At 71.8% G+C, this 55,768-nt stretch carries 56 protein-coding genes and 1 riboswitch (2 of these 57 cut by a window edge); of the genes, 27 read left to right on the top strand and 29 right to left on the bottom strand.

The features are described from left to right. Positions 1–654, top strand: partial view of an amylo-alpha-1,6-glucosidase gene (locus tag GA0074692_RS28210; RefSeq protein ID WP_091649675.1) — the final stretch only. 1,380 nt of this gene lie to the left of the window's left edge; 654 of the gene's 2,034 nt are visible here — the last part of the coding sequence; its start codon lies off the left edge, out of view; its stop codon occupies positions 652–654. A gap of 31 nt (positions 655–685) precedes the next feature. On the opposite strand, the gene GA0074692_RS28205 is transcribed toward GA0074692_RS28210, so the two are convergent. Continuing rightward, positions 686–1,546 (bottom strand): hypothetical protein, encoded by an 861-nt coding sequence (locus GA0074692_RS28205; protein ID WP_091649672.1) that lies wholly within the window; start codon positions 1,544–1,546, stop codon positions 686–688. Between the two features lie 280 nt (positions 1,547–1,826). Here GA0074692_RS28205 and GA0074692_RS36265 point away from each other — a divergent pair, with 280 nt between their 5' ends. The 3 genes from GA0074692_RS36265 (at position 1,827) to GA0074692_RS28190 (ending at position 3,061) form a co-directional block, all read left to right on the top strand. Further along, positions 1,827–2,276 (top strand): hypothetical protein, encoded by a 450-nt coding sequence (locus GA0074692_RS36265; protein WP_245730794.1) that lies wholly within the window; start codon positions 1,827–1,829, stop codon positions 2,274–2,276. 196 nt (positions 2,277–2,472) lie between these two features. After that, the gene (locus GA0074692_RS28195) at positions 2,473–2,730 is read left to right on the top strand and encodes a hypothetical protein (protein WP_245730492.1); all 258 of its coding nucleotides are present in this window, start codon (positions 2,473–2,475) and stop codon (positions 2,728–2,730) included. Positions 2,731–2,833: 103 nt separating this feature from the next. Further along, entirely contained in the window at positions 2,834–3,061 is a 228-nt protein-coding gene (locus GA0074692_RS28190; RefSeq protein ID WP_091654213.1) for a TetR/AcrR family transcriptional regulator C-terminal domain-containing protein, read from the top strand. A 152-nt stretch (positions 3,062–3,213) separates the two neighbouring features. Here the strand turns inward: GA0074692_RS28190 and GA0074692_RS28185 are convergent, their stop codons facing one another. Then, positions 3,214–3,453 carry a winged helix-turn-helix domain-containing protein gene (locus GA0074692_RS28185; protein ID WP_091649669.1) on the bottom strand — a complete coding sequence of 80 codons (240 nt, stop codon included), beginning with the start codon at positions 3,451–3,453 and terminating at the stop codon, positions 3,214–3,216. 256 nt (positions 3,454–3,709) lie between these two features. Between GA0074692_RS28185 and GA0074692_RS28180 the strand changes: the two genes are divergently transcribed. Both GA0074692_RS28180 and GA0074692_RS28175 read left to right on the top strand, forming a co-directional pair. Then, on the top strand, positions 3,710–4,054 hold the full coding sequence (locus GA0074692_RS28180) for a DivIVA domain-containing protein (RefSeq protein ID WP_091654211.1): 345 nt from the start codon (positions 3,710–3,712) through the stop codon (positions 4,052–4,054). Then, positions 4,051–4,314 carry a hypothetical protein gene (locus GA0074692_RS28175; protein WP_091649665.1) on the top strand — a complete coding sequence of 88 codons (264 nt, stop codon included), beginning with the start codon at positions 4,051–4,053 and terminating at the stop codon, positions 4,312–4,314. The genes GA0074692_RS28180 and GA0074692_RS28175 overlap by 4 nt, the downstream gene beginning before the upstream one ends. A 191-nt stretch (positions 4,315–4,505) precedes the next feature. Here the strand turns inward: GA0074692_RS28175 and GA0074692_RS28170 are convergent, their stop codons facing one another. From GA0074692_RS28170 to GA0074692_RS28155, 5 genes are all read right to left on the bottom strand, one after another. Beyond that, on the bottom strand, positions 4,506–4,829 hold the full coding sequence (locus GA0074692_RS28170; protein ID WP_091649662.1) for a DUF1416 domain-containing protein: 324 nt from the start codon (positions 4,827–4,829) through the stop codon (positions 4,506–4,508). 3 nt (positions 4,830–4,832) lie between these two features. Continuing rightward, positions 4,833–5,681, bottom strand: coding sequence for a sulfurtransferase (locus GA0074692_RS28165; protein ID WP_091649658.1), 849 nt, complete (start codon positions 5,679–5,681; stop codon positions 4,833–4,835). A gap of 196 nt (positions 5,682–5,877) precedes the next feature. Continuing rightward, positions 5,878–5,955: an Ms5788A family Cys-rich leader peptide gene (locus tag GA0074692_RS36765; protein WP_331214547.1), complete on the bottom strand. Its 78-nt coding sequence runs from the start codon at positions 5,953–5,955 to the stop codon at positions 5,878–5,880. Between the two features lie 280 nt (positions 5,956–6,235). Continuing rightward, a complete protein-coding gene (locus tag GA0074692_RS28160) occupies positions 6,236–7,024 on the bottom strand; it encodes an LmeA family phospholipid-binding protein (RefSeq protein ID WP_091649655.1) in 789 nt (262 codons plus the stop codon). 91 nt (positions 7,025–7,115) lie between these two features. Further along, a complete protein-coding gene (locus GA0074692_RS28155) occupies positions 7,116–8,162 on the bottom strand; it encodes a hypothetical protein (protein WP_091654209.1) in 1,047 nt (348 codons plus the stop codon). Between the two features lie 249 nt (positions 8,163–8,411). On the opposite strand from GA0074692_RS28155, the gene GA0074692_RS28150 reads away from it, so the two are divergent. The 3 genes from GA0074692_RS28150 to mshD all read left to right on the top strand — a co-directional run bounded on the left by GA0074692_RS28150 (position 8,412) and on the right by mshD (position 11,205). After that, complete coding sequence (locus GA0074692_RS28150; protein ID WP_091649651.1) at positions 8,412–9,125, top strand: winged helix-turn-helix transcriptional regulator; 714 nt, start codon at positions 8,412–8,414, stop codon at positions 9,123–9,125. Between the two features lie 207 nt (positions 9,126–9,332). Further along, a complete protein-coding gene (locus GA0074692_RS28145) occupies positions 9,333–10,166 on the top strand; it encodes a polysaccharide deacetylase family protein (protein ID WP_091649647.1) in 834 nt (277 codons plus the stop codon). A 109-nt stretch (positions 10,167–10,275) separates the two neighbouring features. Continuing rightward, on the top strand, positions 10,276–11,205 hold the full coding sequence (gene mshD / locus GA0074692_RS28140) for a mycothiol synthase (protein WP_245730491.1): 930 nt from the start codon (positions 10,276–10,278) through the stop codon (positions 11,203–11,205). Between the two features lie 55 nt (positions 11,206–11,260). On the opposite strand, the gene GA0074692_RS28135 is transcribed toward mshD, so the two are convergent. From GA0074692_RS28135 to GA0074692_RS28110, 6 genes are all read right to left on the bottom strand, one after another. Then, positions 11,261–11,758, bottom strand: coding sequence for a hypothetical protein (locus tag GA0074692_RS28135; protein ID WP_091649641.1), 498 nt, complete (start codon positions 11,756–11,758; stop codon positions 11,261–11,263). Between the two features lie 68 nt (positions 11,759–11,826). Further along, a complete protein-coding gene (gene pstB / locus GA0074692_RS28130) occupies positions 11,827–12,699 on the bottom strand; it encodes a phosphate ABC transporter ATP-binding protein PstB (RefSeq protein WP_091649638.1) in 873 nt (290 codons plus the stop codon). Between the two features lie 3 nt (positions 12,700–12,702). Then, positions 12,703–13,614 carry a phosphate ABC transporter permease PstA gene (pstA, locus tag GA0074692_RS28125; RefSeq protein ID WP_091649635.1) on the bottom strand — a complete coding sequence of 304 codons (912 nt, stop codon included), beginning with the start codon at positions 13,612–13,614 and terminating at the stop codon, positions 12,703–12,705. Next, the gene (pstC, locus tag GA0074692_RS28120; RefSeq protein WP_245730490.1) at positions 13,611–14,603 is read right to left on the bottom strand and encodes a phosphate ABC transporter permease subunit PstC; all 993 of its coding nucleotides are present in this window, start codon (positions 14,601–14,603) and stop codon (positions 13,611–13,613) included. The genes pstA and pstC overlap by 4 nt, the downstream gene beginning before the upstream one ends. Before the next feature lie 90 nt (positions 14,604–14,693). Further along, complete coding sequence (gene pstS / locus GA0074692_RS28115) at positions 14,694–15,776, bottom strand: phosphate ABC transporter substrate-binding protein PstS (protein WP_091649629.1); 1,083 nt, start codon at positions 15,774–15,776, stop codon at positions 14,694–14,696. Between the two features lie 303 nt (positions 15,777–16,079). Then, a complete protein-coding gene (locus tag GA0074692_RS28110; protein WP_091654206.1) occupies positions 16,080–16,733 on the bottom strand; it encodes a PhoU domain-containing protein in 654 nt (217 codons plus the stop codon). 272 nt (positions 16,734–17,005) lie between these two features. Between GA0074692_RS28110 and GA0074692_RS28105 the strand changes: the two genes are divergently transcribed. The 3 genes from GA0074692_RS28105 to GA0074692_RS28095 all read left to right on the top strand — a co-directional run bounded on the left by GA0074692_RS28105 (position 17,006) and on the right by GA0074692_RS28095 (position 20,678). Continuing rightward, positions 17,006–17,593, top strand: a complete 588-nt coding sequence (locus tag GA0074692_RS28105; RefSeq protein ID WP_091649626.1) for a dihydrofolate reductase family protein — start codon at positions 17,006–17,008, stop codon at positions 17,591–17,593. A gap of 99 nt (positions 17,594–17,692) precedes the next feature. Next, the gene (locus tag GA0074692_RS28100) at positions 17,693–18,568 is read left to right on the top strand and encodes a hypothetical protein (RefSeq protein WP_091649621.1); all 876 of its coding nucleotides are present in this window, start codon (positions 17,693–17,695) and stop codon (positions 18,566–18,568) included. A gap of 271 nt (positions 18,569–18,839) precedes the next feature. Continuing rightward, on the top strand, positions 18,840–20,678 hold the full coding sequence (locus GA0074692_RS28095) for a cell wall-binding repeat-containing protein (RefSeq protein ID WP_141725429.1): 1,839 nt from the start codon (positions 18,840–18,842) through the stop codon (positions 20,676–20,678). 4 nt (positions 20,679–20,682) lie between these two features. Here GA0074692_RS28095 and GA0074692_RS28090 read toward each other — a convergent pair whose 3' ends face one another. Both GA0074692_RS28090 and GA0074692_RS28085 read right to left on the bottom strand, forming a co-directional pair. After that, entirely contained in the window at positions 20,683–21,516 is an 834-nt protein-coding gene (locus GA0074692_RS28090) for an NUDIX hydrolase (RefSeq protein WP_091649613.1), read from the bottom strand. After that, positions 21,513–22,103: an NUDIX hydrolase gene (locus GA0074692_RS28085; RefSeq protein ID WP_091649610.1), complete on the bottom strand. Its 591-nt coding sequence runs from the start codon at positions 22,101–22,103 to the stop codon at positions 21,513–21,515. Before GA0074692_RS28085 ends, GA0074692_RS28090 begins: the two co-directional genes overlap by 4 nt. A gap of 110 nt (positions 22,104–22,213) precedes the next feature. Between GA0074692_RS28085 and GA0074692_RS28080 the strand changes: the two genes are divergently transcribed. Beyond that, complete coding sequence (locus GA0074692_RS28080) at positions 22,214–23,191, top strand: Gfo/Idh/MocA family protein (protein WP_091649607.1); 978 nt, start codon at positions 22,214–22,216, stop codon at positions 23,189–23,191. An 80-nt stretch (positions 23,192–23,271) separates the two neighbouring features. Here the strand turns inward: GA0074692_RS28080 and GA0074692_RS28075 are convergent, their stop codons facing one another. The 3 genes from GA0074692_RS28075 to GA0074692_RS28065 all read right to left on the bottom strand — a co-directional run bounded on the left by GA0074692_RS28075 (position 23,272) and on the right by GA0074692_RS28065 (position 25,980). Further along, positions 23,272–24,282, bottom strand: a complete 1,011-nt coding sequence (locus tag GA0074692_RS28075; RefSeq protein WP_091649605.1) for an inorganic phosphate transporter — start codon at positions 24,280–24,282, stop codon at positions 23,272–23,274. A gap of 5 nt (positions 24,283–24,287) precedes the next feature. Next, positions 24,288–24,914, bottom strand: a complete 627-nt coding sequence (locus GA0074692_RS28070; protein ID WP_091649603.1) for a DUF47 domain-containing protein — start codon at positions 24,912–24,914, stop codon at positions 24,288–24,290. A gap of 121 nt (positions 24,915–25,035) precedes the next feature. Continuing rightward, the gene (locus GA0074692_RS28065; RefSeq protein ID WP_176738616.1) at positions 25,036–25,980 is read right to left on the bottom strand and encodes a PPK2 family polyphosphate kinase; all 945 of its coding nucleotides are present in this window, start codon (positions 25,978–25,980) and stop codon (positions 25,036–25,038) included. 145 nt (positions 25,981–26,125) lie between these two features. Between GA0074692_RS28065 and sigJ the strand changes: the two genes are divergently transcribed. Further along, positions 26,126–27,046 carry an RNA polymerase sigma factor SigJ gene (sigJ, locus tag GA0074692_RS28060; protein ID WP_091649597.1) on the top strand — a complete coding sequence of 307 codons (921 nt, stop codon included), beginning with the start codon at positions 26,126–26,128 and terminating at the stop codon, positions 27,044–27,046. Between the two features lie 85 nt (positions 27,047–27,131). Here the strand turns inward: sigJ and GA0074692_RS28055 are convergent, their stop codons facing one another. After that, entirely contained in the window at positions 27,132–27,638 is a 507-nt protein-coding gene (locus GA0074692_RS28055; RefSeq protein ID WP_091649594.1) for a DUF402 domain-containing protein, read from the bottom strand. 65 nt (positions 27,639–27,703) lie between these two features. Between GA0074692_RS28055 and GA0074692_RS28050 the strand changes: the two genes are divergently transcribed. Further along, positions 27,704–29,905 (top strand): ATP-dependent DNA helicase, encoded by a 2,202-nt coding sequence (locus GA0074692_RS28050; protein WP_425413405.1) that lies wholly within the window; start codon positions 27,704–27,706, stop codon positions 29,903–29,905. 13 nt (positions 29,906–29,918) lie between these two features. Here GA0074692_RS28050 and GA0074692_RS28045 read toward each other — a convergent pair whose 3' ends face one another. Further along, the gene (locus GA0074692_RS28045) at positions 29,919–31,286 is read right to left on the bottom strand and encodes an AI-2E family transporter (protein WP_091649591.1); all 1,368 of its coding nucleotides are present in this window, start codon (positions 31,284–31,286) and stop codon (positions 29,919–29,921) included. A gap of 107 nt (positions 31,287–31,393) precedes the next feature. Here GA0074692_RS28045 and GA0074692_RS28040 point away from each other — a divergent pair, with 107 nt between their 5' ends. Beyond that, complete coding sequence (locus GA0074692_RS28040; RefSeq protein WP_091649589.1) at positions 31,394–31,732, top strand: GroES family chaperonin; 339 nt, start codon at positions 31,394–31,396, stop codon at positions 31,730–31,732. Between the two features lie 102 nt (positions 31,733–31,834). After that, positions 31,835–32,002 carry a hypothetical protein gene (locus GA0074692_RS35065; RefSeq protein ID WP_176738615.1) on the top strand — a complete coding sequence of 56 codons (168 nt, stop codon included), beginning with the start codon at positions 31,835–31,837 and terminating at the stop codon, positions 32,000–32,002. A gap of 36 nt (positions 32,003–32,038) precedes the next feature. Here the strand turns inward: GA0074692_RS35065 and GA0074692_RS28035 are convergent, their stop codons facing one another. Beyond that, positions 32,039–33,532 (bottom strand): PrsW family intramembrane metalloprotease, encoded by a 1,494-nt coding sequence (locus GA0074692_RS28035; protein ID WP_091649586.1) that lies wholly within the window; start codon positions 33,530–33,532, stop codon positions 32,039–32,041. Between the two features lie 177 nt (positions 33,533–33,709). Beyond that, the gene (locus GA0074692_RS28030) at positions 33,710–34,933 is read right to left on the bottom strand and encodes an FUSC family protein (RefSeq protein ID WP_245730488.1); all 1,224 of its coding nucleotides are present in this window, start codon (positions 34,931–34,933) and stop codon (positions 33,710–33,712) included. A gap of 127 nt (positions 34,934–35,060) precedes the next feature. Here GA0074692_RS28030 and GA0074692_RS28025 point away from each other — a divergent pair, with 127 nt between their 5' ends. Further along, positions 35,061–35,705: an HD domain-containing protein gene (locus GA0074692_RS28025; RefSeq protein ID WP_091654203.1), complete on the top strand. Its 645-nt coding sequence runs from the start codon at positions 35,061–35,063 to the stop codon at positions 35,703–35,705. A 58-nt stretch (positions 35,706–35,763) separates the two neighbouring features. Continuing rightward, complete coding sequence (locus GA0074692_RS28020; RefSeq protein ID WP_091649578.1) at positions 35,764–37,164, top strand: FAD-binding oxidoreductase; 1,401 nt, start codon at positions 35,764–35,766, stop codon at positions 37,162–37,164. A 77-nt stretch (positions 37,165–37,241) separates the two neighbouring features. On the opposite strand, the gene GA0074692_RS28015 is transcribed toward GA0074692_RS28020, so the two are convergent. Then, entirely contained in the window at positions 37,242–39,071 is a 1,830-nt protein-coding gene (locus GA0074692_RS28015) for a glycerol-3-phosphate dehydrogenase/oxidase (RefSeq protein WP_091649574.1), read from the bottom strand. A 66-nt stretch (positions 39,072–39,137) separates the two neighbouring features. On the opposite strand from GA0074692_RS28015, the gene GA0074692_RS28010 reads away from it, so the two are divergent. The 3 genes from GA0074692_RS28010 (at position 39,138) to GA0074692_RS34305 (ending at position 43,313) form a co-directional block, all read left to right on the top strand. Then, on the top strand, positions 39,138–41,759 hold the full coding sequence (locus tag GA0074692_RS28010; RefSeq protein ID WP_091649570.1) for a S8 family serine peptidase: 2,622 nt from the start codon (positions 39,138–39,140) through the stop codon (positions 41,757–41,759). A 198-nt stretch (positions 41,760–41,957) separates the two neighbouring features. Continuing rightward, on the top strand, positions 41,958–42,914 hold the full coding sequence (locus tag GA0074692_RS28005) for a GNAT family N-acetyltransferase (RefSeq protein WP_091649566.1): 957 nt from the start codon (positions 41,958–41,960) through the stop codon (positions 42,912–42,914). An 87-nt stretch (positions 42,915–43,001) separates the two neighbouring features. After that, positions 43,002–43,313: a hypothetical protein gene (locus GA0074692_RS34305; RefSeq protein ID WP_141725428.1), complete on the top strand. Its 312-nt coding sequence runs from the start codon at positions 43,002–43,004 to the stop codon at positions 43,311–43,313. A gap of 97 nt (positions 43,314–43,410) precedes the next feature. Here GA0074692_RS34305 and groL read toward each other — a convergent pair whose 3' ends face one another. After that, positions 43,411–45,033 (bottom strand): chaperonin GroEL, encoded by a 1,623-nt coding sequence (groL, locus tag GA0074692_RS28000; protein WP_091649563.1) that lies wholly within the window; start codon positions 45,031–45,033, stop codon positions 43,411–43,413. Between the two features lie 662 nt (positions 45,034–45,695). After that, positions 45,696–46,154 carry a MarR family winged helix-turn-helix transcriptional regulator gene (locus tag GA0074692_RS27995; RefSeq protein WP_091649560.1) on the bottom strand — a complete coding sequence of 153 codons (459 nt, stop codon included), beginning with the start codon at positions 46,152–46,154 and terminating at the stop codon, positions 45,696–45,698. Positions 46,155–46,462: 308 nt separating this feature from the next. Here GA0074692_RS27995 and GA0074692_RS27990 point away from each other — a divergent pair, with 308 nt between their 5' ends. Beyond that, a complete protein-coding gene (locus GA0074692_RS27990; RefSeq protein ID WP_091649558.1) occupies positions 46,463–47,659 on the top strand; it encodes an MFS transporter in 1,197 nt (398 codons plus the stop codon). A 653-nt stretch (positions 47,660–48,312) separates the two neighbouring features. On the opposite strand, the gene GA0074692_RS27985 is transcribed toward GA0074692_RS27990, so the two are convergent. Continuing rightward, entirely contained in the window at positions 48,313–48,516 is a 204-nt protein-coding gene (locus GA0074692_RS27985) for a cold-shock protein (protein ID WP_013288855.1), read from the bottom strand. Between the two features lie 223 nt (positions 48,517–48,739). On the opposite strand from GA0074692_RS27985, the gene GA0074692_RS27980 reads away from it, so the two are divergent. Continuing rightward, the gene (locus tag GA0074692_RS27980) at positions 48,740–49,270 is read left to right on the top strand and encodes a GNAT family N-acetyltransferase (RefSeq protein WP_091649554.1); all 531 of its coding nucleotides are present in this window, start codon (positions 48,740–48,742) and stop codon (positions 49,268–49,270) included. 94 nt (positions 49,271–49,364) lie between these two features. Here GA0074692_RS27980 and paaN read toward each other — a convergent pair whose 3' ends face one another. Continuing rightward, entirely contained in the window at positions 49,365–51,041 is a 1,677-nt protein-coding gene (gene paaN / locus GA0074692_RS27975) for a phenylacetic acid degradation protein PaaN (protein WP_176738614.1), read from the bottom strand. A gap of 173 nt (positions 51,042–51,214) precedes the next feature. Here paaN and GA0074692_RS27970 point away from each other — a divergent pair, with 173 nt between their 5' ends. Beyond that, entirely contained in the window at positions 51,215–51,739 is a 525-nt protein-coding gene (locus tag GA0074692_RS27970; protein WP_176738613.1) for a hypothetical protein, read from the top strand. On the opposite strand, the gene GA0074692_RS27965 is transcribed toward GA0074692_RS27970, so the two are convergent. Further along, positions 51,678–52,697, bottom strand: a complete 1,020-nt coding sequence (locus GA0074692_RS27965) for a GNAT family N-acetyltransferase (protein ID WP_091649548.1) — start codon at positions 52,695–52,697, stop codon at positions 51,678–51,680. The genes GA0074692_RS27970 and GA0074692_RS27965 overlap by 62 nt on opposite strands. A gap of 292 nt (positions 52,698–52,989) precedes the next feature. Beyond that, positions 52,990–54,276, bottom strand: a complete 1,287-nt coding sequence (thrC, locus tag GA0074692_RS27960) for a threonine synthase (RefSeq protein WP_091649544.1) — start codon at positions 54,274–54,276, stop codon at positions 52,990–52,992. 12 nt (positions 54,277–54,288) lie between these two features. Further along, positions 54,289–54,424: riboswitch (SAM riboswitch) on the bottom strand. A gap of 271 nt (positions 54,425–54,695) precedes the next feature. Here thrC and GA0074692_RS27955 point away from each other — a divergent pair. Together GA0074692_RS27955 and GA0074692_RS27950 are read left to right on the top strand one after the other, a co-directional pair. Further along, a complete protein-coding gene (locus GA0074692_RS27955; protein WP_176738612.1) occupies positions 54,696–55,370 on the top strand; it encodes an A24 family peptidase in 675 nt (224 codons plus the stop codon). A 119-nt stretch (positions 55,371–55,489) separates the two neighbouring features. Further along, positions 55,490–55,768, top strand: partial view of a hypothetical protein gene (locus tag GA0074692_RS27950; RefSeq protein WP_091649538.1) — the 5' end (the start) only. It continues 393 nt past the right edge of the window; the window shows 279 of its 672 coding nt (coding positions 1–279); it begins with the start codon at positions 55,490–55,492; the stop codon falls past the right edge of the window.

The raw sequence follows: 55,768 nt of genomic DNA, 5'->3' as shown, positions 1-55,768 counted from the left end.
CAGCTGGAACGCGGGGCCGCCGCGTTGAAGGAACGCTTCAACCGGGACTTCTGGGTCGCCGACGGCGAGTACTACGCGCTCGCCCTGGACGCCGAGGGCAAACCCGTCGACGCGCTCTCCTCGAACATGGGGCACCTGCTCTGGAGCGGCATCGTGGACGAGGCACGGGCGGGGAAGGTTGCCGAACAGCTGCTCAGCCCGCGTCTCTTCTCCGGGTGGGGGGTGCGGACCCTCGCCACCGACCAGGGGCGGTACAACCCGATCGGGTACCACGTTGGCACGGTCTGGCCGTTCGACAACTCGATCATCGCGTGGGGCCTGTGGCGGTACGGCTTCCGCGAGGAGGCCGGCCGGATCTGCATGGCGATGTGCGAGGCGTCCCGCTACTTCAACGGCCGGCTGCCCGAAGCGTTCGCCGGGTACGACCGCGACCTGACCGACTACCCGGTCGAGTACCCGACCGCGTGCAGCCCGCAGGCCTGGTCGGCGGGGGCGCCGCTGCTGATGCTCCGGGTGCTGCTCGGCCTGGAACCGCATGGCGAGCACCTGATCATCGACCCGGCAGTGCCGCCCGGGATGGGCCGGATCGAGCTGCTCGACATCCCCGGCCGCTGGGGACGCATCGACGCGCTGGGCCGCAGCCGAAACCTGTGACCTCCACGGCCCCGGCGCGGCTCCTCGCGGCTCAGCGGCAGGGGGTCGACGCGGAAACCGACGGTGGGTCGGCGGCCAGGTGGACATGCACGGTGACCGGGCCGCTGCGGTAGGCGTACAGCTCGGGGGTGTCGACCACGGCGGGGCCGGTGGCCAGCGGCGCGAGCACGCCCGCCGCCGAGGTCGGGGCCGCTCCCGGGCCGGCGGTGGCCCAGGCGGTGCGGATGCTGCCGCCGTCGGGGCAGGGCGCGTCGACCAGTTCCGGCCCGCCGGCAGCCGGTCGGCCCAGCGCCCGCAGCGCCGCGCCGACCGCGTCGACCTCGGCGTCCGCGCCGCTGACCGGTGTTGGCCGGTACCCGGCACCGAGCGGACGACAGCCGGTGTCGGCGGTCAGCCGTACGATGCCCGCCTCGCGCTCCTGCCCGCGTACGGTAACGAAATCCCCCGCGTCGGCCCGCAGCCGGATCCCTTCGCGGGTGAGCAGCACGACGGCGCGGTAGCGGTCCGGCAGCGCCTCGGCGATCCGGTCGAGCAGCGCCTTGGGCTCCTCCCCGACCACCCGCACGTCGACCCCGCGTTCCAGGGTGCTCCCGTCCTCGAACGGAGTGATCCGGCAGCCCCGTTCGACCGTGGACGGCGTCAACTCGATCAGCGCGTCCGGCCCCGCAGCGGCGGCCAGGTCGCCGATCGTCCGGTCCACCACCGGCCCGGCCTGCGCCAGCGTTCGCTGCTCGCGTACGGTCGGCCCGTCCTCGCGGACGGAGTACCAGGTCAGCGTGGCCAGCAGCACCCCCCAGAGCACGGTGGCGACGACCAGCCAGCGGGGCCACCCGCGCTCCGGTCGGGTGGGACCGTTCGGTGGGGCGTACCCGGGCTGGACAGCAGCGCTCACCCGGCCATGGTGTCACGCGTCCCGGCCAGGCCGACGCGGGGCGGTCGGACGGCTCCCGGCCTCTGAGTAACCGGGAGGGGACCAATGGGGTTGAGCAGGTGTGTGGGGTGCGGCCGGCACCACCGCGCCCCACCACCCTCACCCTCCAGGTGGACGCGGTGGTGCTGGTCGACGGCGGCACCGACATCCTCATGCGCGGCGACGAGGCCGGCCTCGGTACTCCCGTCGAGGACATGACCAGTCTCGGCGCGGTCGCCGGTCTCGACGTACGACGAAGCTGGTGGTCTGCCTCGGGTTCGGCATCGACGCGTACCACGGCGTCAACCACACGCAGGTGCTGGAGAACATCGCCGCCCTCGACCGGGACGGCTCCTACCTGGGCGCGCTGTCCATCCCGGGCACCAGCCGGGAGGCGCGGATGTACCGGGAGGCGGTCGCGTACGGGCAGGCCGCCACCCCGCTACGGCCCAGCATCGTGCACGGGCAGATCGCCGCCGCCACCCTCGGCGCGGACGGGGACGTGCACGCGGGCACCCGCACCCGGGGCAGCACGCTGTTCGTCAACCCACTGATGGCGGTGTACTTCAGCTTCGACCTGGACGGCCTGGCCCGCCGTTCGCTGTACCTGGACCGCCTGGAGCACACGGTCGGCGTACGGCAGGTCGCGTCACGCATCGAGGAGTTCCGCGAAGAGATCGAGCGGCGCCCAGCCCGAATGTTCCCGCACTGAGCATCCGCCGGTCTCCTCGCCTTCGATCGTGGTGGCAAGCGGCCCCCACAGGGGCCGTTCCGCACCACGATCACCCCGCCAACCTCACCCCGTGCAGGCGCCGCGCCTGGAGTGGATCTTCGGGACGTGCAGGTCACCCATACACTGCTGGTGATCCACAGCCCAAACGGGCTGATTCACGAAGAAGGGATATCCAGTGGCGAATCTTCTGCGTCGTCCCCGCGTCCGCAGCCTCCTGGCCGCCACCGCCGTGGCCGGCGGCCTCGTCCTCGGCCTGGCCACGCCCGCGCAGGCGGACTACACCAGCCCGATCTACCCGACCCTGAGTGCCTGCAAGGCCGCCCGGCCGAGCTACGTCTCGTCGTGGACATCGCCCCAGGCCTGTTACCCCATGTACAACTGGAACGGCACCAAGGTGGTCGGCTACGCCTTCCTGGTGAAGACCCGCTACTGAGCCGTCACGGCAGACCGGAGTCGGGGTGGCGGTGTTGCCTAGGGAACACCGCCACCCCGACTCCGGTCGGACGATCTCCACCCCACGCACGTGATCCGGAGTCCTGGCGCACTACGTAACCGGCGCGGCGCTCACCGAGGCGACCTGGCAGCGCAGCGCGGACCCGCAGGCCCAGACGGAAGCCCGGCGGCACATCACCGCGAACCCCGCCGCCTACCCGACGCTCAACTCATCGGGCCACCTCGACACCGCCCGCTGGAGCGACGACGACCTCTTCGAAAGCGGCCTCGACCTCATCCTGGCGGGCACACCACGACAGGACGGCGAGTAACCACCACCAGGGGCGCGGGCCCCTCCGAAGTCCTGGCAGCTCAGCTACACGACACGCCGGAGCCATTCCACCGCAGCCGGCCACAAGTCGCCGCCCCGTGACAGTCGACCGATCACCCGTCGACGCCACACACCACGGTCACCCCGCCAACCTCACGGCTTCCGCATCCACGTGGCCGGATCAGTGACGAAGACACCCTTGCCCTGGTGGCGGTCGATGACCTCCAGCGCTTCGAGGCGCACGAAGACCAGACGGATGGTCGACGCGCTGACCTTGTGCAACTCGCACAGTTCCGCGATCGATGGCAGCTTGTCGCCCGGCTTGACCCGTCCGCTCCGGACGTCGGACATGATCACGTTGGCGATCTTGAAGTAATCCGGCAATGCAGGCATAGCACTCCTCGCGTGGCACCTCCATTCGATCACGCCAGCGGCATGCGGAACAAGATGAAGTCGCGAAGGGTGCGGATGTTGACTAGCGCACCTTCTGTACCTATGTTGGTTACAGAGCGCTCCTCGCGTGGCAACGAACGGCGCTCATCCCCCGTCGGGGCGGGTTGCTCACGGCATGACGGCCCGCCCCGACCTCACGACTCGACCCCGGCACCAGTTCGGCCGGGGTCTCCTCGGCAAGGGTGGTGGTCCGACCATGCGCAATCTCCTTCGCCGGCTCCGACGCGGCGGTCCCTCCCGACCCACGACCGCCCGGCACCGGGCACCGGACCGGACACGGCCGGTCGGCGCTACCAACGCCGGGCGGCACTACCGGTCGGCGGCGTACCGACCACTGTGCGCGGGACGGGTTCGGGATCGGCGGTTCACGCTGGTCCGGCGGGGCCTGGACCCCGGCGAGGTGACCGCCTTCCTGCACCAGGTGGCCGACGACCTCACCGAACTGCACGCGGAACTGGACCGGATCCGGGACGAGAACATCCACATCAAACGGTCGCTGCGGGACTGGCAGTCGCGTTTCGCACCCCGGGTGTACCGGTGAGCGGGGGCGAACGGTTCGTCGTACACCTGACGGTGGTGGCGGACGGCCTGGCCGGCGCGCACGTGCTGGCCCGCGCACTGAGCCGGTCGCTGGCGTTCCTGCCGCAGGTGAGCATCGGCGAGACGACGGTCTCGCGGGAAGGTGACCTCAGCGTGCAGCACGCCGTCTTCTGTGACCGGCGGTTGGCGCACGGCCGGCGCTGCGTCCTACGCCCCGGACACCTGAACGACTGCGTCTCGCGGCTACGGATCTCCACCTGACCACCCGGTGATCGACTCCGTTTCGCCGAAACGGCGCCATCCCAGTGATCCGGACACCCCCGTTTTGGCGAAATGGCGCCCTGCGCAGGCCGGGCGGGCCGGGCAGAGGCGAGGCCAGGGCGGGGCCGGGGCGTGCGTAGGCCCCCGGTCGCAGTGAGGGTGCGGCCGGGGGCCTACGTGTGGGGGTCGCGTCAGTTGGCGACGGTGACGGTCACCTCGTTGATGCCCCGGGCGGCGGCGACGGGGGTGTCCCCGTTGCCGTGCCGGGAGAGGGCACGCAGCGTCCAGGTGCCCGGCGCGGCGAAGAACCGGAACTGGCCGGCGGCCGAGGTGACCACCTCGGCGGTGAACTCACCGGTCGAGTCGAGCAGCCGGACGTACGCGCCCGGCACGACCTCGCCCGCGTCGGAGCGGACGACGCCGGTGATGACGGTTTCCTTCTCCAGGTCGAGGCTCGCGGGCAGCGGAGCCGCCTGGTCCGGCGCGGCGCAACCGGCGGCGGTGGGTGCTGTCATGGCTCAGGCCTCCCCGGGCTCGTCACCGAGCGCGACCGGCACGCCGACCAGCGAGCCGTACTCGGTCCAGGATCCGTCGTAGTTCTTCACGTTCTGGTGGCCGAGCAGCTCCTGGAGCACGAACCAGGTGTGCGAGGAGCGCTCGCCGATCCGGCAGTAGGCGATGGTCTCCTTGCCGTCGTCCAGCCCGGCGGCGGCGTAGATCTTGCGCAGCTCGTCGTCGGACTTGAACGTGCCGTCCTCGTTGGCCGCCTTGGACCACGGGACGCTGATCGCGGTGGGCACGTGGCCGGCCCGCTGCGCCTGCTCCTGCGGCAGGTGGGCGGGGGCGAGCAGCCGGCCCGCGTACTCGTCGGGGCTGCGCACGTCGACCAGGTTCTTGGTGCCGATCGCGGCGACGATCTCGTCGCGGAAGGCGCGGATGGTGTTGTCCGGCTCCTGCGCGACGTACTGGGTCTGCGGGCGCTCGACCTTGTCGGTGACGAGCGGACGGGCGTCCAGCTCCCACTTCTTGCGGCCGCCGTCGAGCAGCTTGACGTCGCCGTGGCCGTAGAGCTTGAAGTACCAGTACGCGTACGCGGCGAACCAGTTGTTGTTGCCGCCGTACAGGATGACGACGTCGTCGTTGCCGATGCCGCGCTCGGAGAGCAGCGCCTCGAACTGGACCTTGTTGACGAAGTCCCGGCGGACCGGGTCCTGGAGGTCGGTCTTCCAGTCGAGCTTGATGGCGCCGGCGATGTGGCCGGTGTCGTAGGCCGAGGTGTCCTCGTCGACCTCGACGAAGACGACGCCCGGGGCGTCGATGTTCTTCTCGGCCCACTCGGCCGAGACGAGTGCGGTGTCGCGACTCATCGGATCACTCCCTGGTGAGGATTGGTGGTGAGTCGACGCGCGGGGGGGATGTTCGGTGTCTGTCGCACCACGCGCGGGACCCAGAACGGACGGATCACGGGTTGGATGCGACGGCGCCGCTGCCGGGCGAAAGAGGAGAACCGGGGGCTCGGGAACACCGCCGGTGGCCGCTACACAGCCGTTTGCAGCTCCGTCGTCAGATGACGGAGCGACACAGGCAGGTGGCCACGCGGCACAGGTCGACCGCGCGCCGTTTGGTGAGGAGCGTCCCCATGACCACGGAGCCTACCAGCGACTCCACGTCCTGCCACCGGTCCGACCAGCATCCGGGACGTCCGAGCAGGCCGTTCGGACGTGGTTCGCGCCACACTCCGGCCGGCGTCCCGGGGTGGCGCGGCGGGCGGACAACCGAGCGCCACGCCCGCCCAAAGGCGGTGCGCATCGGCCGTCGGGGGCGGAGCGCCGCAGCCGTCTGGGGGGCGAAACAGCCGGCGGCCCCGGGGTGGAGGACCACCGCCGGGGCCGTCGGGTCACGGAGAACCGCGGGGCCGGACTCAGCCGGCCGAGCTGATCGGTACGTCCTTGGCGTCGGCGGTGACCGCGAGCCCCTCGGGCAGTGGGCGGACCTCCCGCACGGTGAGCTGGAACGGCAGGTCCGGCAGGGGTACGTCGATGGAGATGCTGCGCGCGTAGTTGTTGAGCAGCACCCGGGCCATCGGCACGTTCGGCAGGCCCTCGGCGTCGAGGTCGCTGAAGCTCAGCGCGATCTTCCCCTGCTCGTTGACCTTGACCTCGGCGGTGCCGTTGACCGTCAGCTTCTGCCCGAGGATGTCCACCGGCGCAGTGACGGTCAGCTTGCCGTCCTTCTCGCCGAGCTTCAGGCCGGGACGGTCGAGGACGGCGGCCAGGCTGTCGTAGCTGACCGTGCCGGTGCCGTCGACCCGCTCGGCCACCACCTCACCCTGGCCGGACCGGATGGTGTCCAGCGACGCGGAGACGCCCCGGGCGTCCACGTCCAGTTCCGGCAGGTTGACCGAGTTGCCCTCGACGGTGCCCTGGACGTCGCGCAGTCGGATGGTGATGCGCTCGTACTTCCCGTCGAGCACCTGGGTGAGGAAGGGGAAACCGCCGACCTCGACCTCCGGCGGCTGCGCGCTGGCGTCCTGCTGGGTCAGCTCCTGTCGTACCTGGTCGGCGATGGCGTCCTCGGCGACCCCGGCGGCGATCCGGTCGGCCACCACAGCCAGCCCCACCAGGATCAGGAGCAGGACGAGCAGGCCGATAAGGATCTTGAGACCCCGCCGTCGGGGCCGTTCTTCGTACGCCGGGTAGGCCTCGGTCACGCCGCCTCCACTCTCACGTCCCTGTGTCGCCTCACGACACAGCGTTGGTACCCGATGGGCCCACGCCCCAACCGTGGGCGGGGGACGCGGGTCAGAGGAACAGTACGCACATGAGGTAGGCGGCCGGCGCGGCGAGGGCGATCCCGCCGAGCGGCCCCTGCATGTGCCGCGCGATCCAGAAGGTGGGCGGCTCGCCGGCCATCAGCCGGCCCGCCTCGGCGTACCCGACGGCGAGATCCGCCAGGACGGCGGTGGCGGCGGCGACCAGGCCGACCAGCGCGGCGCTGGTCGGGGTGAAGCCGACCAGGAAGCTGCCGAGCACACCGCTGGTGAGGGTGCCGAGCATCGCGCCGAGCACCACGCCGGCCGCGCCCCGGGGCACCTGCGGGGCGAGTCGCGGCCAGGGCAGCACCGCGTCGGTGATCCGCGCCACGGTGAGCGCCAGCGCGGTGGCGGTCAGGCCGACCGTGATGGTCTGGGTGCCGGCCGGGATCCGGCTCAGAGGTAGCAGGGTGGCGAACCCGACCACGCCGGCCACGACGAGCAGGTTGGTGCGGAACGAGTCGGTGACCCGCCGCCGGTCGGCCTGGCGGACGAGCTGGCCGAGCACCGTGACGACGAAGCCGCCCGCCGCGACGTAGAGCAGCGGGACGAGCCGGGCCTCGGCCGACCGTACGGCGACCGTGTCGGCGGTCGCGGCGGTGGCCGCGCCGACCAGGGCGACGACCAGCAGGGCCGGTGGGCGGGTGGCCATCGTCCAGGCCAGGACGAACAACAACTGCACGCCGAAGATCACGATCGCGAAGGGCAGCCGGTGGCCGGGGCCGGTGGTCTGCGCGGCGAGCACCAGGCCGAGCCCGAGCAACAGGGCGAAGCCGGCGACGGTCAGCGACAGCCGCTTGTTGACCTCGACCGGCTCGATCTCCTCCTCGTCGAACTCGTCGTCGTCATCGTCGTCGACCTCGTCCGGCCGATACACCGACGGACCGCCGATACGGAAGCGGCGGGGGCCGCGCCGCTTGCGCGGAGCCACGAAGTCGTCGAGGTCCGGGCCGGTACGCGGCGGGGGGAAGCCGGCCGGTGGCCCGTCCTCGGACCAGGGGTCGCGACCGGCGCCGGCAGAGACGGAGGGAAACACCACCCGATCGTGCCAGACCTCACCACGTGCCGGGCGGACGCCGTTTCACGGACGTAAAAACCTGGGCCGCAAGTGTGGGCAACCCCGGCAAACGGGAAATGATCCCGAGGTCAACCGCAGGCGATCGGTTAGTCTCAAGTCCTGATCCGCCCGCCAGCGACGCCGGGACCAGGAGTTTCTCAGCGCCGCGCCCAGTCCGGGTGCCGTCGCTGGTCGCGCGGCCGACGCCGCCGGGACGGAGGTGATCGTGTGGAGATCCTGTTGCTGGTGACCGCACGCGCAGGCGAACCATCCGCCGTACTACCGGCGCTCGATCTACTGCCCCACTCGGTCCGGACCGCGCCGCGTGACGTGCGGACCCTGGTCGCCGGCCCCAGCCCGGACGCCGTCCTGGTGGACGCCCGGTCGGAGCTGAGTGAGGCCCGGGCGACCTGCCGCATGCTGCACGCCACCGGGCTGGGGGTGCCGCTGGTCGCGGTGGTCACCGAGTCCGGGCTGATCGCGCTCAACGCCGACTGGGGGGTCGACGACGTCATCCTCGCCAGCGCCGGGCCGGCCGAGGTGGAGGCCCGGTTGCGGCTGGTGGTCGGCCGGTTGAGCAACGCCACCGCCGGGACGGGGGGTTCGATCCGGGCCGGCGAGCTGACCATCGACCCGGACACCTACGCGGCGAAGCTCAAGGGACGCCCGCTCGACCTCACCTACAAGGAGTTCGAGCTGCTGAAGTTCCTCGCTCAGCACCCGGGTCGGGTGTTCACCCGCGACCAACTCCTCCGCGAGGTGTGGGGGTACGACTACTTCGGCGGCACCCGTACCGTCGACGTGCACGTCCGTCGGCTGCGGGCCAAGCTCGGCTCGGAGTACGAGTCGATGATCGGCACCGTTCGACAGGTGGGCTACAAGTTCGTCGTCCCGCCGTCGCGCTCGCTGCCGGACGCGGAGACCGCACCTCTACCCGTATGAACCTTTTGCCCTCTTCCGGGGATTAGTTTCGGAATGCCTCTCTTGTTCGGTAGGTCGCTCCCTAACGTGACGGGCGAACCAGCCGGAGAAGGGAGCGACGGTGCGTGCGACAACCGAACGAGCGACGGGTGGTGTCGACCATCCACCCCGCTCAGGTGGACCTGATCGACCCTGGCCATCCGGCGCGTCGACCGGCCGGGGTGCCTGATGCGCGCCGCGTCGCCGCCCCGCGCCCTGTGGATCGTGGCGCTGGTGACCGCCGGGCTGCTCGGCTCGGCGTACGCCATCGGCTACAGCCTGATGGGACACCAGAGCACCCCGGACATCGCCGCCCCGAGTGACTCACCGCACCAGTTCGCCAACCAGCCGCCGGCGACCAGCGCCGCCCCGGAGGGCAGCCCGAGCCCGGCCGGGCCGACGGCCGACAACGCCGACCAGGACGGCCCCTTCGGCACCCAGATGACCACCGGCACCGGACAGGTGACGCTCACCTTCGACGACGGGCCGGACCCGAACTACACCCCGCAGGCGCTGGCCGCGCTGCGGGCGTACCGCGTGACCGCAACCTTCTGCCTGGTCGGCGAGAACGTCCAGGCACACCCCGACCTGGTCCGCGCGATCGTGGCCGACGGGCACACCCTCTGCAACCACACCTGGAACCACGACGTGACCCTCGGCAGCCAGTCGTACGAGTCGATCAGGGCCGACCTGCTCCGCACCAACGAGGCCATCCGGGCGGCCGTGCCGGACGCCCGCATCGCGTACTACCGGCAACCCGGCGGGGCCTGGACGTACCCGGTGGTGTCGGTCTCCCGCGACCTCGGCATGGTGCCGCTGCACTGGACGGTCGACCCGGCGGACTGGGAGACCCCGGGCGCGGCCAGCATCGCCGGCATGGTGAACGCCAGCACGGTGCCCGGCTCGGTCGTGCTGCTGCACGACGCGGGCGGCGACCGGCAGGGCACGGTGGATGCGCTGTACCACATCCTGCCGAACCTCACCAGCCGCTTCCAGGTCGCCGCCCTGCCACCCGACCTGTGACCCGTCCCGGCGGACCCGGGTGCACGGACCGACACGGTCGACCTGTGACCGGTCCCGGCGGGCTCGGGTGCCCGGGCCGTCCAGGCCGGGGAACCGCTACCGTGGCGGAGTGACAGACGGCGGGGTGACGGGCGCCCGGGTGGACCGGGACGATCGGCTGGACGCGACGGCGGTCGCCGACGTCCTGACGTTGGCGCGGATCGCCGGGGACGCCGACGGCGCGGACCCGCTGGACGAGGCGGTGCTGCTCCGGCTGCGGGACCCCCGGGCCGCCGCGGTCCACCTCACCGCGCGGACACCCGACGGCCTGCTCGTCGGGTACGCGCACCTCGACATCACCGCCCCGGCCGAGGGAGTCGGCCTCGACCTGGTGGTGCACCCGGCGTACCGGCGGCACCGGCTGGGCCGGGCGCTCGCGACGACGGCCCTGGCCGAGGCCGGCACACTGCCGGTCCGGGTCTGGGCGCACGGTGACCACCCGGCCGCCGCCGCCCTCGCCGTCGACCTCGGCTTCGGTCGCGCCCGGGTGCTGTGGCAGATGCGCCGGTCGTTGACCGTGCCGCCGCCCGCGCCAGCCCTGCCCGACGGGGTGACGCTGCGCGCCTTCCGGCCCGGCACGGACGACGACGCCTGGCTGGCGCTGAACGCGCGGGCCTTCGCCGACCATCCCGAGCAGGGTCGGTGGACCGCCGACGACCTACGGGTACGCCTCAGCGAGCCGTGGTTCGACCCGGCCGGCTTCCTGCTCGCCGTGGAGGAGTCGACCGGCCGACTGCTCGGTTTCCACTGGACCAAGGTCCACGAGTACGCCGGCGCGACCCCGATCGGGGAGGTCTACGTGCTCGGGGTGGACCCGACGGCGCACCGGGGCGGGCTGGGCCGGGTGCTGACCGCCGCCGGGCTGGCGTACCTGCGCGAGCAGCGGGGCCTGCGTCGGGTGATGCTCTATGTGGACGAGTCGAACACCGCCGCGGTGGCCCTGTACCAGCGGCTCGGCTTCGCCCACTGGTGCGCGCACGTCAACTACCACCGCGGCTGATCCACAAGGCGGACCGCCGGCCGGCGGTCCCGTTGCCGGCCGACGGTCCGCCGGATCAGCCGGCGGTTCCGGCGCGAGCCGACTGCCACTGGTGGGCCTGCTCCGGCGTCAGCCAGTAGAAGGTCCCGGCCCGGTCGTCGAGGCTGCCACTGACGTACCGGTTCATCGGCATGCCCAGCTCCCGGAAGGTCGAGTGCGCCCGGAGCATCCGGGTCATCCCGGCCAGCGCACCGCCGAACCGGTGCCGGGAGACACCCACCTCGACACAGATCGCCTCGGCCGACAGCCACTCGCCGGGGTGCGCGGCGAGCAGGTCGAGGACCTTGAGCACGGTGCTGTGGCTCTTCGATCGTCCGGCCGCGAAACGCCGCAGCTCCGTCACGGACCACTGACCGGCGAGGTCCGGTGGCGCCGGGCGGGCGGGCGGCCGGGCCGGTGGGCGTACGTCGCCGCCCTTTCGGTCCAGCTCCGCGAGGAGCGCGGCGACGTGTCGCACGTACGCAACCGGAACGGCGATGTGCACGAGGTCCGAGCCGACGTCGTGAGTGGTCACATCACCTTCCTTCGGATCGACGGTCCCGGCCGACACGGCTCCTGGAGCCCCGGTCGGCGGGGCCCCGGTCAGCCGAAACGTCCGGTGATGTAGTCCTCGGTCCGCTTGTCACCCGGATTGGTGAAGATCTTCGAGGTCTGGTCGAACTCCACCAGCCGGCCGTGCCGCACCTGCTGCTCGTCCACCTCGGCGGTGAAGAACGCCGTGTAGTGGCTGACCCGGGCGGCCTGCTGCATGTTGTGGGTGACGATGACGATGGTGTACGACTTCGACAGCTCGTGCATCAGGTCCTCGATCTTGCTGGTCGCGATCGGGTCGAGGGCCGAGCAGGGCTCGTCCATCAGGATCACGTCCGGCTTCACGGCGATCGTCCGGGCGATGCAGAGCCGCTGCTGCTGGCCGCCGGAGAGCGCCAGGCCGCTCTTGCGGAGCTTGTCCTTCACCTCGTCCCAGAGGGCCGCGCCGGTCAGCGCCTCCTCGACCTGGTCGTCCAGCTTGCCCTTGATCCCGTTGATCCGCAGGCCGTAGGCCACGTTGTCGTAGATCGACTTGGGGAACGGGTTGGGCTTCTGGAAGACCATGCCGATCCGGCGGCGCACCTGGATCGGGTCGACGCCCTTGGCGTAGATGTCCTGGCCGTGGTACGTCACCGAGCCGGTCACCCGGGCTCCGGGGATCAGGTCGTTCATCCGGTTCAGCGACCGCAGGATGGTCGACTTGCCGCATCCGGACGGCCCGATCATCGCGGTGATCTGGTTCTGCCGGATCGGGATGCTGGTCCCCCGGACGGCCTCGTAGCTGCCGTAGTAGACGCTGACGTCACGCAGGTCCATCACGGTGCTGCCGCCGGTGGCGTGCAGGCCAGGGTCGTTCCAACCATCCCCCGGGGTGCTGATGGCGACGGACGGGCGGTGGTCGCTCGCGGTGCGTTGCTGGGCCATGGTTCAGCGCTCCTTCAGGGCGAAGCGGTTGGCGATGATACGGGCGACGACCGTGAACAGGACGACGATCACGATCAGGGTGAGAGCCGCTCCCCAGGCCCGGTCCTGGGCACCGATGAAGGGCTGGCTGGCGTTACGGAAGATCTGCGCGGGCAGGGCGGTGTTCGTGCCCTCGAAGAGGTTCGGATTGCTCGCGAAGGTGATGCCGGTGACGATGATGATCGGCGCGGTCTCACCGGCGGCCCGGGCCACCGCGAGCAGCGAGCCGCTGGTGATGCCGGAGATCGCGGCGGGCAGCACGACGGTGAGGATGGTCCGCCACTTCCGCGCCCCCAGCGCCAGGCTGGCCTGACGCAGCTCGTCCGGGACCAGCCGGAGCATCTCCTCGCTGCTGCGGATCACCACGGGGAGCATCAGGCAGGCCAACGCGAGCGACCCGGCGAAGCCGGAGAACTCGCCCACCACCAGCACCCAGCCGATGTAGATGAAGAGGCCCATCACGATCGACGGCACGCCGGTCATCACGTCCGCCATGATCCGGATGACCCGGGCCAGCGGCTTCTGCTTGCCGTACTCGTTGAGGTAGATCGCGCCGAAGACGCCGAGCGGGATCGCCATCAGCGACGCCATGCCGGTGATGATCAGGGTGCCGACGATCGCCGGCCCCATGCCCGGCCCCTGCCGTCGGTACGAGTTGGGGATGTCGGCGTTGAGGAAGTCGAGGCTCATCACCCCGCCACCCCGGCTGACCACCGTCCAGGCGACCAGGCCCAGCGGCACCACGGCGAGCAGCACCGCCAGGTAGATGCCGCCGGTGGCCAGGTGGTTGACGATCCGACGGCGGACGGACAGGGCACGCCCCGACAGGTCGGGGACGACCGGGGTACGGGTGCCGGGCTCCACGGTGGCGGTCACGCCGCGCCTCCCCTCATGCGGGCCTCCGCCCGGCGCACGATGGCCTGGGCGGTCAGGTTGATCGCGACGGTCATCGCGAAGAGGACGACACCGAGCCCGATCAGGGCGGCGGTGAAGGTGCCGGTGGACTCGCCGAACTGCTGCACGATCACGGCGGCCATGGTGTTGCCCGGCTCGAAGAGGTTCGCCGAGATGTTGGTGGCCCCGCCGATGACCAGCGCGACGGCGATCGTCTCGCCCATCGCCCGACCCAGGCCGAGCATCACCGCGCCGACGATGCCACCGAAGCTGTGCGGGAAGACCGCGCCCCGGATCATCTCCCAGCGGGTCGCGCCGAGGGCGAGGGCGGCGTCCTTGTCGGCCTGCGGGACGGTGCCGAAGACCTCGCGGCAGATCGAGGTGATGATCGGGGTGACCATGATCGCCAGGATCAGCCCGGCGGTCATGAAGTTCCGGCCGCTGGCCGCCTCGCCGAAGATGCTGCCGAGCACCGGCACGCCGCCGAAAACGTCGTGCAGCCACTGGTAGAACGGCACCAGCTTGGGCGCCAGCACCAGGACGCCCCAGAGACCGAACACCACCGACGGTACGGCGGCCAGCAGGTCGATGACGGTGACCGCGCTGCTTCGCAGCCGGCGGTGCGCCAGCTCGGTGATGAACAGCGCGATGCCGACCGACACCGGTACGGCGATGACCAGCGCGATCAGTGAGGAGATCGCGGTGCCGTACATGAAGGCCAGCGCGCCGAAGACCGGTTCACCCGCCCCCGGGTTCGGATCCCAGGTGCGCTCGGTGACATAACGGAAGCCCATCTCGGCGAAGACCGGCCAGGACTCCCGGACGGTCGTCACCAGGATGAGCGCGAGGATGGCCAGGACGAGCAGGCCGGTGCCGAGCGTCCACCAGGAGAAGGCGCGATCGGCGAGAAGGCCGCCCCGCTGTGGCGTCAGGGTCGGCCTGGTGTCGGGTTTGTTCTCTGTGATGGTCACCTTCACTCCAGTGGCGGCGTTGCTACCCCGGCGGGGACGGGACCGGACTTCCGGTCCCGTCCCCCGTGGACGGTGCTGTCTCGGCTCGGATCAGCCCTGGATCTTGTCGAGCTGGGCGAGCGCCTTGTCCTTGAGCGAGGTGGGCAGCGGCGCGAAGTGAAGCTCCTTGGCCAGGTCCTGGCCGTCGGTGAGGACGTACTTCACGAAGCCCTTGACCAGCTCAGCCTTCTTGGCGTCGTCGTACTTGGTCTTGACCAGGATGTAGGTCGGGGCGGTGATCGGGTACGACGCGGCGCCCGCGGCGTTGAGCGGGTTGTAGCTCAGGTCTTCCTTGATCTCCGCGCCCTCCAGGCCGGCGGTCGTGCCCTCGATGGAGGGAGCGACGTACTGGCCGTCCTTGTTCTTGATGGCGGCGAACTTGAGCCCGGTCTCCGTGGCGTCGCTCAGGTCGACGTAGCCGACGGCACCGTTGGCCTGCTTGATGATCTGGGCCACACCGGTGTTCTTCTCGCCACCCTGGGTGTTCGACGGCCAGGCGACGGTGTCACCGCTGCCGAGCTTCCACACACCCGGCGCGGCGGCGTCGAGGTACTTGGTGAAGTTGTTGGTGGTGCCCGAGCCGTCCGAGCGGTGCGCCACGGTGATCGCGGTGCTCGGCAGGGTCACGCCGGGGTTGTCGGCGGCGACGGCCGGGTCGTTCCAGGTCTTGATCTCGGCCTGGAAGATCTTGGCCAGCGTCTCCGGGCTGAGCTGGAGCTTGTCCACGCCCTCCAGGTTGTAGCTGACGGTGATCGGGGCGGCCACGGTCGGCACGTAGAGGAAGGAGCCGGCGGCCACGCCGTCGCTGTCCTTAACCAGGCTGTCGCTGCCGGCGAAGTCGACCAGGTTCTCGCCGAACTGCTTCTTGCCGGTGCCGGAGCCGGTCGCGTTGTAGTTGACCGTCACGTCCGGGGCGACGTCCTTGAAGGAGGTGATGACCTCCTGGTAGTAAGCGTCGGGGAAGCTGGCGCCCGAGGCCTTCAGCTCGCCGGCAAGGCTCGCGTACTCGCTGCCGCTGCTGCTGCCGGCGGCAGGGGCGTCGCTGTCGTTGTTGCTGGAGCCACAGCCGGTGAGAGCCAGCGCGGCGAGCGCGACGCCGGCGAGGACGCGCCGGGAGAGCACGTTGCGGTTCACCTCAGAATTGCCTCTCTATTGGGGTTGTGCCGGGCCTCTCGGGGCCTGACCGCCGTCGACGCTAAGCGGACCAGGTAGCCGGCTCCCCGGAGCTTGGTTAACCCAGGGTGAACAGGTCGCCAGGAAAACATTGCCGCCAACTGACGCAGGACTGTCCGACGCGTGAACGGATCGAGACGTCTGCGTCCGGGCCAGCGCTCCTACGGCCCGCCGGCGTTTCCGCCCGGCATGACCTGCCGGCGTTTCCGCCAAACGGGCACGGCCCGCCGGCGTTTCCGCTGGACCGGGCATTGCCTGCCGGCGTCAGAGGATGCCGCGTGCCGTGTCCCCGCCGACCAGGTACGCCACCCGGCGGGCGACGTTGACCGCGTGGTCGGCGAAGCGCTCGTAGTACCGACCCAGCATCGCCACGTCGATCGCCGCCTGCACCCCGTACGGCCAGGCGTCGGTGAGCACCGTGAAAAGCCGCTCGTACTGCACGTCGAGTTCGTCGTCGTCCAGGCCGAGTTGGATCGCGTCGATCCGGTCCCGGGTGACCAGGACCAGGGCGGCCTTGTCGGCGATCCGCGCGGTCGTCTCCGCCATCGCGCCGATCAGCGGACGCACCGGCGGCGGCACCACGGGGGCCGGGTGGCGGGCGAGGACGAGCTTGGCGATGTGCGCGGCGAGGGCGTCCATCCGGTGCAGCTCGGTGTTCATCCGCAGTGCGGCCAGCACCAGCCGCAGGTCGGACGCGACCGGCTGCTGCCGGACCAGGGCCAGCGGCACCAACTCGCCGATCCGACGGTGGGTGACGGCCCGCTCGTCGACCTCGGCCAGCACCGCCCGCGCGCCGTCCGGCTCGATGTCGAGCAGGGCCACGCTGGCCCGGCGGATGGTGCCCACCGCGTCCCGACTCACCGTGGCCAGGAGTCCGGAGAGCCGGTCGAGCTGCTCCAGGTGGTTACCGCTGGTCATCGTCCTCTGCCCCGTTTCGCCGGTCGGCGCGATCGGTCCGGTCACCACCAACCCTCCCCTGTCGCCGGGCCATCCGCCACCCTCCCGCAGTGACCATCGAGGGCATGGTGATCGACTCGTCATGCGGCATGTCGGGGTGTCAGGCTCCCGCGAGACACCGACCTGCCGCAATCCGAGTCGATCATGGCAGCCCCCCGGCCTGTCGGACCCGGCTGCTATCCACGACCGGGACGGCCGAGCACGGCCTACCGACCGCGCACCGGGAGGGACGCATGAACGACATCGAGCCGCAGACCGCAGCCGGGAAGGTGCTCTGGCACTTCACGATGTCCCTGGACGGATTCGTGGCCGGGCCGAACCACGAGATGGACTGGATGATGACGGGAATCTCGTCCCGCCCGGGCCTGATCGAGGAGTACGCCGAGACCACCGGCGCGGTTCTGGGCGGTCGGAAGGGTTGGGACCACTTTCCGGACGCCAGCAACATCTATGGCGGCGCCTGGAACGGACCGCTCTTCGTGCTCACCCACCACCCCGAGGACGCGACGCCCGTCGACGGGGTCACGTTCCTGAGCTGCGACCTGGCCGAGGCGGTACGGATCGGGCTGGCGGCAGCCAACGGCAAGAACCTCGAGGTGTTCTCCCCCACCATCGGCGCCCAACTCCTCGAACTGGGACTGATCGACGAGATCGACCTGCACATCGCGCCGGTCCTGCTCGGCGAGGGCGTCCGACTCTACGACAACCCCGGCAGTACGCCGATCCGCCTCCACCGGGTCGGGGAGGGCGATCCCACGTCGACCGTGAACGTCCGGTACCGACCTGTCACCACGCCGCCCAGCCCGACCCCGGGCAACTGAGCGGACTCGGTGGAATAGCCGACGAAAGGCTTGCCCGGCCGGAGCGTCAGGGCTAACCTCTGGCCTCCCGTCCCCCTGAGAACCAGAGGACGCGCGTCAATGGACCAGCCCTGCAACGAGGCAGCCTGGAATGTCGCCGACGCAGCTCCCGCGATGTCCGCCCTGAGTGGACTCATCAGCGGCTTCATGTTCGCGGGTCTGATCGTCCTGCTCGTCGAACGCCAGCCCAGAGTTCCGTCCGCGCGTATCCCGGCCCTGACCCCGTTTCTCGCGGGGTTCATCGCGCTCGGACTGTGTTCCTACCAGTTCGTGTTGATCTCCGGCGAGAGCGAGCAGTCCTGCCGCCGAATCTGGGCGGCAACCGCCGTGTCGAGCGGGATGCTGGCCGTGGGCACGGTCGCCGCCGTGAGCGGGGTCGTCCTTCTGGTGCACGCCTACTTCGACCGGACGACCGGCGCGCTGGGCGAAGCGGCCCAGCCCACCTCCGCCGACGCACCGGAGCGCCTGCTGCGGGTCACGTTCCTCAGCATCGCGCTGATTTCGGAGATCCTGCTGGTCGGACGAGTCGGCGAGGCGATCTGGGTGTGGTTGGGGTTGCCCCGGGACTGGAGGACGGCCGGCCCGGTCCTGGTTGTCGCGGGGATCGTCGTCGGCTTTGCCTGGATCACGGCGTACGCCTTCGGCTCATCCCATCGGGAGCGTCAGCCATCGGACCCGAACATTCGTAGGCTGAACATCGCCGCCCTGCTGACCATACTTTTCTCGGCGGCCGGAACGGCCATCCTCGGTGCCCTCCTCGCCATCGTCAACGGCGACTGGAACAAGGCGGACTCCTGGCTCGGCTGGCTGTTCGCCGTACCGAGCGTCGTCATGCCGAGCTTCGCCATCTGGCTGTTCGCAAAAGGGGTACTCGGCATGCTCGACTCCTGGTCCACACCCGTCCAGCAGAAGGAACTTTCTCCGTCAGCGGAGTAGCCGCCGGCCGCACCCGAGATCTGAACCCGCCGGGGCTCCGCGAACTGTGGTGGCGAAGGGCCCCCATGAGGGCCGTTGGCCACCACGATCCACCTGGCACACCGGACCCCGCGAGGTCGGCCTGCGGCTATAGAGTCTCGGCTACGCGCTGACCTCGTCGATCAGTCGATGGGCGAGTGGAGGGCGCGTTCACGCAAGGAGCGTCCACTTGCCTCGATCCACCCTCCGTCGGGCGATCGCTGTCGCCTCGACCCTCGCACTCGGCGCGACCATGCTGGTCACCGGTGGTACGCCTGCGACGGCCAGCCTGCCCGGCTCGGGCAGCGTGCTGACCAGCAGCAACGGCCAGAACAGCATCAAGTTCCACGGGGATCCGTCCCGCACGTCACTGAGTTCGTCGGACACCATCACGGGAGCTTCCTGGTCTCCGGACGGCAGTCAGGCGGTCTACCTCGACCAGCAGGGGGCGATCCACAGACTCCGGTACGACGACGGCTCGGCCCGCTACGTCGACATGTCGTGGCCGGATCCCGGCGAGCTACACCGGAGCCCGAGTTGGTGGGGTGACAGCCGCATCGTCCTCGCCTACCAGTATTCGGCGAGCACCCCCTGGCGGGTTGCCTCAGTATCCCCCGGCGGCCTACAGGGTGGCCTTGCGTGGATTTCTCCCCACGACGGAAAGCACTATCTGAATCCGGATGGTGGGCCTGGTTCGCTGGTGGTGTTCCAGCGTCAGGACGACAACGGCTCGGGTCAGCCGTCTGGCCAGCCCGCCGTCATGGTGTACGACGGTTCGCTGGAACTCGGGCAGCTGAGGCTTGTCGACGACAACGGGTCGAACCCGTCGATCTCGCCCGACGGCTCTCGGGTGGCCTTTGTCCGCGCCGGCCGGATCGTCGTGTCCGACCTACGTGGCGAGAACGAGGTGCCGGTCACCCCTGAGGGCGTCCAGTACGACCATCCCACCTGGTCACCGGACGGCAGCACGTTGGCGTTCAGCAGGGTGACGCCGACGGCGGCGCGACCGGTGTACACGGCGTCGGCGGATGGCTCGGCCCCGCCGGTGGCGGTGCCCGGTCTGGATGGCGTGCCGGCGTACCAGCCGCACCGGAAGGAGCAGGTCGTCCGGTTGTCCGGTGCGAACCGCTTCGCCACGGCGGCGGCGGTCTCCCAGTCGCACTGGCCGAACGGAGCCCTTGCGGTGGTTCTGGCTCGGTCCGATACCTATGCCGATGCTCTGGGTGGTGCGGCGTTGGCGGTGGCGAAGCATGGTCCGTTGTTGTTGACGCCTCCGACCGGGTTGGAGGTGACGACGCGGGCGGAGATTCAGCGAGTTCTGGCTCCGGGCCGCACGGTCTACCTGTTGGGCAGTCCTGGTGCACTGTCGACGACCGTCGAGAATCAGGTCCGGGCGATGGGCTATGACGTGCAGCGGCTTGCCGGCAAGGATCGGTTCGCAACGTCGGTGGAGATTGCGAAGGCGATCGACCCGAATCCGGACGCGATGTTTCTGGCCACGGGGATGAACTACCCGGACGCGCTGACTGCTGGTGCCGCTGCCGGCTCGTACTTCTACGATTTTGACAGTGGCTTTACGGCAGTGGTGTTGCTTACCCAGGACGAGGTGATACCGCCATCGGTAAGAGCGTACCTGGACGCGACGCCAATGAACCTGCGCATGCTGTACGGCATCGGAAACCCGGGCGTTACCGCCGCCTATACGTACGAACCCAATAGCCCCTACGTCCGAGGGTACGGCGGCGCGAACCGCTACGAGACGGCGTACCAGGTCGCGTCGATATTGTTCGAGGGCCAGCGGTATACGGGTTTCGCCACCGGGACCAACTGGCCGGACGCGCTGACCGGCGGCGCACTGATGGGCACTCTTGGTGGCCCGTTGATGCTGACCCCGGGTACCGACACCAACCTCAGCACCCACGCGGTGTCGTTGCTGAAGGAGACGAGCGGGTCCGTGCACACCGGCCTGGTCTTCGGCTCACCTGCGGTGGTGAGCCCGGCACAGCAGACGCAGATCGGGACCTGGCTTAGCGGGCCACTCGGGTCCACCTCGGTGACCAACCCGACCGACGGGTCCTACTCAGCACGATGAAAAGTCAGTCGAGGGTGAAGTAGGGGGCGTCGCCGTCGAGGTCGGCCAGGCGCGGCGTGATCGGGGTGGCGGCGTCCCGATCCGCCGCGAGCCGGGCCACGTCGGCCAGGTCGCCGGCCGCCGCCACCTGCTTCAACGTGAGCAGGGTCGGCGGGAGCATGGTCAGCTCACCCGCCGCCGCGCGGCGCAGCGCGTCCGCCGGGCGGATCCACATGGTGTGGTCGGCCTCGCCGGAGACGTCCCGGGTCCGCTGCCCCTCCGGCAGCAGGGCCACGAAGAAGTACGTGTCGAAGCGGCGCGGCTCGAACTCCGGGGTGATCCAGCGGCACCACGGCAGCAGCAGGTCAGACCGCAGGGTCAGCCCCCGACCGGTCAGGAACTCGGCGAAGTGCGTCCGCCGCTTCTCCAGGTCGACCCGGGCGGCCTCCCAGTCGTCGCCGCTGACGTCCCCGACCACGGTCGCCGGGTCCGGGCCGGCGAGCAGCACGCCCGCCTCCTCGAAGACCTCGCGCGCAGCGGCGCAGACCACCGACCGGGCGGCCTCCGGCACGACGCCCAGCCGCCGGCCCCACTCCGCCGGCTCGGGACCGGCCCAGCCCGGGTGCGCCTGCGCGTCGGACGGGTCGACGCCGCCGCCGGGAAAGGCGTACACGCCGCCGAAGGCCATCGCGGCGACCCGGCGGATCACGTACACCTGGAAGCCGTCATCGGCGGGGCGCAGCAGCAGCACGGTGGCCGCGACCCGGGGCACCGCCGGGGCGCCGCCCTCGGCGCGGAACCGGCGGGCGTGCTCGACCAGCGCGGCCGGGGCGGGAAAACTGCCGCTGTCGATCGTCATGGAGCGAGCCTAGTTCCCCGCCGCGCCGGTCGCTCCCCGCCGACGGCGTCGGTCCCGGCGGGCGCTGCCGGGAGGGCTTCGGTCAGCGAGACGGGATCGGCCAGGTCGCCGCTGAGGACATCGCCCAGCAGGCTGCCGAGGCGCGGCGGCAGGAACGTCTCCCGGGCTTCTCGCGCGAGGATCTCCTCCCGGGTGAACCACTGGTAGCCCGTGATCGTCGATGCCTCGAGCGGCTCGTGACCGGCGAAGTCGATCAACGAGCCAGCGGGAACCCGGCCGACGAAGAACCGGGCGCGCACCAGTTCGGGTTCGCCCGTCGGGTTGACGACGAGCTTCTCCTGCGTCCACACACACGGGCCGAGGGAAACGTCCCGGATACCCGTTTCCTCGAACACCTCACGGCGAGCCGCCTCCTCGTAGCTCTCACCTGACTTCACCCCACCGCCCACGAGCAGCCAGAAGTCGGCCGGGAGCGGGTTCGGCCCGCGCGTCGCGGACGGGTCGTGGATCCTGAGCATCAGGAGCTGATCGTTCTCGTCGAGGAGCACGACGCGGGCAGTTGGCCTGACCTTGGCGGCAACCGACATGCGCCCGACCCTACAAACGAGCGACCCAGGACGCACCGGACTTTTCCCCGCACCCGTCGTCCCCGGCGGGGGTGGATCACCCGGGCGGGGCTGCGCTAGCGTGCGGGCGCATGACACGTTGGGGGATCCTGGCCACCGGAAACATCGCCGCCCGCTTCGCCGAGGACCTGACGCTGGTGCCGGACGCCGAGCTGGTCGCGGTCGGCTCGCGTACCGCCGAGGGCGCCGAGCGCTTCGCCGCGAAGCACGGCGTGCCTCGGGCGTACGGCTCCTGGACGGAGCTGGCCGCCGACCCGGACCTGGACGTGGTGTACGTCGCCACGCCGCACTCCGCCCACTACGACGCCACGATGACCTGCCTGGACGCCGGCCGAGCGGTGCTGCTGGAGAAGCCGTTCACCCTGAACCTGGCCGACAGCACCGAACTGGTCGAGACCGCCCGCTCCCGTGGCGTCTTCCTGATGGAGGCCATGTGGATGCGGTGCAACCCGCTGATCCTGCGGCTGGTGGAGCTGGTCGCCGAGGGGGCGATCGGCACGGTCACCAACGTACGGGCCGACTTCGGCATGGCCGGGCCGTTCCCGCCGGAGGGCCGGCTGCGCGCCCTGGCGCTCGGCGGCGGGGCCCTGCTGGACGTGGGCATCTATCCGGTCAGCCTGGCCCACCTACTGCTCGGCATGCCGGACCACGTCCGCGCCTGGGCGAAGATCAGCCCGGAGGGCGTGGACGAGAACACCGGCATCGTCCTCGGGTACGACTCCGGGGCGGTCGCCACGCTGAGCTGCGGCCTACTCGGGGCCACCCCGGTGACCGCCTCGATCACCGGCACCGCCGGCCGGATCGAGCTGCCCTCGCTGTTCTTCCGGCCGGACTCGCTGACCCTGCTCCGGTCCGGCCGGGAGCCGGAGACGGTCCGTACCGAACTGGTCGGCCATGGCTACCAGTACGAGGCGGTCGAGGTGCAGCGCTGCCTGGCCGACGGGCTGCTGGAGAGCCCGCTGGTGCCGCACGCGATCACCCTGGAGGTGATGGGCCTGCTGGACGACGTCCGCGCCCTGATCGGCGTCGAGTACCCGGCCCGGCCGTAGCCGTTTGGGGTGGTTGCAGGGGCCCCCTCCTCATCAAAATACGGTAGGAAGGGTCCCCTGCAACCACCAAAACCCCGCGGCTAGCTGAAGAACGGGCGGGCCAGGAAGTACATGATCGCGCCGATGCTGCCGGCGGCCGGGAAGGTGAGGATCCACGCGCCGACGATGTTGCCGGCCACGCCCCAGCGGACGGCGGAGAGGCGCTTGGTCGCGCCGACCCCCATGATCGCGCTGGTGATGGTGTGGGTGGTGGAGATCGGGGCGCCGAGCACCAGGGCGTTGAAGTAGAGCACGCCGCTGGCAACGGTCTCGGCGGCGAAGCCCTCCGGCGGCTTCAGGTCGATGATCCGGCGACCGAGGGTACGGATGATCCGCCAGCCACCGGCGTACGTGCCGGCGGCGAGCACCGCCGCCGAGGTCCAGAACGCCCACTCCGGGATGAAGCCGGGATCGTCCTGGAAGCCGCCGACGTAGAGGGCGAGCACCACGATGCCGATGGTCTTGGCGGCGTCCTGCATGCCGTGGCCGACCGACATGGCGGCGGCGGAGGCGGTCTGCGCCCAGCGGAAGCCCCGGTTGAGCTTGCCCGGGTGCCCCTTCCGGAAGATCCACTGCACGGCGATCATCACGATGTAGCCGAGCAGGAAGCCGACCATCGGGGAGAGCACCATCGGGATCACCACGTCCTCGCCGATGCCCTTCCAGAGCACCGTGCCGGAGGCGGCCAGGGTCGAGCCGACCAGGCCGCCGATGAGCGCGTGCGAGGAGGACGACGGGAGCCCGAAGTACCAGGTGATCAGGTTCCAGGTGATCGCGCCGATCACCCCGGCGAAGACGATGCCGAGGCTGGCCGTACCGGTGGGAAGTTTGACCAGGCCGCTGCCGACGGTCTTGGCGACCTCGGCGCCGAAGTGCGCGCCGATGAAGTTGCCCACCGCGGCCATGGCCAGCGCGACCCGGGGGGTCAGTGCCCGGGTGGAGATGCTGGTCGCGATCGCGTTGGCGGCGTCGTGGAAGCCGTTGGTGTAGTCGAACGCCAGGGCCACCAGGATCACCGCCAGCACGGCGACGAGTTCGGGGCTGAAATCCACGGGGCTCAGGACTCCTTGACCGCGATGGTCTCGACGGTGTTGGCCACGTGCTCAAAGGCGTCGCAGGCGGCCTCCAGCTCGTCGGCGACCTCCTTCATCTTCAGCACGGTCAGCGCGTCGTACTCGCCGGAGAAGAGGCGGACCAGGAGCATCCGGTACGCCTGGTCGCCGTCGTTCTCCAGCCGGTTGCACTCGATCCAGTAGTCCTCGAGGTCCTTCATCGCCTTCAGTCGCGGCATCGCCTCGGCGGTCAGCCGGGCCTGCTGGTCGAGGACGTTGACCAGCTCGTGCATCTCACGCGGCAGCGACGGCAGCTTGGTGAGGCCGTAGAGGTAGAGCAGGTTGCCGACCGCCTCCAGGTGGTCCATCACGTCGTCCAGCAGCGACCCGAGGCGGTAGATGTCCTCCCGGTCGAAGGGGGTGACGAAGGTGGAGTTGATCTTCTTGTACAGCTCGTGGGTGATCTGGTCGCTGTCGTGCTCGACCTCGGTCAGTCGCTCGCTGACCGACTGGACGTCGACGCCCGGCAGGGCCAGCTCGTTGAGCAGCTCCGTACCCCGCACCAGGTTCTGCGCGGCCCTGGTGAAGAGCTCGTAGAAAGCACCCTCGGAGGGGCGGAAGGAAAACTTCACAGCACGGACCTCGTCGTGTCGATGGAAGGGTGGCGGGCGCTCCGGGAGAGGCACTGCCCAGCGCATGCTAGGGAAGGAACAGGGACTGGAAAATGCCGGCCTACCCCTGGTCGGACGTCATTCATGCATCGTTCACCCGCCGTTCACCTCGATCCGCCCGTCCGGACATCAGTCGCCGCCGTTCCCGACCGAGATCGACGGCGGCCGGCGGATACCCCAGGTGGAGGGTGGCGAACGTCTCACGCAACAGGTGCGCCACCGCCCAGTCCCGGTACCACTTCCGGTCCGCCGGAACCACGTACCAGGGCGCGGCCTCCGTCGCGCAGCGGGACAGCGCCTCGGCGTACGCGGCCTGGTAGTCGTCCCACCGGGCGCGGGCGGCCACGTCGGCGGGGTCGTACTTCCAGTGCTTGCGCGGGTCGGTCAGTCGCTCCAGCAGCCGCTCCCGCTGCTCGTCCTTGGAGATGTGCAGCATCACCTTCACCAGGGTCACCCCCTCGGCGGCCAGCTCCTGCTCGAAGGCGTTGATCTCGTCGTAGCGCTCCCGCAGGATCTCCTCCGGAGCCAGCGCCTCGACCCGGCCGATCAGCACGTCCTCGTAGTGCGAGCGGTTGAAGATCCCGACGCGCCCGGCGGACGGCACGGCCCGGCGGATCCGCCACAGGAAGTGGTGCCGCAACTCCTCGTCGGTCGGTGGCCCGAAGGAGGTGATCCGTAACCCGAGCGGGTTCATCGCCCCGGCCACCCGCTTCACCGTGCCGTCCTTGCCGCCGCAGTCCATCGCCTGGAGCACCAGCAGCACCCGACGGCCGTCGGCTGGGTCGACCTTGACCGAGGCGAAGAGCATCTCCTGCTGGCGGGCCAACTCCGCGCCGACCAGGCGTACCTGCTCACGGCTCCACGACTTGCGGTCCGGGCCGGTCACCGTCGGGTCGGGCAGGCCGGGGGTCGCCCGGGGGTTGATCGCGGCGAGGTCGACCGGGGTGGCGGCCGGCGCCACCCGCAGCCAGTGCCGGATCCCGCCGCCCGCCGGAGGGACGATGTCGGACACTTCGGGTGGGCTCATCCTGCGATCATCACCCAACCCATCGCCGCCCGCCCGTCGAGCGCCGCCTACGGGCCCAGCGCGGCCCGGACCGCGCACCACCCCCCGGCCGTCCGCGTCGAACCCGGTAGGGCAGGGTGGGGATCGACCGGCACGAGGAGGCGGCGTGGGCGACCTGGCGACCGAGTTCGAGGCGGAACGGGCGCACCTGACGGCGCTGGCGCACCGGATGCTCGGCAGCCGCGCCGAGGCCGAGGACGCCGTCCAGGAAACCTGGCTACGCTGCGCCGACGCGCTCGCCGACCCGACCGCCCGGGCTCAGGTACGCGAGCTGCCCGCCTGGCTGACCACGGTCTGCGCACGGATCTGCCTGGACGTGCTCCGCTCCGCCCGCCACCGGCGGGAGAGCTACCCGGGGCCGTGGCTGCCCGAACCGGTGGTCACCCCGCTGCCGGACGGGTTCGCGCCCGACCCGGCCGAGCGGGTCGCCCGCGCCGAACAGGTCGGCACCGCGCTGCTGGTGCTCCTGGAACGGCTCACCCCGGAACAGCGGGTGGCGCTGGTGCTGCACGACGTCTTCGCCGTCCCGTTCGACACGGTCGCGGACGTGCTCCGGACCACCCCGGCCGCCGCCCGGCAGCTCGCCTCGCGGGCGCGGCGGGCGGTCGACGCGGACGGCGTACCCCGGCACCACGCCGACCGGGCCGAGCAGCGGCGGGTGGTCGAGGCGTTCCAGGCCGCCGTCGAAACCGGCGAGCTGGCCGAACTGCTCCGGGTGCTCGCCCCCGACGTGGTGCTGATCGGCGACGGCGGCGGCTACGTCCCGGCGACCCGGCGGCCGATCGTCGGCGCGGCGGCGGTGGCCCGCTTCCTGCTCGGCGTCTACGGCCCGGACGGCCGCTACCGGGGCCGGACACGGTTGCGCTGGGCCCTGGTCGACGGCACCGTGGGCGTGTACGGCGAGGCCCTCCACCGGGACGGCCGGACGATCCGCATGGTGGTGTCGTTCGCCGTGCACGACGGCCGGATCACCGGCCTGTTCAACCTGCTCAACCCGGAGAAGCTGACCCGGCTGCCCCCGCTGTGAGGCCGATCCGTCAGCCCGACGGCGGCTCAGACCACCACGGCCGAGGGGCGGGCTCAAACCACCACGGCCGAAGGGCGGGGCGGGCTCAGACCACCAGGGCCAGCCACTTCCGGTACGAGGTGGCGAACGGCTCGGTGCCGTCGCCCAGCGCCCCGAGCAGCCAGCGCGCGGCGACCTCCGCCTCGGCGACCACGTCCGGCGGGTAGCCGTACCGGACCCGGTGCTCGGCGAACTCGTCCTCGTCGCGCAGCTCGACCCGGCCGGTGGCCCGCCGCCGCACCACGTCCAGGTCGAGGTCGACCAGGTGGACCGTGTCGTCGCCCTCCCATCGGGCCGGACTGGCGATGTCGCAGTAGACCTCGCTGGTCCGCGGCGGCGGGTTGAACATCCCCGTCCACCAGGCGTGGTGTGGCACCAGCAGGACGAAGGGAATCTGCTCCACCGAAGGTCGACCGTGGTAGATCGATGAGGTGCCAGCGGTGACGCCGAGCCAGACGCCCAGGTCGTCCTCGGCGAGCCGCCGGGCCGGGTAGTCGCGGTGGGCGCTGCCGTCGTACTTCTGGTAGATCACACGCACCACGTCGCTCGGCATGACCCGCAGCCTATCCCTAACCCCCCAACCGGCGCTTCCGGGAAAGAACCGCCTGACACTGATTGATTCCGGACGGTGACCTCCGCCACGGACTGATCGGCGCGGACGCTGTCGCCGTCGACCGGTACGGTCGCACGGTGACTCCGCCGCGCGCCGCCACCGGTTCCGCCAGTTCCCGCACCCGACGCCGAGGAGCCCGGCCGAGCGGCGCGGAGCTGCTCGAAGCGGCCGTGGGGGCGGTGCCCGGCGGGTCGGCCCGGCCGGGTCAGCAGCAGATGGTCACCGCGATCGAGGAGTGCGTCACCGCCCGTGAGCACCTGCTGGTGCAGGCCGGCACCGGCACCGGCAAGTCCCTGGGCTACCTCGCCCCGGCGCTGACCGTGGACGGGCCGGTGGTGGTCTCCACCGCCACCCTCGCCCTCCAGGCCCAGCTCGTCGAGCACGACCTGCCCCGGCTCGCCGAGTCGGTCGAGCCGTTGCTCGGCCGCCAACCGACCTTCGCCGTCCTCAAGGGACGACACCACTATCTCTGTCTGGCCCGGCTGGACAGCTCCACCGAGGACGAGCCGGTCGACACCCTCTTCGACGCCGCACCGGCGAACTCCGGCGGGGGCACCCGGTGGCTCGGTGAGGCGGGGCGGCTCGGCAAGCAGGTCCAGCGGCTGCGGGACTGGGCAATGGAGACCGACACCGGGGACCGCGACGAACTCGACCCGGGCGTGGACGACCAGGCGTGGCGGCTGGTGTCGATGCCGGCCCGGGAATGCGTCGGGGCGTCCCGCTGCTCGTTCGGGGCGGAGTGCTTCGCCGAGGCGTCCCGGGCCCGGGCGCGGGAGGCGGACATCGTGGTCACCAACCACAGCCTGCTCGCGGTGGACATGCTGGCCGGCCGGCAGATCGTGCCGCCGCACAAGCTGCTGATCGTCGACGAGGCCCACGAGCTGGCCGACCGGGTCTCCTCGGCGTCCCAGGCCGAGTTGGTGCCCGAGCTGATCGACCGGTCCGCCAAGCGGGCCCGGCCGCTGCTCAAGCCGGAGGCCGCCGAGGCGCTCGGCGAGGCCGGGGACGCGCTGGCCGTCGCGCTGACCGAGGCACCCGCCGGACGGATCACCAACGGCCTGCCGGGGCCGCTGCGCGAGGCGTGCACCCTGCTGGACGCGGCGACCCGGGCGGCCCTCGACGCGATCGGCGAGGTCAAGGCCGACGACCCGGACCCGGTCCGCAAGCAGCAGGCCAAGGCGGTGCTGGACGAACTCTCCACCACCGCCCAGCGGCTGCTGGAGGAGGCCGACCACGACGTGGCCTGGGTGGAGAAGTCGGACACCAGTGGGCGGCGGGCCCTGGTGGTCGCGCCGCTCTCCGTCGCCGGCACCCTCGCCACCCATCTGTACGACGAGCGCACCGTCGTCGCCACCTCGGCCACCCTGACCCTGGGCGGCCGGTTCGACACGGTGGCCCGTGCCCTCGGGTTGGAGGCCCCAGCGGCCACCCCGCCCTCCCCCGCCGCGCAGGCCCTGGCCACGGCCAGTCAGCGCACCGACCGGGCTGCTGTTAACGCCCCGCCGGCCGGGGCCGCGGAGCCGGCGACCGAGGGGCCGGGTTGGCGGTCGCTCGACGTGGGTTCCCCCTTCGACTACGCCCGGCAGGGCATCCTCTACGTGGCGGCGCACCTGCCCCGGCCCAGCGTCTCCGGGCTGCCCGAGGCGGCCGGCGAGGAACTGCTCGAGCTGGTCGGCGCGCTGGGTGGCCGTACTCTCGGGCTCTTCTCGTCCCGGCGGGCCGCGCAGCAGGCGGCGGAGCTGCTCCGGGCTCGCACCGACCTGCCGATCCTGCTCCAGGGCGAGGAGTCCCTTCCGCTGCTGGTCCGCCGGTTCAAACAGGAGCGGTCGAGCTGCCTGTTCGGAGTGATGTCGCTCTGGCAGGGCGTGGACGTGCCGGGCGACTCCTGCCAGCTCGTGGTGATCGACCGGTTGCCGTTCCCGCGTCCGGACGAACCCCTCGCGGCGGCTCGGGCGGCGGCGGTGGACGCCAGCGGCGGGTCCGGTTTCGCGGCGGTCAGCGTGCCGATCGCCGCGATCCGGCTGGCCCAGGGCGTCGGCCGGCTGATCCGCTCGACGGGCGACAAGGGCGTGGTCGCGGTGCTGGACTCCCGGCTGGAGACCGCCCGTGGGTACGGGTCGTTCCTGCGCCGCTCACTGCCACCTTTCTGGTACACCACCCGCCCGGAGGTGGCCCGAGGCGCCCTGGAACGCCTCGGCCGCTCCTGAGCGCGCGCCGAAGCTACGGGGCCTTGGCGGCGACCACTACAGCGTCCGGCGGGGTGTCCGGCACGGTCCGGGCGGCGAGCCGACGGACGGCGGTGTTCAGCACCGCGATCAGCGGCACCGAGACCAGCGCGCCGGTGATCCCGGCGAGGACCACCCCGGCGGCGATACCGATGATCACGGCGAGCGGGTGGATGGCCACCGCCCGGCCCATGATCAGCGGCTGGAGGATGTGCCCCTCGATCTGCTGCACACCGATCACCACACCGAGGATGATCAGGGCGGTGACCAGGCCGCTGTCGACCAGCGCCACCAGCACCGCGACCGCGCCGGAGAGGGTCGCGCCGACGATCGGGATGAACGCGCCGAGGAAGACCAGCGCCGCCAGCGGGAACGCGAACGGGACGTCGAAGATGACGAGGAAGACGCCGATGCCGACCGCGTCGATGAAGGCCACCAGCACGGTGGCGCGGACGTAGGCGACCAGGGTCGCCCAGGACGCCTGGCCGGCGTCGTCGACCTTCCACCGGGCAGCGACCGGCAGCAGCCGGACCAGGAACCGCCAGATCTGCCGCCCGTCCCGGAGGAAGAAGAACGTCGCGAAGAGCACCAGCAGGGCGCCGGTGAGCAGCTCGGCGACGGTCGCGGCGGTGGAGAGCGCGCCGCTGGTGAGCTGGTTGGTGTTGTCGTTCACCCACTGCTGGCCGTCGTCGATGACACGGTCGAGCTGGCTGTCGCTCAGATGCAGCGGTCCGGTCTTCAACCAGTCCTGGATCTGCCGGACTCCCTGGGAGGACTTGGCGCTCAACTCCGGGACGCCCTTGATGAACTCGTTGACCACCAGGGTCAGCGTGCCGACCACCGCGGCCAGCCCGCCCACCAGCACCACCGCCGTCGCCAGCGACCGGGGGAACCGGGCCCGCAGCAGCCAGCCCACGGCCGGCGCGAGCAGCGCCGACAGCAGCAACGCGACGACCAACGGGATGATCACGATGCGGACCTGGCCGACGAACCTCAGCAGCGCCCAGCCGATGAGGCCGACGACGAGCAGCCGCCACGACCAGGCGGCGGCGATCCGCAGCGCGTGCGGCACGTCGGCGTCGTCCCGGCTGGTGGTGGAGGGGTGCACGGCGGCCGGAGTCTCCGCGCCGACCACCACCGCCGACTGCGGCGCGGCCGGACCCGGGTCCTCCGGCGAGGCGACCCCCCGCGCCGACCCGTCCGACCGGACGGAACCGAGCCGGGTGCGGTGGCGGTCCCGGCCCGCCCGTACCGCGTCCCGTCCCGACGCGTACGCGCGGCGGAGTCGTCCGCGTACCCGTTCCCAGCGGCTCACGCGCACCTCCTGTTGACCATCTGTCGACCCACCGTAACCGGTGAACATGAACCGTCACCGACGCCACGTGGATCGCTTCCGCCCCAGCTTGCCCCGACGCCGCACGCGGTAACCACCAGCGGGTGCCCGCGCCCCGACACGGTAGCGTTCCCCCCGTGACCGCTGACCAGAATGTCGACTCCGGGCTGCCGATCCGCCTCCTGCACGACCGCGTGCTGGTGCGGCTGGAGGGGAACGAGGGCGAGCGCCGCTCCACCGCCGGCATCGTGATCCCGGCGACCGCGGCGGTGGGCAAGCGTCTCTCCTGGGCCACGGCGGTGGGCGTCGGTCCCCACGTGCGGTCCATCGTCTCCGGGGACCGGGTGCTCTTCGACCCCGACGACCGGTCCGAGGTCGAACTGCACGGCCGGGGCTACGTCCTGCTTCGCGAGCGGGACGTGCACGCCGTCGCCGCCGAGCGCGTCGAACCGGACTCCACCGGGCTGTACCTGTAGTTCGAGGTTTCTCCCCACCGACCGGGCCGCGCGGCCCGGTCGGTGTCGTTTGCGTCCGGGAACGGCGGGAAGCCAGGCACGTCCACGCCCTGGGGAGGGACGATGCCGGTTTTCGTGAAGAAGCTGCTGATCTGGGGAAGCGTCGCCTTCCTGATCTATTTCATGGCGTTCCGGCCGCAGGGGGCAGCGGACATGTTCAAGGCCATCGGGGTCGGCCTGATGGCCATCTTCTCCGGTCTGGGCGACTTCCTGAGCAGCCTGGCGTCCTGACGCTGCGGTGGTGTGGCCGGCGTACCTCCACCGAGGTCAGCGGTGCCCGGCCGGGGGCCAGGGCGCGGCCGGGGGCGGGCCGTACCAGCCGGGGAAGTGCGCCGGGGGCGGGGGCGGCGGCGCGAGGACTACCGGGATCGGCACCACCGGCTCGTCCGGCGGGTCGACCGGCCGCTGCTGTCCGTCCGGGAAACGCAGGTGGTAGCGCTGCCCGTCCCAGATCCCGACCGGGGCCTGCGGGTCCCGGCCCACGAAGAACGACCGGTACGCGCTGATCGTGCCCAGCAGGTGCCGTTCCTCGTCGAGGGTCCGGTACCGGTCGGCCGGCCGCACGTCCAGGCCTCGGCGCATGCCGTCGCGCAGCAGGGCCAGCCGGGTGGCGGCGAACTGGTACCCGCGCATCGCCTTCACCGCCCGGTCGCCCCCGACCCGGCGGGCCCAGGTCCGGGCCGCGTGCCGGCGACCGAGGCTGCCCAGCGCGGCCACCTCGGGCGGGGTGAGCCAGCCGGCGCGGACGTAGTCGGGCAGGATGCGCTCGGTCAGCCGCCCCTCCCATGCGCGCAGCCAGACCGCCAGGCCGACCATGCCGAAGAAGATCGGCACCATCACCCCGATGTAGCCGTAGAGGGCGACCAGGGGCTGCCCGGTGGCCAGGGCCAGCGACGGCAGGAAGTTCCAGGCGCCGTGCAGCATCATCGCGACCAGCAGCCCGGCGATCGGGGCGAGCACCCGTACCCGGCGGTCGGCGGTACGCGCGGCGATGCCCAGCCCCACCCCGGTCATCGCGGTGAACAGCGGGTGGGCGAACCCGAAGATCAGGATCCGGACGATGAACGTCATCAGGACCATCTGCGCGCCGGTGGCCGGACCGTACTGCTCGACGCCGGTACGGTAGCCGTGCCCTCCCAGGTAGAGGATGTTCTCGACCATGGCGAAGCCGACCGCGGAGAGCCCGCAGTAGACCAGCCCGTCGGTGATACCGGACCACTCCCGCCGCCGGAAGACCAGCAGCAGAATCGGGCCGAGCGCCTTGGTCAACTCCTCGATGAACGGCGCACTGAACACGGCGGTGAGCGTGTCCGGCAGTCCCCAGTCGGCGAACCGGTCGGCGAAGAACCCGTTGACCTTGATCGACGCAGCGGTGGAGACAAACGCTCCCCAGGCGAAGCAGAAGACCAGGTACTTCAGCGGCTCCGGCTCGTACCGGTCGAGCCAGAGGAAACAGGCGATCAGCACCGGCACCGGCAGGATCGCGGCGACCAGGCCGATCAGCAGCGCCTCCACCCCCAGGCTCTGGCCGAGCGTGAAGAGCATGAAGACCGCGCAGGCGGCGATGAACAGGATCGTCACGGCCAGCACCACGTACCGCAGCCACGGCCGGCGGCGAGACGGCATGGGCATGCCGGGGGGCCCACCGGACGGGGGGAGGGCGGGGCTCGGCGGCGGCGGAGCAGCCGGGGTGGCTCCGCCGGACGGGGTGTCGGCCATGCGGTCAGCGTAGCCACCCGGCACCGCGTCGGCCGGACGCATTCGGCACCCCGCGATGCGGGGGCACCCGGGCGCAGACGATCAGGGCTGATCGACACGCACGTCATCCGGCCGGCCGTTCGACGGCTGCTGTGGTAGGAGGGGTCCCCTGTTACCGCATTTTGAGGAACAGGGGACCCCTCCTACCACCCCACCCCACCCGACCCCAGCCCACCCCGGTCAGGGCAGCGGTGGCGCGGTGGGGTGCCGGGGCGGGGCGTGCCCCTCGGCAGGGGGCTCGCTCGGCCGTTCCGGCTCGCCGAAGGCGGCGCGGACCAGCCGGTTGGCCTCCTCCTGCTCCAGACCGGAGGCCACCAGCAGGTCACTGGCGGTGGTCCGGACCTGCGCCACCACCACGCTGCCGGAGAAACCGACCCCCTGCCCATACGCCCGACCGGCCTCGCTGACTGCGCGCAGGGAGCGTTCCCGGGCGTCCTGGGGCTCCGCTCCGACGGCGAACTCGTGCCGCAGCAGCCGGACCGCCTCGGCCAGGTGACAGACCGCGTCGGGCATCGGATCGGGTACCGGCTCGTCGTCCTCGATCAGGGTGACCGACCGGCGGATCAGCGTGCCGCTGTTGCGCATCGCCCGGTCGATCGGCTCGGCGGCCTCGGCGTAGTGGACCAGCTCGTCACGCCGGTGCCAGCGGGCCGGGGAGATGGTGATGGTCTCCTTCGCCCCCTCGATCGCCTCGGTGAAGGCGGCCAGCTCCTGCTGGTTCGCCCGGAGCCGGTCCAGCGCCCGCTGGCACAGACCCCGGTTCCGGTCGCGGAGTCCCTCGGCCGTCCGGTCGAGCTGCTCGGCGAGCAGGTCCAGCGCCGGGCGGGCCGCCCGGTTGATCACACGGAGCGGGTTGAGCGGGAGCAGCACCGCCGTCACCAGCAGCGCGATACCACCGCCGACGATGGCCTCGATGAACCGGGGGATCTCCAGGTTCTGGGTGGACGGGCTGAGTGTGGCGATCAGCACGGCGGTCGCGGCGGCCTGGATGACCACCGAGGCGCTGGCACCGAGGAAGGTAGAGATGGTGATGGAGAGGACCACCACCAGGGCGAGCTGCCAGGCCCCGCTGCCGAGGAAGTAGATCAGCACGTCGCCGATGAACACGCCGATCGCCACCCCGAGGATCAACTCGACTGTCCGGCGGAACCGCTGCCCCACCGAGGCGGCGAGCGTGCCGACCGCCGAGATCGGCGCGAAGACCGGTTGCGGGCTGCCGAGTAGATCGTGCACGGCCCACCAGGACAGCGCCGCCGCCAGCCCCGCCTGCAACGCGAGCGTCATGACGCTGCGCAGCCGGTGCAGGCGGTCACTGAGGGTGGCCCGGCCCCGGTGTCGCAGCTCGGACATCGCCCCGGCGATCCGGGCGGTGTCGACGTCGACCAGCCCGTCCCGCAGCCCCATGCTCTGCCACCAGGGTGCACGGCGACGGTTACGGGCAACGGCCATGGCCGGGACTACCCGCGCCGGGGCGGGTGAATCCTGCTCTCCCCCGCCGGGTGGACGTACGGCAGACTTCGTCGGCGTGGAGATGCTGGTGCGACGGTGGCGGGCGACTGCCCACGCGGCGGGGGCCCCGGACGCGGACGCGCTAACCCGGGCCGGAGCGGACCTGCTCACCCGCTGGCGGGAGCCGCAGCGGCACTACCACACCGTCGCACACCTGACCGCCGTGTTGGACGTGGTCGACGCGTACGCCGGGCACGCCGACCGGCCCGACCTGGTACGGCTCGCCGCCTGGTGCCACGACGCGGTCTACGACCCGCGGGCCGCCGGGGACGCCAACGAGCGGGACAGCGCCGCGCTGGCCGACCGCCTGCTCACCGGGTTGGGGATCCCGGCCGGGGCGGTGGCCGAGGTGCACCGGCTGGTACTGCTCACCGCCGGGCACGCGGTCGCCGCCGACGACCGCGACGGGGCCCTGCTCTGCGACGCCGACCTGGCGATCCTCGCCGCCGACCCGCACCGGTACGACGACTACGCCGCCCGCGTCCGCCGGGAGTACGCACACGTGCCGGAACCGGCGTTCCGGGCCGGCCGGGCCCGGGTGCTGGCCGGGCTGCTCGCCCTGCCGGCCCTGTTCCGGCTGCCCGATCTGGCCCGGCAGTGGGAGGTCCCGGCCCGGGCGAACCTGACCCGGGAGCTGGCCGCGCTACGGTCCGCCGGGCCAGCCTGACCGGGTGGCCGGAGTTGGCCGGTGGCCTGCGCGCTGGGCCGCCGCTACCCTCTCCTGCATGCCCGCCACCCCGCTCCTCGACGAACTACGCGCCGCGCTCGGTGAGCACGCCGTACTGACCGACCCGGACCTGCTCCGCATGCACGAGCGGGACGAGGCCGACCTCTGCGCGGCCGGTACGCCGCTGGTCGTGGTCCGTCCCCGGGACACCGCCGGGGTGGTCGCGGTGGTCCGCGCGGCGGCCCGGCACGGCGTACCGGTGGTGCCGCAGGGCGCGCGGACCGGACTGGCCGGCGCGGCGAACGCGGTCGACGGCGCGGTGGTGCTGAGCACCACGGCGATGGACGCCATCCTGGAGATCGACCCGGTCAGCCGGATCGCCGTGGTGCAGCCCGGGGTCGTCAACGCCACCCTGGCCGGCGCGGTACGCAAGCAGGGCCTCTACTACCCGCCTGACCCGGGCTCCTGGGAGTCGTCGACCATCGGCGGCAACGTCTCCACCAACGCCGGTGGCATGTGCTGCGTCAAGTACGGCGTGACCACGGAGTACGTGCTCGGCCTGGAGGTGGTGCTCGCCTCGGGCGAGGTGCTGCGCACCGGGCGGCGGACCGCCAAGGGCGTCGCCGGGTACGACCTGACCCGCCTCTTCGTCGGCTCGGAGGGGACGCTCGGGGTGGTCACCGAGGTGACCCTGGCGCTGCGGCCGGCCCCGGAGGAGTCGCTGACCCTGGTCGCGGTCTTCGATTCCACCGCCGACGCGGGCACGGCGGTCGCCGGGATCGCCGCCCAGGGGCTGAGCCCGAGCCTGCTGGAGTTGCTCGACCGGACCCACCTCCAGGCGATCGAGGCGTACCAGCCGATGGGGCTGCGGACCGACGCCGAGGCGCTGCTGCTCGCAGCGTCCGACACCGGTCCCCGGGCCGCAGAAGACCTGGCCCGGCTGGCGAAGGTCTGCGAGGCGGCCGGCGCGTCCGAGGTGTACGTCGCGACGGACGCGGTGGAGGCGGCGGCGCTGCTCCAGGCACGACGGCTGGCGCATCCCGCGATGGAGGCGTTCGCCGCCCGCGCGTACCCGGAGGGCAACGGCGGGCTGGTGATCGACGACGTGGCGGTGCCGCGCGGCTCGCTCGCCGCCCTGCTCGACGGGGTGGCCCGGATCGCCGCCGAGTGCGACGTGCCGATCGGCGTGGTCGGGCACGCCGGGGACGGCAACCTGCACCCCAACATCGTGGTCGACCGGGCCGACCCGGCCAGCCTGGAACGGGGCCGGCGGGCCTTCGACGAGATCATGCGGCTCGGCCTGGAGCTGGGCGGCACCTGCACCGGCGAGCACGGGGTGGGCCTGCTCAAGCGGGAGTGGCTGGCCCGGGAGATCGGTCCGGTCGGCGTCCGGGTGCACCAGGCGATCAAGTCGGCGCTGGACCCGGACGGCCTGTTCAACCCGGGCAAGGTGTTCTGACCCACCGCCTGACCGGGCAGACAGCCTGGTCAGCGCGGCACCGGACAGGCTGGCCGACGCGACATCGGGCCGGCCGGTCAGCGTGGGGCGGGCAGGCCGGTCGGGTCGATCTCCACACCCCGGTCGGCGGCGAAGCCCCGGACGTCGGGCGCGCCGAGCCGGGCCGCGTCGGCGGTGGCGTCGTCCGGCATCCGCTGCGACTGCCGTTCCGCCTCCACCCGGGCCCGGTAGTGCGCGACCTCGCGGGCCCGCACGTCGGCGTCCCAGCCGAGCACCGCGCCCATCAGCTCGGCCGTGTGCTCCGCCGACTCCAGTCCCCGGTGGCTGGTCTCGAAGGAGATCCGGGTACGCCGGGTCAGCACGTCCTCCAGGTGCAACGCGCCCTCCACCTGCGCCGCGTAGGTGACCTCCGCGGCCAGGTACTCGGGGGCACCGGCGAGCGGCGCGGCGAGCAGCGGGTCCGCCGCGATCAGGGCGAGCAGGTCCAGGGTGAGGCTGCCGTACCGCTCCAACAGGTGCTCCACCACACCCACCGGCACCCCGTGCCGGCGGGCCAGGTCGGCCCGGTCCCGCCACATCGCCACGTACCCGTCCGCGCCGAGCAGCGGCAGGTCGGCGGTGCGCGACGGGCGGACGTTGCCGAGCCGGCGGGCGGCCCGGTCCACCACGTCGGCGGCCATCACCCGGTACGTCGTGTACTTGCCGCCGGCCACCAGGAGCAACCCGAGCATCGGCTCGACCACCGCGTGCTCCCGGGAGAGCTTGGAGGTGGAGTCCGCCTCACCGGAGAGCAGCGGGCGCAGCCCGGCGTAGACGCCCTCGATGTCGTCGGTGGTCAACGGCTTGTCCAGCACCGTGTTGACCTGTTGCAGCAGGTAGTCGATGTCCCGTGCGGAGGCGGCCGGGTGCGACCGGTCCAGCCGCCAGTCGGTGTCGGTGGTGCCGATGATCCAGTGGCCGCCCCACGGGATGACGAAGAGCACCGAGGTCGGCGTCCGCAGGATCAGCCCGGTCTCGCCGGTGATCGCCGAGCGGGGCACGACCAGGTGCACCCCCTTGGAGGCACGGACCCGCATGCCGGGGCGGAGCCCCACGTCGTTGAGCATCCGGGACATGTCGTCGCTCCACACCCCGGTGGCGGCGATGACCGTGCGGGCGCGTACCTCGAACTCGGCGTCCGGCGAGCCGGGCGGCGCCTCCAGGTCGCGCACCCGTACGCCGGTCACCTCCCGGGCCTCCCGGATCAGGCCGACCGCACGGGCGCTGGTCACCAGCGTCGCGCCGAGGCTCGCCGCGGTGCGGGCCAGGGTCACCACCAGCCGGGCGTCGTCCACCTGGCCGTCGAAGTAGCGGATCGCGCCGGCCAGCTTGTCGACCCGCAGACTGGGGAAGGCCCGCCGGGTGCCCTCCCGGGTCAGGTGCCGGTGCAGCGGCATGCCCCGGCCACCACCGAAGATGCCGGCGAAGATGTCGTACGCGGCCACGCCGGTGCCGTAGTACGCCCGCCGCCAGGCACGGGCCGGCAGTTCGCGCACCCCGCCGCCGTCGGGCAGCGGCACCAGGATCGGCACCGGACGGACCAGGTGCGGCGCGAGCCGGGTGGCGAGCAGCCCCCGCTCGGTGAGCGCCTCGTGCACCAGCCCGAACTCCAGTTGTTCCAGGTAGCGCAGGCCGCCGTGGATCAGCTTGCTGGACCGGCTGGAGGTGCCGGCCGCGAAGTCCCGCGCCTCGATCAGGGCGACCTTCAGGCCCCGGGACGCGGCGTCCAGCGCGGCGCCCGCACCCGTCACCCCGCCCCCGATGACCAGGACGTCGAACCGCTCGGCGCGAAGCCGACGCAGGTCGTCGACCCGCCGGACGGGCGAGAGCTGGGCGGCCACGGCACGGGAGGTGTTGGGGTCACGCACCCGTTCACGGTAACCGCCACAGGCGGCTGGCGGGACACCCCGGATCCGCCTGCGTACCGTACGGTCATGCAGCCCGCGTACTCGCCCGGTCCGTTCGTACCCCCGACGGCGGCGCCCCGGTCCGGGCCGTTGGCGGTGGTCGCGGCCGTCCTGGTCGGCTGCTGGACGGTCGCGGTGGCCGTGCTCCCCCAGATCGTCGGCTGGTTCGCCGAGCAGGTTCTGCTTGCCGGCGGGCTGCACCGGCCGGTCTGGCTCTGGCCGGTCGTCTCGCTGGTCACCGTCGTCGCGGTCGGGGTGCCGGCGCTGCTGCTGGCCCTGGTGCCCCGCTCCGGGGCGGCCCGCGCCGCCGGCCGGGCCTGGCTGGTCGGGGCGGTGGCACTGGGCCTGCTCGGACTGCTCCGGATGGTTCCGGCGGTGCACCACGAGGCGTACCTCGCCGCGCTCGCCGCCGTCGCCGCGGTGTCCGCCCTGGTCGCCGCCCGCCTGCTCCGCCCCGGCGGCCCGTTCCCGGCCGACGGTGGCACCCCGACCGACCCGACCGACCACGCCCGCGCGGTGTACCCGGCCGCGCCTCCCGGGCCCACCGGTCCGGCCGGCGGCATGGGACCGCCTGCCCCGGCCGGCGGCACGCCACCGGCGGGCCCACCTGCGAGCGCGGGGCCGGCGGGAACGGCCAGGGAGGCAGGACCGGGCGGGGAAGCGGGACCGGGCGGGGAGACGGAGACGGCCGGCCGGGGCGCCGGCGCGGGCCGGCGGGGCGGGACCGCCGGGGTCACCCCGCTGGCGGTCGCCGCCGGGCTGGTTCTGCTGCTGCCCTGGCTCTGGCTGGGTGCCCTCGGCGGACTGTTGGAGACGGTGCTCGCGGCACTGGCCGCGGCGGCCGTCGGCACGCTCGCCGGGGTCCTGCTCGACGTCGGGTTCTGGACCCGGTTCGGGGCCGGGCGGCCCACCCGCCCGGCGCTGCTGGTGCTGGCCGGCGGCCTGGTGGCCGGCGTGACACTGCTGCTACTCGGCGCCGGGACCGGTCACTCCGGGGCACAGCTCGCCATGCTGCTGACCCTGCCGCCGGCCGGGTTTCTGCTCGGCGCGCTCCAGGCCCCCACCGATCCCCGGGGCCGGCCGGCGGGACGCGCCCCGGTGCGCTGGCTGGTCGGACTGGGCGTGTTCGGTCCATTGGCCCTCACCGACCCGGAGGAGGTCAGCCTGCTGCTGAGCACCACCCGGGACGTACCGTTCTGGGTGGCGGTCACCGCCGGGGCCGGCCTGGCCGTCGCGCTCCTGCTCGCCATCGGGTACGGCCTGCTGCTGCCGCGCCGCGTGCCGGGCCGGCGGGTCGCCGTGGCGGCTGTCGCGGTTCTGCTGGTGGCGGGCGGCCTGGTGTACGCCGTCCCCGGCCAGCCGGGCCTGCACGGTGAACGCCTCCTGGTGGTGCTGCGGGAGCAGGCGGACCTTCGGAGTGTCCCCGTCACCACCGGCGCTGCCGGCCGGGACGCCCGGGTCCGGGAGGTCTACCGCCGACTGGTCGACACCGCCGAGCGGACCCAAGCCGACCTGCGCCGCCAGTTGGACCGGCTACGGCTGGCCCACACCCCGTACTACCTGGTCAACGCGATCGAGGTGGACGGCGGCCCGGCGGTACGGGCCTGGCTGGCGAGCCGCCCCGAGGTGGACCGGGTGCTGGTCAGCCAACGGTTGCGGCCGCTGCCCGCACCGGCCGGCACCAGCCGGGGCGACGCCGCCGCGCCGACCGGTCCGGAGTGGAACATCCGCCTGATCGGCGCGGACCGGGTCTGGTCGGAACTGGGCGTGGACGGCGCCGGGATCACCGTGGGCAGCTCGGACTCCGGAGTGGACGCTGGCCACCCGACGCTCGCGGCCGGTTTCCGGGGCGGCGACGACTCCTGGTACGACCCGTGGGAGGGCAGCCGCTCCCCCCGCGACAAGGGCGGGCACGGCACCCACACGATGGGCAGCGCGGTGGGGCGGAACGGCATCGGCGTCGCGCCCGGCGCGAACTGGACCGGCTGCGTGAACCTCGACCGCAACCTCGGCAACCCGGCGCACTACCTGGACTGTCTCCAGTTCATGCTGGCACCCTTCCCGCCCGGCGGTGACCCGTTCAGCGACGGCCGGCCGGAACGGGCCCCGCACGTGCTGACCAACTCGTGGGGCTGCCCGACGATCGAGGGCTGCGATCCACAGGTGCTGCGGCCGGCCACCGCCGCCCTCGACGCGGCCGGGTTGTTCGTGGTGGCCGCCGCCGGCAACACCGGCCCGTACTGCGGCTCGATCGACGACCCGCCAGCCCCCTACGCGGACGTGTTCACGGTCGGCGCGGTGGACCGGGGTCGCCAGGTCACCAACTTCTCCAGCCGGGGGCCGGTTTCCGGGGCAGCCAAGCCGGACCTGGTCGCGCCGGGCGCGGCGGTACGCTCGGCGATGCCCGGCGGCGGGTACGCCGTCCTGGACGGCACCTCGATGGCCACCCCGCAGGTGGCCGGCGTGGTCGCGCTGATGTGGTCGGCCAACCCGGCGCTCGTCGGTGACCTGGACCGGACCCGGAGCATCCTGCGGCAGACCGCCACCCCGGTCGGGGCGTCACCGTCCGGCGACTGCGGCGACACCGCCAACATCGCCGGAGCCGGCCTGGTCGACGCCTACGCCGCCGTCCGCGCCGCTGGGGTATGAGGTGTGAGCAGGGGTCCCCTGTTACCGCTTTTTGATGAGGAAGGGTCCCCTGCAACCACCACTAGACACCCAACCACCCACGACGCCTGCCCGGCCATGGCCGTCCAGCACGTACCGCAGCCGCCGCACTCATCGCCGCCGGTGCGGCCGGTGTAGCGGCTGCCGTTCGTGCCTCGGCGTGGCCTAGGGTCGGCGACCATGGACGACGAGCGGATCAGCGTGACCGAGCTGACCACCGCGCGGCTGCCTGAGGTGGTCGCGCTCTGCCGCCGGGGGCTCGACCTGGCCGGCGACGCCGACGAGGCCGAGGCCATCGTGGACACCGTGTACCGGCGGGCCCGCATCGACCGGCCGGTGGTCGGGCTGCTGGCCGTCCGGGGGACGTCCCTGGTCGGCGCGCTGGTCTGTTCCGTTCCGGGGCAACCGGAGCCGCCCGGTGCCGGGTACGGGTGCGTGGACCTGGTCGTGGTCGCCCCGGAGGAGCGGCGGCGCGGGGTCGGAAGGGCCCTGCTGGCGCACGCCGAACGGCGGCTCGCCGAGTTGGGCGCACGCGAGGTGCTGTTCGCCGGGAACCCGCCGTACTACGCCTGGCCGGGCGTCGACGTGCGCTACACCCCGGCGGTCTGCGCGGCCCTGAAGCTCGGCTACCGGCAGGACCGGACCGCCTGGAACATGACGGCTGACCTGTCGTACGACGACTCGCCGGCGTTGCGCTCCACAGCAGAGGCGGAGCGGCGGCTCGCCGCCGGAGGCGTGACGGTGCGCCGGGCGGAACCGGCGGACCTTCCGGCGCTGACCGCGTTCGCCCGCGACACGTTCGGCGGGGTGTGGGACGCCGAACTGGCCGGCTCGGTGGGGCGTACCGGTGCGGGGTGTCACGTCGCGTGGCGCGACGGGACGGTGGTCGGTTTCGCCGCGTGGGGGTCGTCCCGGCCGAGTTGGTTCGGGCCGATGGGCACCGACCCGGCGGCGGCCGGTTCGGGAATCGGCGGCGTGTTGCTCCGGCGGTGCCTGCGTGACCAGCGGGCCGCCGGAATCGAACGCGCCCAGATCGGCTGGGTGGGGCCGGTGCCGTTCTACGCGGGCAGCGTGGGCGCCCGGATCGAACGCGTTTTTCTGCTCTACCGAAAGGACATAACTCCCGCTGACGCGTAAAGCGGGTATCGGCGCGGATAATCTCGTTCGGCCTCGGGCCGTGCCGTGGACCTCCTACCGTTTCGACAGGAGGTGGCAGTCATGAGGATGGACGACGAAACCGCCGACGACAGCACGCCCCCCACCTGGGCACGCGTCGGTGATCCGCCCGGTCGCCCACGGCTCGACTGGCTGGACTACGGCGACGCCGAGCAGCTGATGGAGATGTCCACTCTCGCCGAGGCGGCATCCGGGGAGACACTGGAACTGGTGGACACACCTGTGGGCGACCTGCCAACGGACCCATGGCTCGATCCACCGATGACACCGCCCGGCGGGACCGATCCACCAGTGACATCGCCCGGCAGGACCGATGCATCGCGCGGTCGTCCGCGCCGGCGACGGCCCCTGCCAACCTGAGCGAACGGCCGCCGAACATGAACGCCAGCCGCTGCGGGAAGCGGAAGGGGCGGACCGCTGACGCGGCCCGCCCCTTCGGCGTGTATCGGAACCGGACTCAGAAGTCCATGTCCCCGCCACCCGGGCCAGCCGGGGCGGCCGGGGCCTTCTCCGGCTTGTCCGCGACGACGGCCTCGGTGGTGAGGAAGAGCGCCGCGATCGACGAGGCGTTCTGCAGCGCCGAGCGGGTCACCTTGGCCGGGTCGATGATGCCCGCGGCCAGCAGGTCCACGTACTCACCGGTCGCGGCGTTGAGGCCGTGACCCGCGTCGAGGTTGCGGACCCGCTCGACGACGACGCCACCCTCGAGGCCGGCGTTGACGGCGATCTGCCGCAGCGGGGCGTCCAGCGCGATCTTGACGATCTGCGCACCGGTCGCCTCGTCACCGGCCAGGTCCAGCTTGTCGAAGGCGGTCTTGCCGGCCTGCACCAGCGCGACGCCACCACCCGGGACGATGCCCTCCTCGACGGCGGCCTTCGCGTTGCGGACGGCGTCCTCGATGCGGTGCTTGCGCTCCTTCAGCTCGACCTCGGTGGCCGCGCCGACCTTGATCACCGCAACGCCACCGGCCAGCTTGGCCAGCCGCTCCTGCAGCTTCTCGCGGTCGTAGTCGGAGTCGCTCTTGTCGATCTCGGCCCGGATCTGGTTCACCCGGCCCTGGATCTGCTCGGCGTCGCCGGCACCGTCGACGATGGTGGTCTCGTCCTTGGTCACCACGACCTTGCGGGCGCGGCCCAGCATCTCGACGCCGACGGCGTCCAGCTTGAGGCCGACCTCCTCGCTGATGACCTGGCCACCGGTGAGGATGGCGATGTCGCCCAGCATGGCCTTGCGGCGGTCACCGAAGCCCGGCGCCTTGACGGCGACCGACTTGAAGGTGCCCCGGACCTTGTTGACGACCAGGGTGGCCAGAGCCTCGCCCTCGATGTCCTCGGCGATGATCAGCAGCGGCTTGCCGCCCTGCATGACCTTCTCCAGGATCGGGAGCAGGTCCTTCACCGAGGAGATCTTGCTGTTGACGATCAGGATGTACGGGTCGTCGAAGACGGCCTCCATACGCTCCGGGTCGGTCATGAAGTAGGCGGAGATGTAGCCCTTGTCGAAGCGCATACCCTCGGTGAGCTCCAGCTCCAGGCCGAAGGTGTTGCTCTCCTCGACGGTGATGACGCCTTCCTTGCCGACCTTGTCCATCGCCTCGGCGATGATCTCGCCGACGCTGGTGTCACCGGCCGAGATGGAGGCGGTGGAGGCGATCTGCTCCTTGGTCTCCACGTCCTTGGCGAGCTTGGACAGCTCCTCCGAGACGTTCGCGACCGCGGCCTCGATGCCCCGCTTCAGGGCCATCGGGTTGGCGCCGGCGGCCACGTTGCGCAGACCCTCGCGGACGAGGGCCTGGGCCAGGACGGTCGCCGTCGTCGTGCCGTCACCGGCCACGTCGTCGGTCTTCTTGGCGACCTCCTTGACCAGCTCGGCGCCGATCTTCTCGTACGGGTCCTCGAGCTCGATCTCCTTGGCGATGCTCACACCATCGTTGGTGATGGTGGGGGCGCCCCACTTCTTCTCGAGCACGACGTTGCGGCCCTTGGGGCCGAGGGTCACCTTCACGGCGTCGGCGAGCTGGTTCATGCCCCGCTCGAGGCCGCGGCGGGCCTCCTCGTCGAACGCGATCATCTTGGCCATACGGCGTTGTCCTCCTGGACACTCACGGGCCACCCGAGTGTGTGCCCCGGATGGGCCGCCTGGTGTACGCACCTTGGGACGTCGCCACCTGGCGACGACGACGTCTCCTCGGCCGGGCCGGATAGCCCGCGACGACCGGCCATGTGCCCCGCGACGCGACGCCGCGCGGCCGTGGCCCTACCGCCCCGACCATTGGCACTCACGCCATGCGAGTGCCAATGACTTGTTTAGCACTCTCCCCTGCCGAGTGCAAGCACGATGTCCCTCCCCACGCCCCCATCCGCCCACGCACATCCCCACGCACCCCCACGCTCCTCTCTGCGTTCATCAAGAGGTTTGCGTCATCGAAGAGGCACCTCACGCCCCAAACTTCCTGATCCACCGACGGATCGAGGGTGGGTGGCGGGAGGGGCAAGGCGGCGGGCCTGGAGCGGCCGCTTGACGGAAAACCGGGGGCGAAGCGAGGAAGGAGGACTGGTCGGGCGCCGGGGGAGGCAGCGGCCTCGGTCTGGCCCCCGACCAACGGCGCAGTGAAGCCGTGGTGCTCAGCCCGGCGCGGCATCCAGCGCCTGCCGCAGCCTCTCTTCAGCGAACTGCCGATGGTGGCGATCCGGCAGGACCAGGGCCGCGATCACTCGCCCTCCCTGCGCCGCGAACCCGCGTCAGCAGCGCCGGTTCATCGCCTCGACTGCTGTGACCAGGGGAGCCAGCTCGGGGTTCTTGGCGGCTTCATCGAGCGCCTCCCTGAGGGCGGTGTCGTTGGTCGGCCGGGCCTCTTGCAGGAGCTTCAGCCCCGCGTCGCTGACATCGGTGTAGATGCCGCGACGGTCGGTCGGGCACAGGTAACGGGAGAGCAGGCCACGTTCTTCCAGGCGGGTGACCAGGCGGGTGGTGGCGCTCTGGCTGAGCACCACCGCGTCTGCGACCTGCTTCATCTGCAGGTGGCCGCCTTCGCCATCGTGCTGGCGACTGAGCACGTCGAGCAGCGAGTACTCCCGCACGCTCAGGTCGTGCTCGGATTGGAGGGCGCGCTCGATGTACGCCTCGATCCTGCCGTACAGGAGGTAGAGGGCTGCCCAGCCGTTGGCAAGGGCGGTCAGCGCGGGATCCGTGGCGGTCATGGGTCCGGGTCTCCTTCCGGATGCGACTGGAGTCCAGGATAAGCCCTTCCTGGAAATATCAGCTAGAGCATGTATAAGGCTCTTGCAAGTAGCCGTGGGTGGCCAGCCCGAGATCGGGCGGAGGTGAGAGCGCGACCCGGGCCACCCCTCACCTGGATGGAGCAACGGGCAACACCAGCCCACCACCGAGTCCCGGGCATCACCAGATTCCAAGGCTAAGGAGGAATGCCCGCCCTTGCATGTAGATGCGTGTGCAATTATTGTCTGAGCGCGTAAGGCGCACCAGCAATCACACGGAGGGTGGCGCGATGCCTCTCACACTTCTCGCCCTGGCCATCGGGGCCTTCGGGATCGGCACCACCGAGTTCGTGATCATGGGCCTGCTGCCCGAGATCGCCGGTGACTACGGGGTGTCCATTCCCACCGCCGGCCTCCTGGTCACTGGCTACGCGATCGGCGTTGTCATCGGCGCCCCGCTGATGACGGTGCTCGGCACCAGGATCAGCCGCAAGACGATGCTGATCCTGCTGATGGGCCTGTTCGTGGTCGGCAACCTGCTCTCCGCGCTGGCGCCGAGCTTCGGCGTGATGCTCACCGGCCGCATCGTGGCCTCACTGGCCCACGGCGCGTTCTTCGGCATCGGCTCGGTGGTCGCCGCCGACGTGGTCGCCCCCGACCGGAAGGCCGGTGCCATCGCCACCATGTTCACCGGCCTGACCATTGCGAACATCGTCGGCGTGCCGCTGGGCACGTTCATCGGGCAGGCGGTGGGCTGGCGGACCACGTTCGCCGTCGTCGCCGCGATCGGCGTGGTCGGCCTGCTCGGCATCGCCAGGCTCGTGCCCGCCATGCCCCGGCCCGAGGGCGTACGCCTACGCGGGGAGCTGACCGCGTTCCGTAACCCGCAGGTGCTGCTCGCGATGGCGATGACGGTGCTCGGCTTCGGCGGTGTCTTCGCCTCAATCACCTACGTCGCGCCGATGATGACCCACGTCGCCGGCTACTCCGACGGCGCGGTCACCTGGCTGCTCGCGCTCTTCGGCATCGGCATGTTCCTCGGCAACCTGCTCGGTGGCCGCTACGCCGACCGCAAGCTGATGCCGATGCTGTGCACCGCCCTCGGCGGGCTCGCCGTGGTGCTCGCGCTGTTCACCGTGTTCGCGCACAACAAGATCCTCGCCGCGATCACCATCCTGCTCGTCGGGGCGCTCGGCTTCGCCACCGTTCCGCCACTGCAGAAGCGCATCCTCGACCAGGCCCACGGCGCGCCGACGCTGGCCTCGGCGGTCAATATCGGCGCCTTCAACCTCGGCAACGCGCTCGCCGCGTGGCTGGGTGGCCTCGTCATTGCCGCCGGCCTCGGCTACACCGCCCCGAACTGGGTTGGCGCCCTCCTCGCCGCCGCCGCGCTGGTTCTCGCCTTCTGGTCCGCCGCCCTGGAGCGCCGCACCCCCGCGCGTGAGGCCGCGGCTGCCGTCCCCGCCCCCACCCCCGTCCACCGCTGACCTCTCCTCCCCCGTCACGGGGAGTCCCCGACGCCGAGACATCGATCGGAGCGGTCACGGGACACCGGCCAGCAGGTCGCGGTGGGCGGCGAAGACCTGGCCGCCGTACCGGGTGGCGAGGTGGCCGACGGGGACGTCGTAGTTGTCGGCCCGGATTCATTCGGCGCGGATGGCGTCGTCGGTGTCGGTGAGGGTGGGCCGGCGGGTGAGGTGGGTCAGGTGGGGGACGGTGACCATCCATGCCGACGTGGCGGGCCGGCTGTGGGCGCGGCGGTGGCCTCGCGGCCGGCGCGGGTCGGGTACGTAGGCGGCCTGCGGGGCGGGGACCGTGACGGCCGGTCTGCGGGACGGCGGACGGATATCCGGCCCTGCGGCGCTCAGCGCATCACCTGACGGATGGCCGGCCGACGGCTCGGGGTCAGCCGTGGGGACCACCGATGGACACGGACGCGCCCGGCTCCGACAGGTCGGATCCGGGCGGACCGGTGAGAAGGGACAGGGCGACCGCAAGCATCACCGGCAGGGCACCCACCGGAGCGGACGGGTCCACCAGCCTGAGGGCCGCCCGCCGGCGCGGTCAGGTGTCGTCGGAGCGACCTGTGGCCGTCCCGGGAGTGGTGGCGCCACTGCGGTGTCGCCACCACGCGGCCAGCTCAGGCGATGACGCGCACCCGCTCGGCCTGCGGGCCCTTCTGCCCCTGAGCGATCTCGAACTCGACCCGCTGCCCGTCGTCCAGCGCCTTGTAGCCGTCCATCTCGATCGCGGAGAAGTGGACGAAGACGTCCTGTCCCCCGTCGACGGCGATGAAGCCGTAGCCCTTTTCGGCGTTGAACCACTTGACGGTGCCTTGCGCCACGGTGCACTTCCTCACTTCGCTGGGCGACACGCAAGCCCCGACACCGGCGCAGCCGGCATCGGAACCACCGTTTCCACACCGGCCCGGAGCGGCCGATGTTCGATGACCGAAATCGCACGCTACACGAAGCGTGACCGCAGCGCACGATCACAAAATAGGGCATAGCGGTCGACCCTCGACCCGGGATCACATCGGCGGGCATCATTGCGGTAGGCATTCGGACATGACGCGGAATCCGGCCAGGTCGACGGCAGGCGTACCGACCGTCCGCCGGGTCCGCCCGGCCGACGCCGCCCGGATGCGGGCCCTACGGCTGGAGATGCTCGCGGACTCCCCGCTGGCCTTCCTGGAGACCCTCGCGGACGCCGCCGCCCGTCCGCACACCGAGTACGCCGCCCGGATCGCGTACAACTCGACCGGCTCGCACGCCGCGCAGTTCGTCGCCGACCCCGGCGGCCGGCTGGTCGGCCACGCCGGGGGACTCGCCGCGCCGCACGAGCCGGATCTGACCGTAGTGTTCGGGGTCTACATCACCCCGGTCTGGCGCGGCACGGGTCTGCTCGCCAGCCTGATCGACGGGGTCGGGGCCTGGTCGCGGGCGTGCGGGCGGCCGGAGCTGATGCTGGAGGTGGTGGTCGGCAACGACCGCGCCTACCGGTCGTACCTTCGGCTGGGCTTCACCGACACCGGGGTACGTGTTCCGCACCCCACGATCCCGTCCATGCGGGAACTCCAGATGCGCCGCGCCGCCTGAGGTGGTTGCAGGGGACCCTTCCTACGCAAAAAACGGTAGGAAGGGTCCCCTGCTACCAAACAAGCCGGCCCGGCGGGCTACCGGCTGAGAACGGTCAGGCGGTGTGGCGGCGGCTCTGCACCACCCGGAACCGGTTGGCCACGTACGCGCCGTCGGTGAGGGCGGCATTCGCGGCCGGGTTGGCGCCGCTGCCGTGGAAGTCCGAGTACGCCGCCGACTGGTTGACGAAGACCCCGCCGGTCAGGTTGCAGGACAGGTGCACCCCGGCGTCGATCGCCGCCTTCTCGGCCGCGTCGAGCACCGCCTCGTCGGTGGAGTAGACGCCGGCGGTCAGCGCGCCCTTCCGCCCCACCGTGGTACGGAGGAGCTCCAGGCTCTGCGCCGTCGAGTCGGTGGCGATGACGAACGAGATCGGGCCGAACCACTCCCGGCCGTAGGTCGCCGTGGCGTCCGCGTCCAGCTTGACGATGGTCGGCGTACGGACGACCGCGTCCGGATGTGCCGGATGCTCCAGCGGACGCGACTCCAGCACCACGTCTCCGAGCTTGGCCGCCTCGTCCAGCCGCTCCAGCACCCCGTCGTTGACGATCGCGCCGGTCAGCTCGACGGCGCGGGCCGGGTCGGCGGTGAGCTTGGCCACCGCGCCGGCGATCCCGGCGGCCACCTCGTCGAGGCTCTTGTGCCCCTGGTCGGTGGTGATGCCGTCGGCGGGGACGAGGATGTTCTGCGAGGTGGTGCACATCTGGCCGCTGTAGAGGGTCAGCGTGAACCCGAGGTTGCGACACATCCCGGCGAAGTCGTCGGTGGAGTCGATCACCACCGTGTTCAACCCGGCCTTCTCGGTGTAGACCGCCGCCTGGCGGGCGTGCTTCTCCAGCCAGTCGCCGTACTCGGTGGAGCCGGTGAAGTCGACGATCTTCACGGCCGGGTGCAGGGCCAGGTCGGAGGCGAGCTTCTCGCCGGGGGCCTCGGCGGCGAGCAGCACCAGGTTCGGGTCGAAGCCGGCCTCGGCGAGCACCTCCCGGGCCAGCTTGACGGTGATCGCCAGGGGCAGCACCGCGCGCGGGTGCGGCTTCACGACCACCGGGTTGCCGGTGACCAGCGAGGCGAAGAGACCGGGGTACGAGTTCCAGGTCGGGAAGGTGTTGCAGCCGATCACCAGGGCCACGCCCCGAGGCACCACGTGGAACGTCTTGGTCATCCGCAGCGGGTCGCCCTTGCCGGCGGGCTTCTCCCAGTGGGCCGTCCCCGGGTGCCGGGTCATCTCCGCGTACGCGTACGCGATCGCCTCCAACGCCCGGTCGAGCGCGTGCGCCCCGCCGGCCTGGAACGCCATCACGAACGCCTGCCCGCTGGTGTACTGCACCGCGTTGGCCAGCTCGAAGACGTTCTTGTGCAGGCGGGACAGGATCTCCAGGCAGACCCCGGCGCGGGCCTGCGGCCCGGCGTCGCGCCAGGCGGGCAGGGCGGCGGAGGCGGCGGTCACCAACTCGTCGACCCGGGCGTGCGGGTAGCGCACGCCCAGCGTGATCCCGAACGGACTGGCCTCGGTGGCGACCCGGTCGTCGGTGCCCGGCTGGTCGAGGGGGAAGTCGCCGTCCAGGTACGCCTCGAAGGCGGCCCGCCCCTCGGCGGCGGCGTTCTCGCCGTACACCCGAGGGCTGGGGGACTCGGGGTAGGCGGACCAGTACCCGCGCTCCGCGATCGCGGTCAGCGCCCGGGCGAGGGTGTCGGCGTGCGTGGCGTACAGGGGATGCGGGGTCTCCGTCATGCCCGCCATCATGCCGCAGCCGCGACCGGCCGGTAAGAGCCGCGAACCGGACGATCGCCCCCGGACGGGACGACGCCCTGGAGGAGCCCGCTGGCCGCCCGCGCCCCGACGACGCACCCTGAGGTGTCATGCGCCGGGTGGCCGCCCTCGACCGGGCGACGCACTCTGGAGCCGTGCGGCAACGAACCCGGACCACGATCACCTGGCTCAACGGCACGACCCTGGTCGGTCTGGCGCTGGCGGTGCTGGCCCGCACCACCCGTGAGCGCACCCCGGACGGACTGGTCGTCGCCGGTCGGTACCGGCTGCCGATACCGAGGCAGCAGTGTTTCACCGTCGGCTCGGTGGTGCTCACCCGCCGCCCGCCGGAGTGGCTACTGCACCCGGACCGCGCCGGCCTGCTGGCCCACGAGCGGCGACACGCCGACCAGTACGCGCTGCTCGGGCCGCTCTTCTGGCCGGCGTACTGGCTTGCCTGCGCCTGGTCGTACGCGCTGACCGGTAGCTACGGCTGCGGCAACGTCTTCGAGCGACGGGCCGGCCTGGCCGCCGGCGGGTACCCCGAGCCGACCCTGCGCCCCTGGGCGGCGGCGCTGCTGCGCCGCCCACCGGCCGGCACCGGTCCCGCACGGTCGCTCAGAGGTCGAGCTGCCAGTTCGTCCAGGCGTCGACGGGACGGAACCCGAGCTGCTCGTTGATGGCGATCATGTGCTCGTTGTCGGCGGCGTTCCAGGTGTCGACCTCGGACAGCTCCGGTTCGTGCGCCAGCACGTGCCGGAGATTCTCGAGCTTGGCGAGCAGGCCGAGCCGGTGCCCGCGGTGCTGCGGATCGACGATGGTGATCTGCTGGTCGGCGTGCCGTGGGCTGGACGGCAGCACCAGGACCATCGTCCAGGCGACCAGTCGGTTGCTCGCCTCGTGCACCACTCCGCAGTGGTAGGGCGACCAGCCCCGGGTGGCCAGCACCCGCTCGATGCCCCGGACCCGGTCCGCGTCGATCCGGTCCGGCTCGATCACGAGGTCCCCCGTGGGCGAGTCGAGCACCAGCCGGCTGTCGAGGTAGCCGATGTCGGCGACGTACTCCTCGGGGGCGGCCGCCTGCCAGGTGATCGTCCGGTACCCGGTGGCCCGCTCGCGCGCCTCGGCCAGCAGCGCATCGTGGACGGAGTGGCCCAACCCGTCGACGACCAGCCGGCGGCGTACCTCCACCAACGCCGGTCGGGCACCCAGCGCGGCGGCGAACCGCGCGCCCACCGCCGGCCGTTCCGGCCCCTCCGGCAGCGGCCCGACCGACGTCGCGATGATCCGCTTCCGGCCCTGCTCACGCAGCGCCCGTACGGCGTGCGCGTACAGCGCCCGCCCGACGCCGCGCCGCCGGTGGTCCGGGTGGACGACCAGGTCGAGGCTGGCGTTGTGGACGTTCTCCACCTGCGGCAGGTGGATCACCACATGACCCACCGGGACGTCGTCGATGGTGGCCAGCGCCATCAGGAGCTTCCGGCCGGGCATCGGATACCGGATCCCACCCTCGAACTGCTGACGGGACAGCCGGGGGAAATCGGGCAGGTCGACGGCCCGTGCGGCGGCGACCACCTGGAATCCCGCCTCCAGCGCGGCCTGGTCGGAGCTTTCGTGCGGCGAGATGACGATGCTCATGCCGACGAGGGTGCGGGACCGGAACGGAAACGGGCCAGCGATTTAGTCGCTGGCCCGGAAAATCTTTGGTCGGGAGGGACGAACGCACAACGCCTCCGGCGTTGGGTCGTAAGGCTTGAAAAGTCTTCGGCGAACGCCCTCCCGCACGAAGCATCCTGCGCCTGACCGGTTGCTGACGTCAAGTCCCTCGCGGGTAGTTTTTCGTACCGTGGGCGAACGGTCGGTTACCCGACGGATCGGCCCGATCCCCCGTTCGGGCGAGTCGGTCGATCCGTCGGGACGAACCGGAAGGTCATCCGAGCAGCCCGGCGTCCCGGGCGGCGCGCAGCGACGGCCGGATCCGGTGCGTCGGACCGACCTGGCCGGCGACCGCGTCGATCGTCTTCAGCCCCTCGCCGGTGTTGAAGACCACCGTCTCGGCGGTCGGGTCGAGCTTGCCGGAGTCGACCAGCTTACGCAGCACCGCGACGGTCACCCCGCCGGCCGTCTCGGCGAAGACCCCGGTGGTCCGGGCGAGCAGCCGGATCGCCGCGCGGATCTCGTCGTCGTCGGCGTAATCCATCCAACCGCCGGTACGGCGGACCGCCTCCAGGGCGTAGAGGCCGGCGGCCGGGTCGCCGATGTTCAGCGACTTGGCGATGCCGGTCGGCTTGACCGGGGTGATGGTGTCGGTGTCGGCGTGCAGGGCGGTGGCGATCGGGTTGCAGCCGGCCGACTGCGCGCCGAACACCTTCCAGCCGCCCGCCGGGGCCTCGACCAACCCGATCTCCACCAGCTCGCTGAACGCCTTGTCGACCTTGGTGAGCAGTTCGCCACTGGCCATCGGGATGACCACCTGCGCCGGAATCCGCCAGCCGAGCTGCTCGGCCACCTCGTACCCGAGGGTCTTCGACCCCTCGGCGTAGTACGGGCGGACGTTCACGTTGACGAACGCGGTGTCCTCGAACTCGTCGGTCTCGACCAGCTCGCCGCAGAGGCGGTTCACGTCGTCGTACGAGCCGTCGATGGCGACCAGGTCGCCGCCGTAGACGGCGGTCGTGACCACCTTGCCCTGCTCCAGGTCGCCGGGGATGAAGACCACCGAGGGCACCCCGGCCCGGGCGGCGTGCGCGGCGACCGAGTTGGCCAGGTTGCCGGTGGAGGCGCAGGCGAAACGGGTGAAGCCGAGGGCGCGGGCGGCGGTCAGCGCCACCGAGACCACCCGGTCCTTGAACGAGTGGGTCGGGTTGGCGCTGTCGTCCTTGATCCAGAGTGGGGCGGTGATGCCCAGCTCGGCGGCGAGGTTGCCGGCGGCGACCAGCGGGGTCAGTCCGGGGTCGAGGGTGACCCGGGTGGCCGGGTCCTGGCCGGCGGGGAGGAGGGCGGCGTACCGCCAGAGGTTCTGCGGGCCGGCCTCGATCTGCTCGCGGGTGACCCGGGCCAGCGCGGCGGTGTCGTAGTCGACCTCCAGCGGGCCGAAACACTCGTAGCAGGCGTGCTGGGCGGCGAGCGGGTACCGGGCCGAACAGGCGCGACAGACCAGGGCGCGGGCGGGGCTGGCGGTGGTGTCGATACCGGGGGCAGCGATCGTCGACGTCATGTCGAGGGGGTCCTCTCATCTTTCCCCGCGTCGCACTCTGCGGCGGGGACGGATTTGGCACCTGCCCCGCCGGACGCTCAGCTCTGAGCGCGCGGGGTGGTTGCCGGGGCGTCGTCGGGCCGTATCCCTCAGCCCCTCTGGATGAGGTATTCAGTTGTGCTCCCGAGCATACGCACACCCCCGTCCCAGCTCACGCCCCCTTCCCACCCTGTGAACCACCCCACCCCCTCCCCCGCAACCGGCCCCGCCCGGCCCCGGGCGGTTGATCAAGAAGTTCGTGTCACCGTCCGGCACCCCGCCCGACGCAAACTTCTTGATCGACTCCAGAAAGGGGAAGGCGGGGGTAGGGTGCGGGCGTGTTGGTGGGGGTGGGCGGCTTGGGAGTGGGGGCCGCAGCGGTGGGATGTGGGGTGGTGGGGGTGCTGCTGCCGACGGTGGGGTACCGGCTCGCCGTGCCGTACGGTGAACCGTCCCGCACGACCTGCGCCACCTGCGGCGTACCGCTGCGGTCCGGCACGGCCGGATGGCTGGCCCGTCGGTGCGACCGCGGACACCGGCTGGGCGTCCCGTGGTGGGTCACCGCCTCGCTCGCCGCGCTGGCCGGTGCCCTGCTCGGGGCGGCGCTCGGCGCGGTGGCCGTCCTACCGGTCTTCCTCGCCCTCGCGGTGCTGGGCGTGCTGCTCGCCGTCATCGACGTCGCCTGCCACCGGCTCCCCGACTCGCTGGCGCTGCCGGCGCTGACCGTCACTCCGGTGCTGCTCGGCGTGGTCGCGCTGACGACCGGCCAGTGGGCGGACTGGCGACGCGGGCTGCTCGGCTGCCTGGCGGTCGGTCTCGTCCTCACCGGGCTGGTCCTGCTGCCCGGCGGTGGTTTCGGGTTCGGCGACGCGAAGGTGGGCGCGCTCCTCGGCTGGTACCTGGGCTGGCTGAGCTGGGACACGGTGATCCTCGGCCTGGTGCTGCCCTGGGCGCTTAACGTGCCCGTGCTGCTGGCGCTCCTCGCCGCCCGGCGCGTCCGCTGGCGGACGAAACTGCCGTTCGGGCCGGCCCTCCTGGGCGGCGCACTGTTGTCAGTGCTCGTCACGACAGGCTGAGCGCACAAGCGTTCGTCGCCGTCACGTCGATTCGTCCAGAATGGACCGGCTCGCCGGTCCGACCACTGGCGACCGTCTATTACTGTTCCGGCCACCTGCGTCAGAAAAGGAGACGGGCGATGCGTCGGAGCGTGGTACCGGTGGTGGCCCTGATGCTGGTCTGCGTCCTGACCGCGTGCGGCGGCAGTGGCAGCGGCAAGAAGAAGCGGTCGCGGGACCCCCGACCAGCCACGACGGCCGGGAAGGCCGCTCCGGGCGACCGGGACGATGACGACGTACGGATCGGCACCACGCCGAGTCCCACCAAGACACCGCGTCGCAAGGTATCTGACCTCACCTGCGGCGACCTGCGCGACGCGCGGGTGGGCAGCAGCACCACGAAGTACCGGAGCTACCTG

Source organism: Micromonospora pallida (genome assembly GCF_900090325.1).
Classification (GTDB): Bacteria; Actinomycetota; Actinomycetes; order Mycobacteriales; family Micromonosporaceae; genus Micromonospora; species Micromonospora pallida.
The sequence above is the reverse complement of the archived record's forward strand: the minus strand, read 5'-3'. Positions and strand labels throughout refer to the sequence as shown.

What these genes read in the sequence shown, in the direction of transcription:
- GA0074692_RS28020 (WP_091649578.1), top strand. Translation starts at nt 35,764, where the DNA reads ATGCCCGCCACCCCGCTCCTCGACGAACTACGCGCCGCGCTCGGTGAG.
- GA0074692_RS28005 (WP_091649566.1), top strand. Translation starts at nt 41,958, where the DNA reads ATGGACGACGAGCGGATCAGCGTGACCGAGCTGACCACCGCGCGGCTG.
- GA0074692_RS28035 (WP_091649586.1), bottom strand. Translation starts at nt 33,532, where the DNA reads ATGCGTCCGGCCGACGCGGTGCCGGGTGGCTACGCTGACCGCATGGCC.
- GA0074692_RS35065 (WP_176738615.1), top strand. Translation starts at nt 31,835, where the DNA reads ATGCCGGTTTTCGTGAAGAAGCTGCTGATCTGGGGAAGCGTCGCCTTC.
- GA0074692_RS28180 (WP_091654211.1), top strand. Translation starts at nt 3,710, where the DNA reads ATGCGCAATCTCCTTCGCCGGCTCCGACGCGGCGGTCCCTCCCGACCC.
- GA0074692_RS28030 (WP_245730488.1), bottom strand. Translation starts at nt 34,933, where the DNA reads ATGGGGCTGCGGGACGGGCTGGTCGACGTCGACACCGCCCGGATCGCC.
- GA0074692_RS28095 (WP_141725429.1), top strand. Translation starts at nt 18,840, where the DNA reads ATGCTGGTCACCGGTGGTACGCCTGCGACGGCCAGCCTGCCCGGCTCG.
- GA0074692_RS27995 (WP_091649560.1), bottom strand. Translation starts at nt 46,154, where the DNA reads ATGACCGCCACGGATCCCGCGCTGACCGCCCTTGCCAACGGCTGGGCA.
- GA0074692_RS28170 (WP_091649662.1), bottom strand. Translation starts at nt 4,829, where the DNA reads ATGACAGCACCCACCGCCGCCGGTTGCGCCGCGCCGGACCAGGCGGCT.
- paaN (WP_176738614.1), bottom strand. Translation starts at nt 51,041, where the DNA reads ATGACGGAGACCCCGCATCCCCTGTACGCCACGCACGCCGACACCCTC.
- GA0074692_RS27980 (WP_091649554.1), top strand. Translation starts at nt 48,740, where the DNA reads ATGACGCGGAATCCGGCCAGGTCGACGGCAGGCGTACCGACCGTCCGC.
- GA0074692_RS28065 (WP_176738616.1), bottom strand. Translation starts at nt 25,980, where the DNA reads ATGAGCCCACCCGAAGTGTCCGACATCGTCCCTCCGGCGGGCGGCGGG.
- GA0074692_RS28165 (WP_091649658.1), bottom strand. Translation starts at nt 5,681, where the DNA reads ATGAGTCGCGACACCGCACTCGTCTCGGCCGAGTGGGCCGAGAAGAAC.
- GA0074692_RS28045 (WP_091649591.1), bottom strand. Translation starts at nt 31,286, where the DNA reads ATGTTCACCGGTTACGGTGGGTCGACAGATGGTCAACAGGAGGTGCGC.
- thrC (WP_091649544.1), bottom strand. Translation starts at nt 54,276, where the DNA reads ATGACGTCGACGATCGCTGCCCCCGGTATCGACACCACCGCCAGCCCC.
- GA0074692_RS27990 (WP_091649558.1), top strand. Translation starts at nt 46,463, where the DNA reads ATGCCTCTCACACTTCTCGCCCTGGCCATCGGGGCCTTCGGGATCGGC.
- groL (WP_091649563.1), bottom strand. Translation starts at nt 45,033, where the DNA reads ATGGCCAAGATGATCGCGTTCGACGAGGAGGCCCGCCGCGGCCTCGAG.
- GA0074692_RS28185 (WP_091649669.1), bottom strand. Translation starts at nt 3,453, where the DNA reads ATGCCTGCATTGCCGGATTACTTCAAGATCGCCAACGTGATCATGTCC.
- GA0074692_RS28055 (WP_091649594.1), bottom strand. Translation starts at nt 27,638, where the DNA reads ATGCCGAGCGACGTGGTGCGTGTGATCTACCAGAAGTACGACGGCAGC.
- GA0074692_RS28110 (WP_091654206.1), bottom strand. Translation starts at nt 16,733, where the DNA reads ATGACCAGCGGTAACCACCTGGAGCAGCTCGACCGGCTCTCCGGACTC.
- GA0074692_RS28010 (WP_091649570.1), top strand. Translation starts at nt 39,138, where the DNA reads ATGCAGCCCGCGTACTCGCCCGGTCCGTTCGTACCCCCGACGGCGGCG.
- GA0074692_RS28025 (WP_091654203.1), top strand. Translation starts at nt 35,061, where the DNA reads ATGCTGGTGCGACGGTGGCGGGCGACTGCCCACGCGGCGGGGGCCCCG.
- GA0074692_RS34305 (WP_141725428.1), top strand. Translation starts at nt 43,002, where the DNA reads ATGGACGACGAAACCGCCGACGACAGCACGCCCCCCACCTGGGCACGC.
- GA0074692_RS28105 (WP_091649626.1), top strand. Translation starts at nt 17,006, where the DNA reads ATGAACGACATCGAGCCGCAGACCGCAGCCGGGAAGGTGCTCTGGCAC.
- GA0074692_RS27965 (WP_091649548.1), bottom strand. Translation starts at nt 52,697, where the DNA reads ATGAGCATCGTCATCTCGCCGCACGAAAGCTCCGACCAGGCCGCGCTG.
- GA0074692_RS28080 (WP_091649607.1), top strand. Translation starts at nt 22,214, where the DNA reads ATGACACGTTGGGGGATCCTGGCCACCGGAAACATCGCCGCCCGCTTC.
- GA0074692_RS28085 (WP_091649610.1), bottom strand. Translation starts at nt 22,103, where the DNA reads ATGTCGGTTGCCGCCAAGGTCAGGCCAACTGCCCGCGTCGTGCTCCTC.
- GA0074692_RS36765 (WP_331214547.1), bottom strand. Translation starts at nt 5,955, where the DNA reads ATGGGGACGCTCCTCACCAAACGGCGCGCGGTCGACCTGTGCCGCGTG.
- pstB (WP_091649638.1), bottom strand. Translation starts at nt 12,699, where the DNA reads ATGGCCCAGCAACGCACCGCGAGCGACCACCGCCCGTCCGTCGCCATC.
- GA0074692_RS28145 (WP_091649647.1), top strand. Translation starts at nt 9,333, where the DNA reads ATGCGCGCCGCGTCGCCGCCCCGCGCCCTGTGGATCGTGGCGCTGGTG.
- GA0074692_RS28090 (WP_091649613.1), bottom strand. Translation starts at nt 21,516, where the DNA reads ATGACGATCGACAGCGGCAGTTTTCCCGCCCCGGCCGCGCTGGTCGAG.
- GA0074692_RS28100 (WP_091649621.1), top strand. Translation starts at nt 17,693, where the DNA reads ATGGACCAGCCCTGCAACGAGGCAGCCTGGAATGTCGCCGACGCAGCT.